This window comes from Kitasatospora sp. NPDC056181 (genome assembly GCF_042266225.1).
Taxonomy (GTDB): Bacteria; Actinomycetota; Actinomycetes; order Streptomycetales; family Streptomycetaceae; genus Kitasatospora.
Genome location: NZ_JBHJUK010000016.1, coordinates 1 through 57043, shown reverse-complemented (window position 1 = coordinate 57043; position 57043 = coordinate 1). Strand labels below are relative to the sequence as shown.

Here is a 57043-nt window from a genome sequence, read left to right as displayed (position 1 = left end):
CCCTGCCGGCCGGAGACCACCAGCTCCTTGGCCTTCGGGTCGGTGTCCACGGTCTGGTAGAGCTCGGGGGAGAGCTGCGTGGACACCGTGGTGGCGTCGGCGCCGCCGTCGCGGCCGGAGAGGATCTCCTGGTTGATGTTGAGAGCCTCCTTGCCGAAGGTGAAGACGAACCTCTCCGGGTACTGGCTGCGGATCGGGTCGGTCTCCGCCTTCCAGTGCGGGTTGCGCTCCAGCACCAGCCGGGTGTTCTGGACGTGCTCGGCGATCCGGTAGGGGCCGCTGGCGAACGGCAGCCGGTCGTACTCCGTCCCGGTGTCCTTGTCCCTGCGCACCGGCGAGGAGGAGGACTGCGCGGCCATGTACGGCACGTCGGCCTGCGGCTGCGGGAAGTGGAAGACGATTGTGCGCTCGTCCGGCGTCCCGATCGCGGCGAGGTCGCCGTCCTGCGGGCCGCCGTACTTCTTCCGGGCGTCGTCGTAGCCGGCCTCGCCGGTGAGCCACTGCGGCCAGTACGGCGGGCCGACCTCGTAGCCCTTGCCGAAGCTGCGCTCGATGCCGTACTTGACCTGCTGGGAGGTGATCGGCTGACCGTCCTCCCAGCTCACGCCCTCCTTGAGCCGGTACGTCCAGGTGCGGCCGCCGTCGCTGGAGGTGCCGGTGTCGGTGGCGAGGTCGCCGACCAGCCTGGCCTTGCCGTCCACCACCTGGTACTGGGTCAGCTGGCGGCCCCAGAGCAGCGAGGCGTTGTACGCGGCGCCCGCGTAGACCTTCTGCGGGTCGAGGTGGCGGAAGTCGGTGGTGTTGTAGACGTTCACCGTGCCGCCGGGGCGGGCGCCGGGGACGGCGGGGGCCGGGCCGGCGCTCTCCTTCTCGGTGCCGAGCGCGGCGGTCAGCGGCGAGGCGTCCTTGGCGGCGGTGCCCGGGCCGGGGGTGGAGCCCGCGCCGGCCGAGCAGGAGCTCGCCAGCAGCGCGGTGGCGACGACGGCGAGGGACGGTTTGATCCAGCGCATGGCGAATCTCTCCTTGCCCCGGGGCACGGGGCGGCTAGGTGAAGGGAACACGGGACGGCCAGGTGAGGGGGAAGGAAGGGGAAGAGAGGGGGAGGGCGGGACGGCGAAGGGGTCAGCGGGTGGCGCGCGGGTCCAGCGCGTCCCGGACGGCGTCGCCGAGCAGGTTGAAGGCGAGCACGAACAGCAGCAGTGCCACACCCGGGAAGAACATGTACGTCGGGTCGGCCCGGAAGACCTCGGAGCCGCGGGCGATCATCCGGCCCCAGTCCGGGACGGGCTCGTTGATGCCGACCCCGAGGAACGACAGCACCGCCTCGGTGGCGACGAACGTCGGCACCGCCATCGTGGTGTGCACCAGCAGCTGCGCCCGGACATTCGGCAGGAGTTCGCGGAAAACGATATGGAAACCGCTCGCGCCGAGGGCCCGCGCGGACTGCACGAAATCCCTTTCCCGAAGTGACCGGACGGAGGCGCGCAGGGAAAGCGCGAGCGGAATCCAGCCGAATGCGGAGAACACCAGGACCAGTACCAGGAACTGCATCCACTCGGGTTCCGCACGGCCCGGGTCGACCAGCCGGGACTGGATGACCGGGCTGAGCGCGAGCAGCAGGAGCACCGTCGGAAAGGCCAGCAGGACGTTGGAGAGGAAGCCGAAGAGCCGGTCGGTGATCCCGCCGAGGTGGCCCACCGCGACGCCGGCCAGCACCCCGAGGGTGGTGGTGACGGTTGCGGCGGCGAAGGCGATCAGCAGCGAGGTGCGGATGCCGTAGAGCAGCTGGGTGAGGACGTCCCGGCCGAGCCCGGGCTCCAGGCCGAACCAGAAGTCGCCGGAGATCCCGCCGTTGGGGGCGATCGGCAGTCCGCCGTCGCTGAGCAGGCCGGGCGTGTTCTGGCCGTAGTGCTCGACCGGGTTCCTGCCGTACAGGGCGGCGATCAGTGGCGCGGCGAGCGCGAGCAGGAGGAAGAGCAGGACGACGGCGAGGGCGGCGGTCCCGACCCGGTCGCGGCGGATCCGGCGCAGGAGGCCCTGCGGGGCGGGTGCGGCCGGGCGCGTCGCCCCGGCCGGCTCTGCGGCTGTCTCGACCACTGCCATGAGAGGCGTACTCCCCGAATTCTCCGCCGCCCCGTGGGTGAGGGTGCGCTGGTGTGCATTTCCGGACCTCCCCTCCGGGGGTTTCCCGGTGGGCGGCCGAACGCCATCAGACCGGACATCGACGGACTTCCGCAAATCATTCCGGCCCGAACTCATGCGCAGTGTTTCGGGAAATGTGACGGCTTCATTCCGCCGCAATGCTGCCGTCGCAGAAGAACGGACATAGCAGGGCAAAAGCCGGGGCCCGTCCCGCATTCTGAGATCTCCGCCACACCCCGTCCGGTGTTGGTACGATCCCGGTGAGCCGCGACTGGCGCGCACGGATGGAATCAACCATCGGGAAGCGGCTCCGTGGATCCTCACGTCGAAGTTGCCGAGCGCCTGGGCCGTCCGAACTCGTCACGAGGAGACCGCCTTGGCCCCGCACACGACCGCCAGCGCAACCGCCAACACCGCCTTCCGCAGTGCCCTGGACTCCGTCCGCGAGGTCGAGCCGCGGATCGCCGCCGCCATCGGCCAGGAGATCGAGGACCAGCGCGCCTCGCTCAAGCTGATCGCCAGTGAGAACTACGCCTCCCCGGCCGTCCTGCTCACCATGGGCAACTGGCTCAGCGACAAGTACGCCGAGGGCACCGCCGGCCGCCGTTTCTACGCCGGCTGCCGCAACGTCGACACCGTCGAGACCATCGCCGCCGAGCACGCGCGCGCCCTCTTCGGCGCCGACCACGCCTACGTCCAGCCGCACTCCGGCATCGACGCCAACCTGACCGCCTTCTGGGCCGTCCTCTCCCAGCGGGTCGAGAGCCCGGCGCTCCGGCGCGCCGGTGTCCGCAACGTCAACGACCTCACCGAGCAGGACTGGGCCGAGCTGCGCCACGAGCTCGGCAACCAGCGGATGCTCGGCATGTCCCTGGACACCGGCGGCCACCTCACCCACGGCTTCCGGCCCAACATCTCCGGCAAGATGTTCGAGCAGCGCAGCTACGGCACCGACCCGGCCACCGGCCTGATCGACTACGACGCGCTGCGCGAGACCGCCCGTGAGTTCCGCCCGCTGATCCTGGTGGCCGGCTACTCCGCCTACCCGCGGCTGGTCAACTTCCGCAAGATGCGCGAGATCGCGGACGAGGTCGGCGCGACCCTGATGGTCGACATGGCGCACTTCGCCGGCCTGGTCGCGGGCAAGGTGCTGACCGGCGACTTCGACCCGGTGCCGCACGCCGACATCGTCACCACCACCACCCACAAGTCCCTGCGCGGCCCCCGCGGCGGCATGGTGCTCTGCACCTCCGAGCTGGCCGAGCACGTCGACCGCGGCTGCCCGCTGGTGCTGGGCGGCCCGCTCTCGCACGTGATGGCCGCCAAGGCGGTCGCCTTCGCCGAGGCCCGGCGCCCCGAGTTCCAGGCGTACGCCCGCCAGGTCGTCGACAACGCGCAGGCGCTCGCCGAGGGCCTGCTGCGGCGCGGCGGCACGCTGGTCACCGGCGGCACCGACAACCACCTCGTCCTCGCCGACGTCTCCGGCTACGGCCTGACCGGCCGCCAGGCCGAGGCCGCGCTGCTGGACTCCGGCATCGTCACCAACCGCAACTCCGTCCCGCAGGACCCGAACGGCGCCTGGTACACCTCCGGCGTCCGCCTCGGCACCCCCGCGCTCACCACCCGTGGCCTCGGCACCGCCGAGATGGACGAGGTCGCCGCCCTCATCGACACCGTGCTGCGCGGCACCACGCCCGTCGCCACCTCCGGCGGCGCCCCCTCCAAGGCCCAGTACACCCTGGACGCCGCCCTGAGCGAGGGCGTCGCCAAGCGCGCCGCCGACCTCCTCGCCGGCTTCCCGCTCTACCCGGGCGTGGACCTGGCCTGACGCTCACCGGAGGGGGCCCGGCCGGCCCGGGCCCCTCACCGGTACGGCCGGACTTCCCCGGTGGGGCCCGGCACACCGGAACGGCCGGCCCCACCGGTACGGCCGGGCTTCCTTATGGGGCCCGGTCGGCCGGGTGTCCCCAACCGGCTCAGTACTGCAGCGACTTGTACTGCAGGAACTCCTCCAGGCCGTGCCGGCCCAGCTCGCGGCCGAGGCCGGAGTTCTTGTAACCGCCGAACGGCGCCAGCGGGTTGAAGCGGCCGCCGTTGAGGTCGACCTGGCCGGTGTCGAGCCGGCGGGCGAACGCGGCGGCGGTGGCGGTGTCGGCCGCCCAGACGCCGCCGGCCAGTCCGTACGGGGTGGCGTTGGCGAGTTCGGCGGCGTGGTCCTCGTCGCGGTAGGCGAGGACGGCCAGCACCGGCCCGAAGACCTCCTCCTGGGCCACCGTCATGTCGGCGGTGACGTCGGCGAGCACGGTCGGCAGCACGTAGAAGCCGGTGTCGAGGCCGTCCGGGGCCTCCGCGCCGCCGACGACCAGGCGGGCACCCTCGGCGAGCGCGCCGGTGACGTAGCCGCGGACCCGCTCCCGTTGGCGGGCGTTGACCAGCGGCCCGACCCGGGTCCGCGGGTCCGCCGGATCACCCGGGAGGTACTTGGCGGCGGCCTTCGCGGCGAGCGCCACCGCCTCCTCGCACTGGTCCTCGTGCACCAGCAGCCTGGTCCAGGCGCTGCACGTCTGGCCGGAGTTGGCGAAGACGTTGGCCACGTTGACGGCGACCGCCCGGGCCAGGTCGGCACCGGGCAGCACCACGTTGGCGGACTTGCCGCCCAGCTCCAGCGCCACCCGCTTGATCCCGCGCCCGGCCGTCTCCGCGACCGTGCGCCCGACGGCGGTGGAGCCGGTGAACGAGACCACGTCCACCTCCGGGTGGGCGGCCAGCGCCGCGCCCGCCACCGGACCGGCGCCGGTCACCAGGTTGAACACCCCGGCCGGGAAGCCCGCCTCGTGGACCAGCCGGGCGAACAGCCGCGCCACCAGCGGGGTGTCCTCGGCCGGCTTGAGGACGACCGGGCAGCCGGCGGCCAGCGCCGGCACCACCTTGGCCACGATCTGGTGCAGCGGGTAGTTCCACGGCGTGATCGCCGCGACCACCCCGGCCGGCTCGGCGAGCACCACCGAGTTCCCGATCCGCTCCTCGAACGGGTGGTCGGCGAGCAGCGGCAGGTAGGAGGTGGCGACCGCCAGCGGCAGGCCCGCGTGCACGGCGGTGGCGAAGCCGACCGGCGCGCCGAGTTCGGCGACCACCGTGGCGGCGATCTCCTCCTGGGCCCCGGCCAGGCCGTCCCGGAGCCGGGTGAGCAGCGACAGCCGAACCTCGCGGGTGGTGGCGCCCCAGGCCCGGGCGGCCCTCCGGGCGGCGGCCACCGCCGCGTCGACGTCCGCCGCGCCGCCGGCCGGGACGGTGGCGAGCACCTGCTCGGTGGCCGGGTTCAGCACCGGGATCGACCCGCTGTCCAGGGCGGGCCGCCAAGCGCCGTCGATGTACTGGTCACCGTGCTCCGCGTACGGGACGTCGTACGTCGCGTCCTGCTGCACCGTTGGTCCTCTCGTCCGAACGGCCGATCGTCCGATCGGCCCAATGACCGGGTCATGAGCAACGCTCGTCGGAAGGCCAGTCAAGGCCGCCGGGACCACCCGGCGCAAGGGCCGGAACCGGGCGGGGAGCCCCGCTGTCGAACCGGGTGCTCGGGCGCTCCCGGTGGCGCCCTCCGCCGGGCGGGCGCGCCGGATTCCCGTACGGTCCCCGGTCCTGACCGCCGCACAGGCCGGTCGTCGCCGCGCCGCTCCGGGCACCGCGTCTCCGCTTGCGGCCCGCACGGGGCCTGCGAATTTTTCGGTGCAAGGCCTCCTCAACTCCGCCCGGCGGGAGGTAGATTGCAGCGCAATCGGGCGCGCGGGACCACCGTTGGCAACGAGACCGAGCGGGTTCTCGCCGTGCCGGGCCGACGGCTGCTCCGGATGATGGGAGGGAGGCCTCCGCCTCCCCCCAGCGTTTCCGTGCCCGGGGAACGTTTCCCCATGGTCGTCCGTAGCGTGTAAGGAGCAACCTCGTGAGCGACGCCACGTTGAGCGCCGAGCAGCACCGGCCCGCCGAGCCTGCTGTGCTCGATGACGTCCCCGGCTGGTTCTGGGACCACGACCGCCACCTCTTCGAGTGGTTCCTCGCCCGCCAGGAGAAGGCGGGGGTCACCGGGGACCTGATGGAGATGGGCGCCTACCTGGGGCGCAGCGCGATCGTGATCGGCGGCCACCTGCAGCCCGCCGAGACGTTCACGGTCTGCGACCTGTTCGACTCGGACGCTCCCGACGACGAGAACGCCGCCGAGATGGACATGTCCTACCGCAAGACGCTGACCCGGTCCGCGTTCGAGTCCAACTACCTCTCCTTCCACAAGTCGCTGCCGGAGATCATCCAGGCGCCCACCTCCACGCTGGCCGGCGGCCGAGTCCCGGCGGGCGCCTTCCGCTTCATCCACATAGACGCCTCGCACCTGTACGAGCACGTGGTGGGCGACCTCCAGGTGGCCCGGGTGGCGCTTGCGCCGGAGGGCGTCGTGGTGATGGACGACTACCGCTCCGCCCACACCCCCGGTGTCGCAGCCGCCACCTGGGAGGCGGTGTTCAACCACGGCCTCAAGCCGATCGTGCTCACCGAGTGCAAGTTCTACGGCACCTGGGGCGACCCCGAGCCCGCCCAGCGCGACCTGCTGGACCGGGTGGGACTGGCCGAGGGCTGCCACCTCTCCACGGAGAGCCTGAACGGGCAGCAGGTGCTGCGGCTCGGCGGCGGCTCCGAGGGCATCGCGCCGTTCCGTCCCTCGCGGCACTACGACCGGCTCGCCGCCGAGGCCGGCCGCCGCGAGGCCGAGGAGGCGCGCCACGAGGCGCTGCGCGCCCGGGAGGAGGCCGCCGGCGACCTGGCCGTCCGCCGGGCCCGCGCCGCCGAGCGCCGCCGCCCGACCAACGTGGCCAAGCGCGTCGCGGGGGACCTCCTCCCGCCCGTGGTCACCTCCGCCATCCGCCGCGCCCGCCGGGGCTGACACCCACCCCGCACGTATCCGCACCGAAAGCCGCGCAGCCTCCTGGGCCGCGCGGCTTTCGGCGTTCCGGGACGTCCCTCCGGCACGTCCCGGGCGCCGTGCTCAGTCCCGCGTCGGCAGGCCCGCCTCCGCGCCGAGCACTCCGAGCACGCGCCGCAGCGCCTCCCGCTCGGGCCCGTCCAGCGAGGCGGTGAGCTCGGCGTCCAGCCGGTGCGCGAGCGCCGTGCAGTCGGCGAGCAGGGCCCGCCCGGCGTCCGTGAGCGCGAGCACCTGCCGCCGCCGGTCCGCCGGGTCCCGGACGCGGTCGAGTGCACCGATCCGCTCCAGGTGGTCGGCCAGCGAGACCACCAGGCTGGGCGCCACCGCCATGGTCCGCGCCAGCTCCAGCTGGGACGGCGGCGCGCCGGACTCCAGCGCAACCATCAGGCCGACGTGCTTGGGCTTGAGCCCGAGCACGGCCAGCGCCTCGGTGAACCGCGCCGTGACGACGCTGCCGAGCGTGCCGAGCCGGAAGACGACGGAGGCCGTCAGCGGAGAGGGGTTGACATCGTTCACGCATGGAACGCTAGCATGCAGAAACCATTCACGACTCGAACGATTCGAGGTCAGATTCGATGTTGCGTCGCTCCGCCCCCTCCTCCACCTCGGCCACCGGCCGGGGCATGCGCGCCCTGGTGATCGCCAATGCGGCCGGCGCCGCGCTCTCCATGGCCTCCAGCGTCATCGGCCTGGTCTCCCCGGAGCTGGCCCTGCCCGGCTCTGCCGGTCCGGCGGGCCCGCTCGCCGAGCTCTACGCCCAGGGCTACGCGGCCCGTGCCCTTCCGCTCGGCGCCGCCGTGCTGCACCAGCTGCTGATCAGCCGGACGGGGCGCGGCCTCGGCCCGCTGCTCCTGGTCTCGGGCGTGGTCCAGGTGGCCGACGCGGCCATCGGCGTCTCCGTCCACAACCCCGGCATGGCCGCGGGCGGCACCCTGCTCGCCCTGCTGCACCTCGGCCTCGCCGCCCGCCTCGCCCGCCCGGGCCGCACCCTGGCAGCCACACCCCAGCCCGGTCCGGCCTGAGCGCGCCACCGTCGCGCCCGGAACGGCCTGGCCGACCCCGCCCCGCCCGCAACCGGTGGGCGAACGCGACGGTGGGACGAAGTGCCGGCGCGACGAAGTGCCGGCCGAGTGGTCGCGTCCCGCACCACACTTTGCAAAGTGGTGCGGGTGTTTTTGGGCCCGCGCCGCCGCCGTGCCTGCTGACAGCGGTGCTGGCCGAACGGCCTTGGTCGAGCACTTTGCAAAGTGCGTGTCGGTGCTCCCGGACCCGCGTGGATTCGGCGTGCTGCCTGGGGAGGAGCCGGCGGAACGGGCTCGGCCGAGCACTTTGCAAAGTGTGGTGCGGCGTTCTCGGGCGCGCGAGGCCGCCGTGCCTGTCGACAGCGATGCCGGCCGAAGTGCCTTCGCCGAGCACTTTGCAAAGTGTGCGTCGGCGCCCACGGATCCGCGTGGATTCGGCGTGCTGCTTGGGGAGGAGCCGGCCGAACGGGCTCGGCCGAGCACTTTGCAAAGTGTGGTGCGGGCGATCCCCGGCCCGCGCCCCCCCCCGCCCCCGCCCCGCCCCCGCCCCGCCGCCCCACCATCGTGCCGCCGCGCCGACAGGGTGCTGGAACGACGAAGTGCCGGCCGGGCGAACCCGGCCGGCACTGTGCACGGTGGACGTCGGCAGCCTCAGACCCGCGAGGGCTCGCCGCCCTGCTGGGGGACGGTGGTCGCCTCGTCGGCCGCGGCGTCGGCGGCCAGCTCGTGCTTGACGGCGGCGAGGGACGGGTTGGCCCAGGCGCTGGCGACGCCCCAGTGGTAGAAGGCCAGGCCGATCGCGGCGACGACCAGCAGGTCCCAGCCCTCCGGCAGGTAGCCCTGGCCGCCGAAGTCGGTGGATCCGGCCCAGGACACGGCGGCCATCACGAAGAGGTAGGCGATCATCCAGGCGCCGGCCCGCAGGTGCGGCTTGAGCTCGGCCCACGGCTTGCGCAGCTCGTACCAGGCCCAGATCGGCAGGCCGGCGGCCATCAGCAGGATGACCTTGCCGGTCAGCGGCCAGCGGGCCCAGTAGAGCACCAGGGAACCGAAGACCATGGCGACGGGGGCGATCACCGGCATCGCGCGCAGCCGGACGGGGCGCGGCAGCTCGGGGGCCAGGCGGCGCAGCGCCATCACGGCGACGGGGCCGGTGATGTACGAGATCACGGTGGCGACCGAGACGATCTCGGCGAGCGAGCCCCAGCCGCGGAAGACGGCGAGGAAGAGGAAGGCGATCAGCAGGTTGAGCAGCAGCGCGGGGCGCGGGATGCCGGTCTTGGGGTCCACCCGGCCGAAGAGCTTCGGCAGGTGGCCGTTCTCCTGCACGCCGTGGATCATGCGCGAGGTCGTGGCGGCGTAGATCATGCCGGTGCCGCTGGGGGAGACGAAGGCGTCCGCGTAGAGCAGCAGGGCCAGCCAGTTCATTCCCCAGGCGATCGACAGGTCGGCCAGCGGGGAGGTGTAGCCGAGGCCGCTCCAGCCGCCCGACAGGTCGGCGGTCGGGACGGCGCCGAGGAAGGCGACCTGCAGCGCGACGTAGATCACCAGGGCGATCAGGATCGAGCTGATGACCGCCTTGGGCAGCGACTTACCGGGGTTGCGCGCCTCGCCGGCCAGGTTGAGCGGGGACTGGAACCCGTTGAACGCCCAGACGATGCCGGAGACGGCGACGGCGGTGAACACCGCGCTCCAGCCGTTCGGGGCGAAGCCGCCGTGGTCGGTGAAGTGGGCGGTGTCGAAGTGCGCCAGCAGCAGGGCGCCTGCGGTCAGCGTCGGGACGACGACCTTGAAGACGGTGATCGCGGTGTTGGTCTTGGCGAACAGCGTGATCGCGAACCAGTTCAGCGCGAAGTACCCGACCAGCAGCACGCTGGCCAGTGCGACCCCGCTGAGGGTCAGCTCCTGCCCGTCGTACAGGCCCTTCGCCCAGCCGAAGTGCCAGGAGCTCATGTACTGCACCGAGGCGGTCGCCTCGCCCGGGATCACCGAGACGATCGCGATCCAGTTGGCCCAGGCGGCGAGGTAGCCCGCCAGCGAGCCGTGCGAGTACTGCCCGTACCGCACCATCCCGCCGGCCTTGGGGAACATCGAGCCCAGCTCGCTGTAGGTCAGCGCGATGGTGAGTGCCACGGCCGCGCCGATCACCCAGGCGACAATGGACGCCGGGCCGGCGAGCCGGGCCGCCCGCTCCGCGCCGAACAGCCACCCCGACCCGATGATCGAGCCCAGCCCGACGGCCGTCAGGCTGATGGTGCCGAGCGAGCGGCGGTAGTGCTGATGGGATGCCGTCGTCGGCTCAGGCGCGCTCAACGTATCGGTCCTCTGTCTCGTCGGGGTCTCGTCGGGCTTCTCGTCCGGCTCCGGACCTCTTGTCCGGCTCCGGACCTCTTGTCCGGGTCCGGGACCCTGGCACGGGGCCCGGACAAACGCACAGCAGACTATGGTGCGAAATCGGACTAAAGCCTCAGATAAAGCTCAGATCGTTCGATCGTTGCCATCTCGTGTCCGACTATCGGACCCACATGTCCGCAGGTCAGCGGGCATGCCGAGCTCCGAGGGGGCGTGCGCGAAAAGCTTCCCCGAGCTGGCGCGGAAGCCCCGGGGCAAGCGCGGAAAGTATCCGGGCGTACGCGCAGAACTCCCGGGCGTGCGTCGCCGAGGCCGTCGGCGGGAAAACGAGAAATTCCCCGCGGGATCTCTTTCGAGTTCCCGCGGGGAATCGCTGGTGTCCGAGGGGGGACTTGAACCCCCACGCCCGATAAAGGGCACTAGCACCTCAAGCTAGCGCGTCTGCCATTCCGCCACCCGGACAGGGTGTGTGCTTCGGGGGTTTTTCTCTCGCCCCCTCGGCGACAGAGAGAACATTACCAGGGTTCTGGAGTGCTTCTCACCTGCGTTTCCCCGGTGGGGATCGCCCGGGTGGCAGGGATGGTTCGCGAGGGTGAGCGAAGCGGTGCTTCAGGGGGCGAGAAGCGGTCGAGTTGCAACCGGTTCGCGGTCGGAATCGGCCGGGAGTGATCCGACACGGCCAAGTTGTCGACGCTGCCACGGTCCCGGGGGCGGCTCTCCTAGCCTCTGTGGACCGAGGGCGCCATGAGCGGAACGCCTGATTCCCGGGGTCGCGGACGAAGGGCGGCTGGACGTGGAGCTGGAGCAGATCAGCGGGGCGGCGGAGGCCGGACCGAGACGGGTGGCGGCCGGGCCGGCCGAGGGGGTGTGGCGGTTCGCGGTGCCGGCGGCGGAGGCCTCGGTGCCCCGGACCAGGCACGCGGTCCGGGACCGGCTGCTGGCCCAGGGCATGGCCGGGGTGCGTTACCAGGAGCTGGTGGACGACGTCCTGCTGATCGTCTCCGAGCTGGTGAGCAACGCCGTGACGCACGCCGCCGAGCTCTCGCCGGAGGTGACCACCGAACTGGCGGTCCGCGGCGGCTGGGTGCGGGTGTCGGTCGAGGACGGTGACCCGTACCGGCCGAAGGCGTTGGAGACGGACACCGGGCGGACCGGCGGGCGCGGGCTGCTGCTGGTGAAGAGCGTGACGCTGCAGGCAGGCGGAGTCTGTGACGTGGAGCGGACGGGGGAGGGCGGCAAGGTCATCTGGGCCTCGCTGCCCATCCCCCGGAAGGACGCGCAGTAGCGCCGGTCGGACACCCGGATCGGCCACCGGCCCCAACAGGCCACCGGTCCGACCGTCTACCGTCCCGACCGTCTACCGTCCCGACCAGCCACTGGTTCGACCGGACATCGGTCCGACAGGGCGGCCGTCCCGACCGGCCACCGGCCACCGCTCCCGACCGCTCCTGGCCGGACCGCTCCCGACCGGGCTACCAGTCCCGGCCGGCGATCTCGCGGATGCCGGGCAGCGCCGCCTCGAAGACCGTCTGGAACCACACCGAGAACGGCCGCTCCGCCTGGAGCTCCCGCAGCTCCTGCGCGGTGACGAAGGCGACGTCGTCCACCTCCTCCGGGTTCGGCTCGGCCGGCGCGGTGACCAGGCCGACGAACAGGTGGTTCCACTCCCGCTCGATCAGGCCGGAGGCCTCGTCCGGCAGGTCGTACCGGACGGTGCCGGCCTCGCAGAGCAGTGCCGGTGCGACGCCCAGCTCCTCCGCGGTGCGCCGGGCGGCGGCGACGAACGGGGGCTCGTCGGGGTACGGGTGGCCGCAGCAGGTGTTCGACCAGACGCCGGGGGAGTGGTACTTGCCCAGGGCGCGGCGCTGCAGCAGCAGCCGGCCCTGCCGGTCGAAGAGGAACACGGAGAACGCCCGGTGCAGCCGGCCCGGCTGCTGGTGGGCCCAGAGCTTCTCGGCGGTGCCGATCGTGACGCCCTCGTCGTCGACGAGCTCCAGCAGGATCCCGGTCCCCGCGGACGCCCCGGCCGGGGCCCCGGGGGTGGACGTCGCGTCGGCCGTCACGTCGGTCTCCACGTCGAGACCGGTGTCGATCTCGGAGGTGAAGTGCGTCGGGTTGGTCGGCAGACTCTGGGGCATGAGGCCTCTTTCGGGGGCAATGGGAGCACCGGTGGCGTCGGGCCCCAGTCTGCCGTACGGGTGGCGGTCCGCAGGGGTCCCACGCACAACCGGGCGGATCATGACCGTTCCCCGCCCATTCCTGGTGTCGGAATGGGCGCCGGAATGGCAGACCCGTTCGGGATTCGTTCGCCGGGTGTTCGAATCGGCGGTGTACGGACGGAGAACCGACACCTCGGCGGCACCGGTTCTCCACGAGCGCCGCGCCCGCGGCCGTCGCGGGCCCGCCGGCAGCCCCCGGCCGCGTTCGGGCCGGTCGCCGCGGTCGCCTACCATCACATACGACACGGTGCCCGCATCCTCACCGGCATCGGCGTGCCACCCCGGACGGCTGGCGGCAGCGCACAGTCCCGCGGACCGGCACGCCCGGACCAGCACAGCACGACGGATCAGGAGACCCCCGCATGATCGGCCTCGTTCTGGCAGCCGGCGCCGGCCGCCGGCTGCGCCCGTACACCGACACCCTGCCGAAGGCGCTGGTGCCGGTCGACGGGGAGCGGACCGTCCTGGACCTCACCCTCGGCAACTTCGCCGAGGTCGGCCTGCGCGAGGCGGCGATCGTCGTCGGCTACCGCAAGGAGGCGGTGTACGACCGCAAGGCGGCGCTGGAGCAGAAGTACGGCGTCAAGCTCACCCTGGTCGAGAACGACAAGGCCGAGGAGTGGAACAACGCCTACTCCCTCTGGTGCGCCCGCGAGCTCTTCACGGAGGGCCTGCTGCTCGCCAACGGCGACACGGTGCACCCGGCCTCCGTCCAGCGCACCATGCTGGAGGGCAACGCCCGGCTGGCCGCCGAGGGCCGCGAGCCCGGCATCCTGCTCGCCCTCGACACGGTGAAGAAGCTCGCCGACGAGGAGATGAAGGTCGTCGTCGACCCGGCCACGGGCATGCGCCGCATCACCAAGCTGATGGACCCGGCCGAGGCGACCGGCGAGTACATCGGCGTCACCGTGATCAACCCGGCCGCCGCCGCCGACCTCACCGACGCGCTGCGCACCACCTACGAGCGCGACCCGCAGCTGTACTACGAGGACGGCTACCAGGAGATGGTCGACCGCGGCCTGCGGATCGACGTGCAGCCGATCGGCGAGGTCTCCTGGGTCGAGGTCGACAACCACGAGGACCTGGCAAAGGCGCGGGAGATCGCGTGCCAGTACTGACCCGGCTGGTGCCGTCGCCGGTCTTCGTCGAGATCCGCTCCGGGGCACTGGACTCGCTCGGCGGCATCCTCGCCGACCAGCGGCTGTCCGCCTCGGGCCGGATCGCGGTGGCGATCAGCAACGGCTCGGGCGCGGTGTTGCGGGAGCGGCTGGAGCCGGCCCTGCCCGGCGCCGACTGGTACAACGTGGACGACGGCAGCCTGGACAGCGCGGTCAGGCTGGCCGAGGCGATGCGCGGCGGGCACTACGACGCGATCGTCGGCCTCGGCGGTGGCAAGATCATCGACGCCGCCAAGTACGCCGCCGCCCGGGTCGGCCTGCCGCTGGTCGCGGTCGCCACCAACCTCGCCCACGACGGCATCTGCTCGCCCGTCTCGACCCTCGACAACGACGCCGGCCGGGGCTCCTACGGGGTGCCCGGCCCGATCGGCATCGTGGTTGACCTGGACGTGATCCGGCAGGCCCCGCCGCGCTTCGTGGCGGCCGGCATCGGCGACGTCGTCTCCAACATCTCGGCCTGCGCCGACTGGGAGCTGTCGCACGCCGAGACCGGCGAGCCGGTGGACGGACTGGCCGTGGCGATGGCCCGCTCGGCGGGCGAGAACCTGCTGCGCCACCCAGGAAACCTTCAGGATCAGGACCTCCTCACGGCACTCGCGGAAGCCCTGGTACTGTCCGGCATCGCGATGAACATCGCGGGCAGCACCCGACCCTCCTCGGGTGCCTGCCACGAGATCTCGCATGCCCTCGACGTGCTGTATCCGAAGCGGTCCGCCCAGCACGGCGAACAGGTCGGCCTCGGGGCGGCCTTCGCCAGCTTCCTGCGGGGCGAACACGAGCTGACCGGTCTGATCGTGGAGCGCCTGGCGCGCCACGGACTGCCGGTGACCGCGGCTCAGATCGGCTTCACCGAGGCGGAGTTCACCGAGGCGGTGCACTACGCTCCGAACACCCGTCCGGGCCGCTTCACCATCCTTGAACACCTCGACCTCTCCCCTTCCGCAATCAGGGACGCGTACGCCGACTATGTCCAAGCCGTCAACAGCTGAGCCCTCCACGAAGGGCTCCTCCCCGGCCCCGGTGGACCTGACCCGCCGCCCCTCCATCGAGGAGCTGCGCGCGGTGATCCACCCGGAGGGCATGCTCCAGCGCCGCAGCGCCGAGCACTGGGCCGGCCGCCTCTACATGCGGAAGATCTCGCTGCGGATCACCCGCGTGCTCTCCACCGTCACGGCGATCACGCCCAACGGCCTGACCTACCTGATGATGTTCACCGGCATCCTGGCCGGTGCCGCGCTGGTCGTCCCCGGTCTGGCCGGTGCGGTCCTCGGCGCCCTGCTCATCCAGGTCTACCTGCTGCTGGACTGCGTCGACGGCGAGGTGGCGCGCTGGCGCCGGCAGACCTCGCTCACCGGCGTCTACCTGGACCGGGTCGGCCACTACATGTCCGAGGCGGCGCTGCTGACCGGTCTCGGCCTGCGCGCCACCGACCTGCTGCACCGCGAGGGCGGCGGCTCCCACTGGGAGTGGGCCTTCCTCGGCACGCTGGCCGCGCTCGGCGCCATCCTGATCAAGTCCGAGACCGACCTGGTCGACGTGGCCCGTGCCCGCAGCGGGATGACGGCGGTCGAGGACAGCGCCTCGGTGCCGCGCTCGGCCGGCGTGGCCAAGGCCCGCCGGGCGGCGTCGCTGCTCAAGTTCCACCGGCTGGTCGGCGCGGTCGAGGCCTCGCTGTTCATCCTCGCCGCGGGCGTCGCGGACACGGTGCACGGCGGGCTCTTCTTCACCCGGATCGCGGTGGTCGTCCTGGCCGCGATCGCCATGCTGCAGACCGTGCTGCACCTGCTGAGCATCGTCCTGTCCAGCAGGCTCCGGTGAGCGCCGTGACGGAGCCCACCCGGGCGGGCGCCTCCGACACCTTCCGGCTGGGCGCGGTCATCATCACCATGGGCAACCGCCCGGACGAGCTGAACGCCCTGATCGAGTCCGTCCGCGCCCAGGAGGGCCCCGCGGTGGAGCTGGCCGTGGTCGCCAACGGCGCCCCGCTGCCGGCGCTCCCGGCGGACGTGCGGGCCGTCGAGCTGCCGGAGAACCTCGGCATCCCGGGCGGCCGCAACGTCGGCATCGAGCTGTTCGGCAAGGACGGCCGGGACGTCGACGCCGTCCTCTTCCTGGACGACGACGGCCGGCTGCCCGGCACCGACTCCGCCCGGCTGCTGCGCGAGGCGTTCACCGGCGACCCGGAGCTCGGCATCGTCAGCTTCCGGATCGCCGACCCGGACACCGGCGTCACCCAGCGCCGGCACGTCCCCCGGCTGCGCGCCAGCGACCCGCTGCGCTCCTCCCGGGTGACCACCTTCCTGGGCGGTGCCAGCGCCGTGCGATGCGCGGTGTTCGAGCAGGCCGGCCAGCTGCCCGCCGAGTTCTTCTACGCGCACGAGGAGACCGACCTCGCCTGGCGCGCGCTGGACGCCGGCTGGGCCATCGACTACCGGGCGGACGTGGTCCTGCACCACCCGACCACCTCGCCCGCCCGGCACGCCTCGTACTTCCACAACGTGGCCCGCAACAGGGTTTGGCTCGCCCGACGGAACCTTCCGGCCCTGTTCGTGCCTCTCTACCTGGGAACCTGGTTCCTGCTCACCCTGGCCCGCCGCCCCTCCGCGGAGGCGCTCAAGGCCTGGTGGGGCGGGTTCCGGGCGGGCTGGCGCGAACCCTGCGGTACGCGGCGGCCCATGCGATGGCGTACCGTTTGGCGACTGACCAGGCTGGGCCGGCCACCGGTCATCTGACCTGTCCGATGACCACACGGCCGGCCGACCGCACGGTTGCACGGCCGTGCGGTCGGCCGATCGCTGCGGCCGGTGGCCACACACCGGCCGGATTCCCCCCGTGATCCCAGTGGATCCCCCTCGGCGCAAGGCCGGCGGACCCCCGCCGACCGGCCCGCCCCGACCCGATCCCGCGCGAAGGACGAATGTGTCGACAGTGAGTGAACCCGTCAGCCTCTCAGCCCCGAGGGGGGCAGACGCGGGCCTGACCCCCAAGCAGCTTGCGGACAAGTACGGTCTGGCAGTGAGCGGCAGACGGCCGGGGCTCATCGCCTACACCAAGCAGCTCTGGGCCCGGCGGCACTTCATCTGGGCTTTCGCCACCGCCCGCCTGGTGGCCCAGTACACCGACGCCAAGCTCGGCCAGCTCTGGCAGGTGGTGACCCCGCTGCTCAACTGCGCGGTGTTCTACCTGGTCTTCGGTGTGATCCTGAAGAGCAAGGACGGCTTCCCGGCCGGGACCTACACCGCCTGGCTCTGCATCGGCGTCTTCGTCTTCCAGTTCACCCAGAACGCGGTCCAGTCCGGCACCCGGGCGATCTCCGACAACCTCGGCCTGATCCGCGCGCTGCACTTCCCGCGGGCCTCGCTGCCGATCGCCTTCACCGTGATCCAGCTCCAGCAGCTGATGATCTCGATGGTGGTGCTGGTCGGTGTGGTGCTGGCCAGCGGGATCTCCCCGGGCCGGACCTGGCTGGCGGTGCTCCCGGCGCTGCTCCTGCAGTCGATGTTCAACACCGGCGTGGCCCTGGTCATGGCGCGGATCGGTGCCAAGACCAGCGACATCTCGCAGCTCATCCCGTTCGCGATGCGGGCCTGGATGTTCCTGTCCGGCGTGATGTTCAGCATCCAGGACAAGATCAACGGCTGGCCGCCGGTCTGGCAGAAGGTGATGCAGCTCAACCCGGCGTCGGTCTACATGGACCTGGTCCGGCACGCCTTCGCGCCCGTCATCTACAACAAGCACATCCCCCAGCACCAGGTGCTCCCGCCGCACCAGTGGCTCTACGGCATCGGCTGGGCCATCGCGATGTTCGTGATCGGATACGTCTTCTTCTGGAAGGCCGAGGAGGAGTACGGCCGTGGCTGACACCGACCTGCGAAAGGGCCGGTCCGTGCAGGACACCGACGTGGCCCGCGAACCCACCGTCGTCGTCGACGACGTGCACATCGTCTACCGGGTGCACGGCGCCGGCTCCGGCAAGGGCAGCGCCACCTCCGCGGTGAGCCGCATCCTCAGCCGCAAGCGCGGCGCCGGCGTGCGCGAGGTGCACGCGGTCCGGGGCATCAGCTTCACCGCCTACAAGGGCGAGGCGATCGGCCTGATCGGCTCCAACGGCTCGGGCAAGTCGACCATGCTCGCGGCCATCGCCGGTCTGCTGCCGACCGAGAAGGGCGGCATCTACACCAACGGCCAGCCCTCGCTGCTGGGCGTCAACGCGGCCCTGATGAACGAGCTCACCGGTGAGCGCAACGTCATCCTCGGCTGCCTGGCGATGGGCATGACGCCCGCCCAGGTGAAGGCGCGCTACCAGGAGATCGTCGACTTCTCCGGCATCAACGACAAGGGCGACTTCATCTCCCTGCCGATGCGCACCTACTCCTCCGGCATGGGCGCCCGCCTGCGGTTCTCCATCGCGGCGGCGAAGACCCACGACGTGCTGCTGATCGACGAGGCGCTGGCCACCGGCGACCAGGCGTTCCAGCAGCGCAGCAAGAAGCGGATCGACGAGCTGCGCGGGTCCGCCGGTACGGTCTTCCTGGTCAGCCACGACAACAACTCGATCCGCGAGGTCTGCGAGCGGACCATCTGGATCGAGGCCGGCGAGCTGGTGATGGACGGTCCGACCGACGAGGTCGTGGGCCGCTACGAGCGCGGCGAGCGGCCGTAACGGCTTCCCGTCCGCGACGGAGGGCCGGTGGTCCGGGGCAGCCCGGCCGCCGGCCCTCCGTCGTGCCCGGCCCGGTCCTCCCGGCCCTCGCCCCTCCCCGGCCCGCGCCGCGGGCTCCGTGCCGTCTCCCCGGCCCTCCGGAGGCCGGGACCCGGCCTCCCCGGCCCGCGCCCCCGTGATGCCCCCGTCATGCCCCGCGAACGGCCCGCAGGCTGCCGGAGCGCCCCCTTCGTGCGCCCCTGCGCACCCCCGGGGCGCCCCGGGTGGCCCGCCGCCGGGCGGGTGAGCGCCCCGCGCGCCGGGTGGGGCGCTCTTTCCCGGCGCGGCCGGTGGTGCAAGGCTGTAAGTCGCGGGGGTGGTGTGCCGGACGGGACTCCCGGTATCGGACGCGTGTCCGACTCGGGCCGGTCGTACCGAGCGGTGTAGAACGGGGGAGTGACATCAGTGTCGGCTTCGGCCCAGCCCAGTAGTGAGCCAGTGGACCGTTCAGCGGGGGTGACCCTGGACAAGGCGAGCGCGGAGAACTTCCCGGTCGCCCCCTTCTTCCTGCCCGCGGCCTGGCGCGGCGACCTGATGGCCGTCTACGGCTTCGCCCGCCTGGTGGACGACGTCGGCGACGGCGACCTGGCCGACCCGGCCGCCGCCGCCCGCCTGCTCGGGATCGACGAGCGGCCCCCCGGCACCCCCGGGGACGACCCCGCGGTCACTCATTCGGCCCAGCCCGGCCCGCCGGGTCCGGCCGAGACGGCCTTCCGCCTCGCACTGCTCGACGGGCTGGAACAGGACCTCGACCGGGTGTTCGAGGCCGCCCTCCACCCCGGCACCGCCGAGGCCCCCAGACACCCCCTGATGCGCCCCCTCGTCCCGCTGGTGGACCGGCACGGGCTGACCCCGGAGCCGTTCCGCCGGCTGATCGAGGCCAACCGGGTGGACCAGACCACCGCCCGCTACGCCACCTACCAGGACCTGCTCGACTACTGCACGCTCTCCGCCGACCCGGTGGGCCGCCTGGTGCTGTCCATCGCGGGCGTCTCCACCCCGGAACGGATCGAACTCTCCGACGCCGTCTGCACCGCCCTCCAGGTGGTCGAGCACCTCCAGGACGTCGCCGAGGACCTCGCCTGCGGCCGGATCTACCTCCCGGCCGAGGACCTGGCCCGGTTCGGCGTCACCGAGGACGACCTCGCCGCCCCGAGCGCCGACGGCGCCGTCCGGGAGCTGATCGCCTTCGAGGCCGCCCGGGCCCGCACCCTGCTCGACCGCGGCGCGCCATTGGTAGGTACGGTTCGGGGGAGGCTCCGACTGCTCCTGGCGGGATTCACCGCCGGCGGGTACGCGGCCCTGGCAGCCATCGAGGACGCCGGGTACGACGTGCTCGCCCAGCAGGCGAAGCCGGACAAGCGCCGCCTCGCAGCGAAGGCGGCGGCAATCTTCGCGAAGGGAAGGTGAACGCCCGAGTGGCGGCATCACCACTGGCGTCGGCACAGGTCATGGCGGCGTACCGGTACTGCGAGGCGGTCACCGGACTGCAGGCCCGCAACTTCAGCTACGGCATCCGCCTGCTGCCGGAGCCGAAGCGGCTGGCCATGTCCGCCCTGTACGCCCTGGCCCGCCGGGTCGACGACATCGGCGACGGGGACCTCCCCGACGACCGCAAGGCCGAGGCGCTGCTGCGCACCCGCGAGCTGCTGGACGAGGTCCGCGGCGGACGGGTCGCCGAGGACGACACCGACCCGATCAAGGTCGCCCTGGCGGACGCCGCCCGGCGCTTCCCGATCCCGCTCGGCGGCTTCGACGAGCTGATCGACGGCGTCGAGATGGACCTCAAGGGCGCCGAGTACCAGACGTACGAGGAGCTCCAGGTCTACTGCCGCTGCGTCGCGGGCGCGATCGGCCGGCTCTCGCTCGGCGTGTACGGCTGCGACGACCCGGAGCGCGGCGCGCAGTACGCCGACACCCTGGGCCTGGCCCTCCAGCTCACCAACATCCTGCGCGACCTGCGCGAGGACGCCCTGAACGGCCGGACGTACCTGCCCGCCGAGGACCTCGTCCGGTTCGGCTGCGAGCAGGGCTTCGCGCTGCCCAAACCGCCGGTCGGCGCGGACTTCACCGGTCTGGTGGCGTTCGAGGCCGCGCGGGCCCAGGCGGCCTTCGAGGAGGGCCTGCGGCTGTTGCCGATGCTGGACCGCCGCAGCCGGGCGTGCACCGCGGCGATGGCCGGCATCTACCACCGGCTGCTCGGCCGGATCGCCGCCGACCCGGAGTCGGTCCTGCGCGGCCGGGTCTCACTGCCGGGCTGGGAGAAGGCGTACGTCGCCCTTTCCGGGCTCGCCGGGGGGCGTTCTTGATTCTCACGACAGTTCTGTCACGCTGTGTCAGCGGGGAATCACTGATGGGTGGGCCGGTGTTGTCCACCGTGACGGACACGAAGTCGACCACGAGCGCCCCGGCCGGGACGAGGCCGGGCGCCGGACACGAGGGGGAGGGCCGATGACCGGGCGAGCCGATGCCGCGCGCCCGGCCGCCGTCGTGGTCGGCGGCGGCCTGGCGGGCATCACCGCCGCGCTGCGGCTGGCCGAGGCCGACCACCGGGTCACCCTGGTCGAGGGCCGCCCCCGGCTGGGCGGGCTGGCCTTCTCCTTCCAGCGCGGCGAGCTGACCGTCGACAACGGCCAGCACGTCTACCTGCGTTGCTGCACCGCCTACCGCGGCCTGCTCGACCGGCTCGGCGCGGCCCGGCTGGTCCACCTCCAGGACCGGCTCGACGTCCCGGTGCTCGGGGTCTCCGGGCCCGCCGGGGCGCCGGTGCGCACGCTCGGCCGGCTCCGCCGGGCCGGCCTGCCCGTCCCGCTGCACCTGGCGGGCAGCCTGGCCCGCTACCCGCACCTGGGCCCGGCCGACCGGGCCCGGGTGGTCCGCGGCGCACTGGCCCTCCAGGGCCTCGACCTCGCCGACCCGGCGCTGGACGCCGTCTCGTTCGGCGACTGGCTGCGCGGCAACGGGCAGAACGCGCGGACCATCGCGGCCCTCTGGGACCTCGTCGGCGTCGCCACCCTGAACGCCCGCGCCGACCAGGTGTCGCTGGCGCTGGCCGCGATGGTCTTCAAGACCGGCCTGCTCTCCGACCCGGGGGCCTCCGACATCGGCACGGCCGCCGTCCCGCTCGGCACCATCCACCACGACCGGGCGCTCGCCGAGCTGGAGCGCGCCGGGGTCAAGGTGCTGCTGCGCGCCCGCGCCGCCGAGCTCAAGCCCGCCAGCCCGCAGCACGCCGTCCGGCTGGAGGGCGGCGAGCTCCTCACCGCCGACACCGTGGTGCTGGCCGGCGCCCAGGACACCGCGGCCGCCCTGCTGCCGCCGGACGCCGTCGACGGCCAGGACCGGCTCGCCGGCTTCGGCACCGCGCCGATCCTCAACGTGCACGTCGTCTACGACCGCAAGGTGCTGCGCCGCCCCTTCTTCGCCGCGCTCGGCTCGCCGGTTCAGTGGGTCTTCGACCGCACCGCGCACTCCGGCCTGGCCGGCACCGAGCTGGGCCGGGCCCACCCCGGCGCCCAGTACCTGGCGCTCTCGCAGTCCGCCGTCCAGGACGAGATCGACCTGCCGGTCGCGGAGCTGCGCCGCCGCTACCTGCCGGAGCTGGCCCGGCTGCTCCCCGCCGCCGGCGGGGCCGAGGTGCTCGACTTCTTCGTCACCCGCGAGCGCACCGCCACGTTCGACCCGGCGCCGGGCACCGCGGCCCTGCGCCCGACCGCCCGGACGAAGGTCCCCGGCCTGCTGCTGGCCGGCGCGTGGACGGCCACCGGGTGGCCCGCGACCATGGAGGGCGCCGTCCGCAGCGGCCACGCCGCGGCCGATGCCGCGCTCGCCGCCGCCGGCACCCGCCTTCCCGTGGACCGCGGCGACGGGAGGTGGCCCAGGTGACGCGGGGCCCCGCCGCCGGTGACCCCGCGAGAGCCGCCGGCCCCGCCGTCCGCACCGGTCTCATCGACATCGCCAGCGCCCGGCCGTCCCGTGCGGCCCGGCACCACCAGGGAGAGGGAACGCACGTGGAGTCACGCACCGGCACTGCCGTCGGAGGCACGGCGCACGCCGAACCGGTCTCGGTGCCGGAGCTGCTCGCCCGCAGCCGCGAGCTCTGCACCCCGCCGCTGAAGGCCGCCGTCGCGCGCCTGGCCGCACCGATGGACACCGTCGCCGCCTACCACTTCGGCTGGATCGACCGGGACGGCACGCCCGCCGCCGGGGACGGCGGCAAGGCCGTCCGCCCGGCCCTGGCGCTGCTCTCCGCCCAGGCCGTCGGCGCCCCGGCCGAGGCCGGTGTGCCCGGTGGGGTGGCCGTTGAACTGGTGCACAACTTCTCCCTGCTCCATGATGATCTGATGGACGGTGACGAGACCAGACGGCACCGGGCCACCGCCTGGACGGTCTTCGGACCGGCCCAGGCGATCCTGGTCGGCGACGCCCTGGCGACACTCGGTACGGAGGTGCTGCTCGACGCCGGTGTGAGCGGCGGGGCGAGCGCCGCCGACGCCGCACGCGCCGTCCGGCTGCTCACCACCGCCACCCGCGGGCTCATCGACGGGCAGGCCAGGGACGTCGCCTTCGAGCAGCGCGACAGCGTCACCGTCGCCGAGTGCCTGGAGATGGAGGGCGGCAAGACCGCGGCCCTGCTCGCCGCCGCCTCCGCCATCGGCGCCGTCCTGGCCGGCGCCGACGACCGCGTCTCGGACGCCCTCCAGCGCTACGGCCACCACCTGGGCCTGGCCTTCCAGGCGGTGGACGACCTGCTCGGCATCTGGGGCGCCACCGAGGTCACCGGCAAGCCGCACTGGGGCGACCTGCGCCAGCGCAAGAAGTCCCTGCCGGTCGCCGCCGCCCTCGCCGAGGGCGGCGCCGCGTCCCGCCGGCTCGCCGAGGAACTGGCCGATCCGAAGGGCCGCGGCGAGGAGAGCGAGCCCGAGCTGGCCGCCCGCGCCGCCCTGATCGAGCAGGCCGGAGGCCGCGCCTGGACACAGGAGGAGGCCCGCCGCCAGCACACGACTGCCCTCGCCGCCCTGGACGAGGTGCCCATGCCCGACGTGGTGCGCGAGCACTTCGTCGCGCTCGCCGAATTCGTGGTGGTACGAGAGAGGTGACGTTACGTTGACAGCAACCGCGGACGGCCGGCTCGACCCTGAGTACGATTCCGAGCCGGTCGCGGTGGGCGACCGCCCCCCGGCGCTGCTGAGTGCCGGGCGGTGGCAGCCCGCGGGGGCCGACCCGGACGGCCCGGCCGACCACCCCGACCACCCCGACAAGCAACAGCACGGACCGGCCTCCGCCGAGGAGGCACTGGCCCGCGCCACCACCCACCTGCTCTCACTCCAGAGCTCCGAGGGCTGGTGGAAGGGCGACCTCGAGACCAACGTCACCATGGACGCCGAGGACTTACTGCTCCGACAGTTCCTCGGGATCCGGACGGAGGAGCAGACCAAGGCCACCGCCGAGTGGATCCGCTCCCAACAACGGGAGGACGGCACCTGGTCCACCTTCCACGGCGGACCGGCCGAGCTCTCCACGACCGTCGAGGCGTACGTCGCCCTCAAACTGGCCGGCGACGACCCGAACGCCCCGCACATGGCGGCCGCCGCCCGCTACGTGCGGTCCGCCGGCGGCATCGCGGCGGCCCGGGTCTTCACCCGGATCTGGCTCGCCCTCTTCGGCTGGTGGCCCTGGGAGCGGCTGCCGGAGATGCCGCCCGAGATCATCTTCGTGCCCAAGTGGCTCCCGCTGAACATCTACGCCTTCGGCTGCTGGGCCCGGCAGACCATCGTGCCGCTGACCATCGTCTCGGCCCACCGCCCGGTCCGCCCCGCGCCCTTCCCGCTCACCGAGCTGCACACCGACCCGGACCAGCCCTTCCCCGAGCGCCCGCTCGCCCGCGCCACCACCTGGGACGGCCTCTTCGAACGCCTGGACAAGGTGCTGCACGCCTACCACCACCGGGCGCTGCGCCCGGTGCGCCGGCTCGCCCTCTCCCAGGCCTGCCGCTGGATCGTCGAGCGGCAGGAGGCGGACGGCTGCTGGGGCGGCATCCAGCCGCCCGCGGTCTACTCGCTGATCGCCCTGCACCTGGAGGGCTACGAGCTCGACCACCCGGTGATGCAGGCCGGGCTCTCCTCCTTCGACCGCTTCACGGTGCACACCGAGGACGGCCGGCGCTGGCTGGAGGCCTGCCAGTCCCCGGTCTGGGACACCTGCCTGGCCACCATCGCACTGGCCGACGCCGGCGTGCCGGCCGACCACCCCGCACTGGTCTCCGCCGTCGACTGGATGCTCGCCGAGGAGATCACCCGCCGCGGCGACTGGTCCGTCCAGCGGCCCTCGCTGGCCCCCGGCGGATGGGCCTTCGAGTTCGAGAACGACACCTACCCCGACATCGACGACACCGCCGAGGTGGTGCTCGCACTCCGCCGGGTCGACCACCCCGACCCCGCCAAGGTGGCCGGCGCGGTCGACCGGGGCGTCGGCTGGAACCTCGGCATGCAGTCCAAGAACGGCGCCTGGGGCGCCTTCGACGTCGACAACACCAGCACCCTGCCGAACAAGCTGCCGTTCTGCGACTTCGGCGAGGTGGTCGACCCGCCGTCCGCCGACGTCACCGCCCACGTGGTGGAGATGCTCGCGGAGGTCGGCAAGGGCAGGGACCCGCGCACCCGCCGCGGAGTGGAGTGGCTGCTGCGCAACCAGGAGGCCGACGGCTCCTGGTTCGGCCGCTGGGGCACCAACTACATCTACGGCACCGGCTCGGTGCTGCCCGCCCTCGTCGCGGCCGGCGTGCCGGACGAGCACCCCGCGATCCGCCGCGCCGTCCGCTGGCTGGAGGACCGGCAGAACACCGACGGCGGCTGGGGCGAGGACATGCGCTCCTACGAGGACCCGGCCCGCTGGGCCGGGCGCGGCGACTCCACCGCCTCGCAGACCGCCTGGGCGCTGATGGCGCTGCTCGCGGCCGGCGAGGGCCCGGACGGCCGGGCCAACCCGGCGGTCGAGCGCGGGGTCGACTGGCTGGTCCGCACCCAGCTGCCCGAAGGGACGTGGGACGAGCCGCAGTTCACCGGGACGGGCTTCCCGTGGGACTTCTCCATCAACTACCACCTGTACCGGCTGGTCTTCCCGGTCACCGCGCTCGGCCGCTACCTCCACGGCAGCCCCGCCACCGGCAAGGGCACCCCCGCCGCGGGCACCCCGGCGATCGGGGTGCCCCGGTGAACCGTGCCCCCCTGCTGGTGCTCTGCGCGCTCGGCCCCGAGGTCTGGGCCCTGCGCGGAGGGGACTGGCGCGGCGCGGCCGGCGGTCCGCCGGTGCTGGTGCGCACCGGCGTGGGCCGCCGGAGGGCCTCGCACGCCGTCCGACGGCTGCTCACCTCGGCCCCCGGCGGTTACGGGGCCGTCGTGGTGGCCGGCTTCGGCGCGGCCGTCGCACCGGGGATGGCGCCCGGAGACGTCATCGTCGCGGACGGGGTGCGCAATGCCGAGGGGAACCTCTTCGCGGTCGACTCCGGCCCGGAGCTCACCCGCGCCCTCAAGGTCCGCGGGCTGACCGCCCACACCGGCGTGCACCACACCGCCGACCACGTGGTGCGCGGACTGGAGCGGCGAGCCCTGCACCTCCAGGGGGCGCTCGCCGTCGACATGGAGGCCGCCGCCGTCCTCGCCGCCCTCCAGGAGCTCCGCCCGGCCATGCCCGCGGCCGTCCTGCGGGTGGTGGTCGACACCCCCGAGCACGAACTGCTGCGCCCGGGCACCCTGCCGGCCGGCGTCCGGGCCTGGCGCACCCTGCGGGCCACCGTGCCCGCACTGGTCGACTGGTACGAACAGCACAGCCCGGCCCGGAGCCGCCCGGCACCCGGCACCACCAACCAACCCACATCCTCGACGCTCCCTCAGGAGGCGAGCTAGCCATGGCCATGCCGCTGCGCCAGACCGTGCGAGTCGGCACCTATCTCATGCAGCAGAAGCTCAAGCGGCGGGACAAGTTCCCGCTGATCGTCGAACTGGAACCGCTCTTCGCCTGCAACCTGGCCTGTGAGGGGTGCGGCAAGATCCAGCACCCGGCGGGTGTTCTGAAGCAGCGGATGCCGGTCGCCCAGGCGGTCGGCGCGGTGCTGGAGTCGGGTGCCCCGATGGTCTCGATCGCAGGCGGCGAGCCGCTGATGCACCCGCAGATCGACGAGATCGTCCGGCAGCTCGTCGAGCGTCGCAAGTACGTCTTCCTCTGCACCAACGCGCTGCTGCTGCGCAAGAAGCTGGACAAGTTCAAGCCCTCGCCCTACTTCACCTTCACCGTGCACATCGACGGGCTGCGCGAGCGGCACGACGCCTCGGTGGCCAAGGAGGGCACATTCGACGAGGCGGTCGAGGCGATCAGGGAGGCCAAGCGGCGGGGCTTCCGGGTCACCACCAACAGCACCTTCTTCAACACCGACACGCCGCAGACCATCATCGACGTGCTCGACTACCTCAACGACGAGCTCAAGGTCGACGAGATGATGATCTCCCCGGCGTTCGCCTACGAGAAGGCCCCCGACCAGGAGCACTTCCTCGGCGTCGAGCAGACCAGGGAGCTCTTCCGCAAGACCTTCGCCGGCGGCAACCGGCGGCGCTGGCGCCTCAACCACAGCCCGCTCTTCCTGGACTTCCTGGAGGGCAAGGTCGACTTCGAGTGCACCGCCTGGGGCATCCCCAACTACTCGCTGTTCGGCTGGCAGCGCCCCTGCTACCTGATGGCCGACGGGTACGTGCCCACGTACCGCGAGCTGATCGAGAAGACCGACTGGTCGAAGTACGGCCGCGGCAAGGACGCCCGCTGCGCCAACTGCATGGCGCACTGCGGCTACGAGCCGACCGCCGTCCTCGCCACCATGGGCTCCCTCAAGGAGTCGCTGCGCGCCGTCACCGAGACCGTCGGCGCCAACCGCGGCCGCTGACCGCACCCCGCCCGGCACGGGAGCACCCTCCCGTGCCGGGTCGTCCCGCCCAGGGGGGCCACTGCACCGCTCCGAGTCGTGAGGTGAACACATGTCACTGCTCTCCAGCGTCAAGTCCCCGGCCGACCTGCGGAAGCTCCCGGCCGCCGACCTCCCGCTCCTCGCGGACGAGATCCGCGAGTTCCTGATCGACGCCGTCACCAGGACCGGCGGCCACCTCGGCCCGAACCTCGGCGTGGTCGAGCTGACCATCGCCCTCCACCGGGTCTTCGACTCGCCCTACGACCGGATCGTCTGGGACACCGGCCACCAGAGCTACGTCCATAAACTGCTCACCGGCCGCCAGGACTTCTCCGGACTGCGCAGCAGGGGAGGGCTCTCCGGGTACCCGTCGCGCGCCGAGTCCGAACACGACCTGGTCGAGAACTCGCACGCCTCCACCGCCCTCTCCTACGCCGACGGCCTCGCCAAGGCGGCCCGGCTGCTCGGCCAGTACGACCGGCAGACCGTCGCGGTCATCGGCGACGGCGCGCTCACCGGAGGGCTCGCCTGGGAGGCGCTCAACAACATCGCCGAGGCGCGGGACCGGCCGCTGGTCATCGTCGTCAACGACAACGAGCGCTCGTACGCCAGGACCATCGGCGGCCTCGCCAACCACCTCGCGACGCTGCGCACCACCCAGGGCTACGAGCGCTTCCTCGCCCTCGGCAAGGGAGCGCTCCAGCGCACCCCGCTGGTCGGGCAGCCGATCTTCGACGCGCTGCACGGCGCCAAGAAGGGGTTCAAGGACGCCTTCGCCCCGCAGGGCATGTTCGAGGACCTCGGGCTGAAGTACCTCGGCCCGATCGACGGCCACGACCTCGCCGCCGTGGAGCAGGCCCTGCGGCAGGCGCGCGGCTTCGGCGGGCCGGTGATCGTGCACTGCCTGACCGTCAAGGGCCGCGGCTACCGGCCGGCCGAGCAGGACGAGGCGGACCGGTTCCACGCCGTCGGGCCGATCGACCCGTACACCTGCCTGCCCGTCTCGCCCAGCGGCGGCGTCTCCTGGACGTCCGTCTTCGGCGACGAGATGCTCGCGCTCGGCGCGGACCGGCCGGACGTCGTGGCGATCACCGCGGCGATGCTCCAGCCGGTGGGACTGGCCAAGTTCGCCAAGGCGTACCCCGAGCGGATCTTCGACGTCGGGATCGCCGAACAGCACGCCGTCACCAGCGCGGCGGGGCTGGCCACCGGCGGGCTGCACCCGGTGGTCGCCGTGTACGCCACCTTCCTCAACCGGGCCTTCGACCAGGTGCTGATGGACGTCGCCCTGCACCGGCTCGGCGTCACCTTCGTGCTGGACCGCTCCGGGGTGACCGGCCCGGACGGCGCCTCGCACAACGGCATGTGGGACATGTCGATCCTCCAGGTCGTCCCCGGCCTCCGGCTGGCCGCACCGCGCGACGCCGACCAGCTGCGCGCACAGCTGCGCGAGGCGGTGGAGGTGGCGGACGCGCCGACCGTGGTGCGCTTCCCGAAGGCCGACATCGGCCCGGCCGTCCCGGCCGTCGAGCGGATCGGCGGCGTGGACGTGCTGCTGCGCACCGGGGAGCTGCCCGAGATCCTGCTGGTCGCCGTCGGCACGACCGCGGCCGCCGGGCTGGACGCGGCGCGGCTGCTGCTCGCCGAGGGCTTCACCGCGACCGTCGTCGACCCGCGCTGGGTCAAGCCGGTCGATCCGGCGCTGCCCGCGCTCGCCGCCGCACACCGGCTGGTCGTCACGGTCGAGGACAACGGGCGGACGGGCGGTGTCGGCGCCGCCGTCGCCCAGGCGCTGCGGGACGCCGACGTGGACGTCCCTGTCCGGGTGCTCGGCCTGCCGCAGGAGTTCCTCGGGCACGCCGCCCGCGGCGAGATCCTGGAGGAGACCGGCTTGACCGGCACCGGGGTCGCCGCCCAGACCGCCGCCTTCGCCAAGAACCTGCTACCGACCCGAGGAGCGAACCAGCGCCATGCCGGCTGACCCAGACGCACCCGACGCCCGTACCGGGGCCCCTTTCGAGGCCGGCACCGGGGCCCGTGCCGGGGCCCGCTTCGACCTCGCCGCCCTGATCGCCGAACGCGGTGCGGAACGCTACGAGCTGCACAGTCGCTACCTCAACCCGCAGCTGCCGCGGATGCTGCACACCATCGGCTTCGACAAGTACTACGAGCGCGCGCAGGGCCCGTACTTCTACGACGCCGAGGGCAACGAGTACCTCGACATGCTGGCGGGTTTCGGCATCTTCGCGCTGGGCCGGCACCATCCGGTGGTGCGCTCGGCGGTCCAGCAGGTGATGGACCTCGACCTGCCCGACCTCGTCCGCTTCGACTGCTCGCCGCTGCCCGGCCTGCTCGCCGAGCGGCTGCTCGCCCACACACCCGGGCTGGACCGCGTCTTCTTCGGCAACAGCGGCACCGAGGCGGTCGAGACAGCGCTCAAGTTCGCCCGCTACGCCACCGGGCGCAAGCGGGTGCTCTACGCGGACCACGCGTTCCACGGGCTGACCACCGGTTCGCTCTCGGTCAACGGCGAGAGCGGCTTCCGCAAGGGCTTCGACCCGCTGCTGCCGGACACCGCCATCCCGCTCGGCGATCTCGGGGCGCTGGCCAAGGAGCTGAAGAGGGGCGACGTCGCGGCACTGATCGTCGAGCCGATCCAGGGCAAGGGCGTGCAGGCGCCGCCGCCGGGCTGGCTGCGCGCGGCGCAGGCGCTGCTGCACGAGCACAAGGCGCTGCTGATCTGCGACGAGGTGCAGACCGGCATCGGCCGGACCGGCGAGTTCTTCGCCTACCAGCACGAGGAGGGTGTGCTGCCCGACCTGGTCTGCGCGGCCAAGGCGCTCTCCGGCGGCTACGTGCCGGTCGGGGCGACCCTCGGCAAGAGCTGGATCTTCGAGAAGGTCTACTCCTCGATGGACCGGGTGCTGGTGCACTCGGCCAGCTTCGGCTCCAACGCGCAGGCGATGGCGGCCGGGCTCGCGACCCTGGAGGTGATGCGGGACGAGAAGGTGGTGGAGAACGCCCGCCGGGTCGGCGACCTCTTCCGGGAGCGGCTGACCGCGCTCGTCGACAAGTACGAGCTGCTGGCCGAGGTCCGGGGCCGCGGTCTGATGATCGGCATCGAGTTCGGCCGCCCGAAGTCGCTCAAGCTGCGGACCGGCTGGACGGCGCTCCAGGCGGCGCGCAAGGGGCTGTTCGCGCAGATGGTGGTCGTCCCGCTGCTCCAGCGGCACCGGATCCTCACCCAGGTGTCCGGCGACCACCTGGAAGTGATCAAGTTGATCCCGCCGCTGATCATCACCGAGCGGGACGTCGACCGGTTCGTCGACGCCTTCACCGACGTGATGGACGACGCGCACCGGGGCAGCGGCCTGATGTGGGACTTCGGCCGCACGCTGGTGAAACAGGCGGTCGGCAACCGCTGAGCCGCGCTCGCGGACGGAGTGGGAGGCCGGGCCGGACCGGCTTCCCACTCCGTGGGAGATACCGCGTCAGAGCTCGGTCCGGCGGCGCCGGATGACGATGACGAGATCGACGGCGGCGAACAGGGTGAGGAGCCCACAGGCCACGGCGAACCCGGTGAGGGTGCCCCGGCTGGGGGCGCCGAAGGCCGGGGCGTTCGCGGCCCAGACCGCGAAGGCCACGGTGGTGAGGGCGAACAGCGGGGTGAAGGTCAGGGCGAGCAGGTAGCGCAGCTTGAGATCGCTGCGGGCGGTGGCGGGCTCGGTGCCGCTCCGCCAACGGCGGGGGGTGGTGGTGCGCACGCCCGGTCACCTCCTCCTGAAGCTCTGCTTCCGCCGCGGTCACCCGGGCGTTCCGGTCTACGATTCCAGCGTACGTCCGGGGTGCGAGGCGGGGAGGGGCCATGACGGAGGCGGACGCGGAGGGCTACGCGGGGCTGCGGGTGGAACGGGCCCAGGAGCTGGCCGGGCGGCACGGCTGGGCATCGGTCCGGGTGCTGCCCCCGGGGGCGATGATGACCATGGACCACCGGGAGGGGCGGCTCAACCTCGCGGTGCGCGACGGGGTGGTGGAACGGAGCTGGGAGGGGTAGCGTCCGGCCGCGCAGTGGCGGGCCGGGCCGCGTCGGGCTGCGACCGGTCGGGCTGTGTTCTGTCCGGCTGTGCTCTGTCCGTCCGTGCTCGTGCCGTCCGTGCTCTGTCCGTCCGTGCTCTGCCGGAGCGGGCCTGGGCCGGTCGAGGGGTGGCCGGTGGTGGGGCGGCGGGCCGCACGGTGTCGCGCCGGCGGGCCCGGCGGGCGGTCAGCCGCTGCTCGGCGGCGGTCACCAGGGGCTCCAGCAGCGGCAGCGAGAGCAGTACCAGCAGCCCGGCGGCCCAGCCGGCCAGGACGTCGGTGACCCAGTGGGTGCCCAGGTAGACGGTGGTGAGCCCGACCGAGCAGGCGGTGGCGGCGGCGAGCACCGCGCCGGTGCGCCGCCAGCGGACCGCCAGGTGGGCGAGCACGCCCCAGGTGACCACGGCGTTGGCGGTGTGTCCGGACGGGAAGATGGTCCCGCCCGAGAAGAGCTCGGGCGAGCCGACGTAGTGCGCGTAGTGCGGGCCGAGCCGACCGGTGACGATCTTGACGCCGCCGACCGTGACGTTGAGCAGCAACAGGGCGGCGCCCATCACCAGCAGCGGGCGCAGCCGCCGCAACCGGTGGGCGCGCCAGCCGAGCCAGGCGAAGGCGGCGATGGCGGACGGGCCCCGCTGGCCGGCCACCACCCAGTTGTCCAGCAGCGGTTCCAGGCTGGGCCACCGCTCGTACGGGCGGGCCAGCCGCACCGACCAGTCGAGGTCGACCAATGCGCTGTCGAGCAGCACGCCGGCCACCACCAGCAGGTAGCCGAGGCAGGTGGCGGCCAGCAGGCCGGCCCGGCGCCGGTTCAGCGGGGGCCAGCCGGGCTCTCCGGCGACGTTCCCCGGGGTGCGGCTCGGGCGCTCGCGGCGAGTGGTCAGATTTTCCGGCAATTCACTCGGCGCTTGCACGCCGGTGACCCTACCCAGCAGGTCCGCGGCATTCTCCGAGGAATTCGGAATTCTCCGGTAAAGTGCCTATGTGACCGTAACCGGCTCGCTCGGGGTCGGTTTTCCGATATTCTTTCGTCGTATATCAGTACAGTCTTCGGGAATCTTTCCCCAAGGGCGGGCAAAGCGAACGGAGCGGGAGACCGGCCGGGCCGGTTCCCACTCCGTGGTAACCCTGTGTAGGTTCGGTGCCTCAGTCGAGGGGACCGCCGGCCACGTAGATCACCTGGCCGGAGACGAATCCGGCGCCCTCGCTCGCCAGGAACGAGATGGTGTGCGCGACGTCCTCGGGCAGGCCGACCCGCTGGACGGGGATCTGCGAGGCGGCGGCGCGCTTGAAGTCCTCGAACTCCATGCCGACCCGCGCGGCGGTGGCGGCGGTCATGTCGGTGGCGATGAATCCGGGGGCGACGGCGTTGGCGGTGACGCCGAACTTGCCCAGCTCGATGGCCAGCGTCTTGGTGAAGCCCTGCAGGCCGGCCTTGGCGGCGGAGTAGTTGGCCTGGCCGCGGTTGCCCTGGGCGGAGGAGGAGGACAGGTTGACGATCCGGCCGAAGCCGGCGTCCACCATGTGCTTCTGGACGGCGCGGGTCATCAGGAAGGCGCCGCGCAGGTGCACGTTCATGACCGTGTCCCAGTCGGACTCGGACATCTTGAAGAGCAGGTTGTCGCGGAGTACGCCCGCGTTGTTGACGAGGACGACCGGGGCGCCGAGCTCGGCGACGATCCGGTCGACCGCGGCCTGCACCTGGGTGGCGTCCGAGACGTCGGCGCCGACCGCGACGGCCCGCCCGCCCGCGGCGGTGATCCGGTCGACGGTGTCCTTGCCGGCCGCCTCGTCCAGGTCGAGGACGGCGACGGCGTAGCCGTCGGCCGCCAGGCGCTCGGCGGTGGCGGCGCCCAGTCCACGTGCGGCGCCGGTGACGACGGCGACCCTGGGGGCGGTGGTCTGCTCGGTCATGCTCGCTCTCGTCTCTCTCGGATCTGGCTCGGCTGTGGCTCGGGTGGTGCTCCGGGGAGCGCCCGGTGCCGGCCCGGTGTCGGTCTGATACTGCCCGGTGCCGGCCCGATGCTCTCCGGTGCCGGCCCGATGGACGGCCCGGTGCCGGTCGCGGCTCCCGGTCCGTCCGTCGTTCGCTCGCGACCGGACCCGTGGGTGGAGCCGGTCGCGGGGCCGGGTGGGCCCCGTCCCCGGGGCGGACCGCCGGGTGGGCCATACCCTACCGGCGAGTAAGGTCCGCGGCCAGGGCGGAAGTCGCAGGTGACCGAGGGTAAGGACCGACCGGTCGGCTTTCTCCTGCAAACGGGTTACTGACGGGTCGGCACGGCGCGTAAATATGCCAATGTTGCCGAACCTGCGTCTACTATCCGCCCCCGCCTGCCAGCGAGGGCCCGCCGTTTGTATAGTGTCCGCCAGCAGCCACCGGCTGCACGGCTGGAGCGCCCTCCCTCACAGCGGGACGCCCACTCGCCGTTACTGCCCCACCCGGGTGTCCCACACACACCGGGTGTGACATCGGGACGGATACATGGTGCTGGGGGAGATCCCGACGACCCGCGTGTCCGCGCGACTGCAGCAGTCGCCCGGTCACCTCATCCGCGTTGCACAGCAGGTTCACACCAGGCTGTGGTCAGAACATGTCGGAGCCGATCTCACGGCTCCGCAGTTCGCCGTACTGCTGGTCCTCGCCCTCGAACCGGGTGCGGACCAGCGGACGGTCGGCGAGCGCGCGTCGCTGGACAAGGCCACGATGGCCGAGATGGTCGCCCGGCTGGTCCGGCGTGGCCTGGTGCTGCGACGCCGCGACCCGGCCGACGGCCGGCGCAAACTGCTCGCTCTCTCGCAGAGCGGCGCACAGGCGGTGCGCGAGGCCACGGGTGGCGTGGTCCGCGTGCAGCGCACGCTCTTCGAGCCGCTCACGGCGGAGGAGCAGCTGGAGATCGTGCGGGTGATGGCCAAGATAGCCAGGCTGGAACCCGCTGCGGTCGCCGTCCTCACCGACGCGCGGCCGATGCTGGACGCCCAGCGGGCGATCGGTTACCTGATCAGGGTGAGCCAGCAGGTGCACACCAAGCTCTGGTCGGAGCACGTCGGTTCGGAGCTGACGGCGCCGCAGTACGCGGTGCTCGACGCGCTCGAACTGGAGCCGGGCGCCGACCAGCGCACGGTCGGCGAGCTGGCCTCGCTGGACAAGGCCACGATGGCCGAGATGGTCAGCCGGCTGGTCCGGCGCGGCCTGGTCCAGCGTCGGCGCGACCCCTCGGACGGGCGGCGCAACCTGCTGTCGCTCTCGCCGGCGGGTCAGGACCTGCTGCACCGCTCGGCCGCGGGCGTCGCCCAGGTCCAGCGGCTGCTGCTGTCGCCGCTCGACGAGCACGAGCACGAGCCCGCGCTCGCGCTGATCGCCAAGGCGGCTCGGCTCTAGGCTTCGCCCTTTGAGCTCCAGCCAAAACGATTCGCCAACGCACTGAAGGCCGCCGACCCGTCAGAGGGAGAGCGGCCTTCGGGCTTGACGGCCGCGTCGCCCCTGAGGACCGTGACGGGCATGGCGGGTACGACGGCCGCTTCGCGTCCGGACGACGAGCCGGGCCCGGTTCCGGCCCGGGTGCGCCCGGCAGGGCCGCCGGACGCACCCGGGCCGGGACGCGTCAGTTCCAGTCGAACTCCTGCGGGTCCGGACCGATCCGCTTGCCGGTGGCGACGCCCGCGATCGCGGCGAGGTCGGCCGCGTCCAGCTCGAAGCCGGTGACGTCCAGGTTCTCCTTGATCCGCGACGGGGTGACCGACTTCGGGATCGCGATGATGCCGCTCTGCAGGTGCCAGCGGAGCACCACCTGGGCGACGGTGCGGCCGTGCTTCTCGGCGATCTTCGCCAGGGCCGGCTCGGAGAGCAGCTCCTTGCCCTGGCCCAGCGGGCTCCAGGCCTCGGTGGCGATGCCGTGCTCGGCGTGGAAGGCGCGCAGCTCGTCCTGCGGGAAGTAGGGGTGCAGCTCGACCTGGTTCAGCACCGGCTTGACCGAGGCCTCGTCGAGCAGGCGGGTGAGCTGCTGGGTACCGAAGTTGGAGACGCCGACCGACTTCACCCGGCCGTCGGCGAGCAGCTGCTCGAAGGCCTTCCAGACGTTGAGGTAGCTGCCGTGCATCGGGCGCGGCCAGTGGATCAGGTAGAGGTCCACGTAGTCGAGGCCGAGCTTGGCGAGCGAGGCGTCGAACTCGCGCAGCACGGCGTCGCGGCCCTGCTCACCGGACCAGTCACGGGTGCCGGAGTTCCACAGCTTCGTGGTGATGTAGAGGTCCTCGCGGGCCACTCCGCCGGCGAGGGCCTCGGCGACGGCCTGGCCGGTGCCGGTCTCGTTCTCGTAGATGGCCGCGGTGTCGATCGAGCGGTAGCCCGCCCCGATGGCGCTGCGGACGGCCGCGGTGGCCTCCGCGTCCGGGACCTGCCAGACGCCGAAGCCGAGCTGCGGGATCTGCGAGCCGTCGTTGAGGGTGACGGTGGGGATGCTGCTCACGGGACGGGGTGCCCTCCTGGTCGTCCATCTGCTTCCACAGGGGCAACCGGTGGGGCGGCCGGGTTTGTTCCCGAAGCGGAAAAGAATTTTCCAGCGCGGTGTACCGGCGCACGCAGTGGCTTGCCGAGGGGCGCGGTCGGACGCCCCGGGCGGCCAGGGAGGGGCGCGAGCGGGGGCGCGCGGCGCCGAAAACCTGTTGCGTAGGTCACATTCGGGTTGGCAGGCTCGCTGCCATGACCTCCTGAACAGCCCCGGCCGTGACCGTGCCGGCCGCATCCCCGCTCCTCGCATCGGCGCGCGACCCGCGCCTTCTGTGCCACCCGCCCGTCCCACCCGCAACGGAGCGTCATGCCGCTCAAGACCCTGCCGCTGGCCGATCCCGGCGGCCCAGACCTCTCCTCCCCCCTCGCCTTCCTGCGCTGGCTCCAGCGCAGCCAGCGGCGCGGCCAGGTGCGCGCCACCTGCTGGGCACTGCTGGAGATGGGCAGCCAGGCGGCCCTGCCGGTGCCGCTCGGCCTGGGCGTCCAGGCCGCCGTCGACGGTGATGCCGCCGGTATCTGGCGGGCCGGCGCCGCCGCGCTCGCCCTCTCCGCCGTCGCCGCGCTCGGGGCCGTCCTGCTGCACCGGCAGGCGGTGTGGAACTGGATCCACGCCGCGACCCAGGTCCGCCAGCTGGTGGCCCGCCAGGCCTCGCACCTCGGCACCGGGCTCTCCCGGCGGATCGCCACCGGCGAGATCGTCGCGGTCGGCAGCGGCGACGTCGAGAAGATCGGCTGGTACGTCGAGCTGGTCGCCCGGGTCCGCGGCGCGGTGATCGTCTGGCTGGCCGTCAGCACCGCGGTGCTGATCGCCCAGCCGGTGCTCGGCCTCGTCGTGCTGCTCGGCGTCCCGGTGCTGGCCGCCGCGGTCTGGCCGCTGCTCGGCCCGTTCGAGCGGCGCTACACCGAGCAGCGGGCGCTGGGCGGCAAGGCCACCGAGCTGGCCGCCGACACCGTCGCCGGGCTCCGGGTGCTGCGCGGCATCGGAGGTGAGGAGCTGTTCCTCGCCCGCTACCGGGCGGCCTCCCAGAAGGTCCGTTCCGCCGCCGTCCGCTCGGCCCGGATCTGGTCGCTGATGCAGGCCCAACAGGTGCTGCTGCCAGGCCTGTTCGTGGTCGGCGTCACGTGGTACGGCGCCCACCTGGCCGCCACCGGGCGGATGGGCATCGGCGCGCTGATCGCCGTCTACGGCGCCACCGCGTTCCTGGCGGCGCCGCTGCGCATCCTTGGTGAGGCCGCGCACGCCTGGAGCGTCGCCCGGGTCTCCGCCGGGCGGGCCGTCCGGGTGCTCTCGCTCAGCCGGACCACCGGCACGCCTGACGCGGAGCTGACCAGGCCCGCGCAGTCCGACCTGTACGACCCGGCCTCCGGGCTGACCGTCCGGGCCGGCGAGCTGACCGCGGTGGTGTGCGGTGACCCGGACTTCGCCGGGGAGCTGGCCGAGCGGCTCGGCGGGCACGTGCCGCTGGCCGACGGCGAGCAGCCGCGGCCGTCGGCCCGGCTCGGCGGCACCGAACTGGATGCCGTTCCGTTGGCCGAGGCGCGGGCGGCGGTGCTGGTCCACGACAAGGTACCGGTGCTGCTCTCCGGCACCCTGGCCGCCCTGCTCGACGTCCCCGCCTCCGGGCGGGTCACACCCGCCGAGGCGCTGGCCGCCGCCCGTGCGGAGGACGTGCTGGACGCCCTGGTGGACGGCTCGCCCGACTGCGGAGGCGATGCGATGCGGGCCGGGATCACCGAGCGCGGCCGCTCGCTCTCCGGCGGCCAGCGCCAGCGGCTGGCGCTGGCCCGCTCGCTGCTGGCCGACCCGCCGGTGCTCGTCCTGGACGAGCCCACCAGCGCGGTCGACGCGCACACCGAGTCGCGGATCGCGGCCGGGCTCCGCAAGAACAGGGAGGGGCGTACCACCGTGGTGTTCGCGACCAGCCCGCTGCTGCTCGACCAGGCGGACCGGGTGGTGCTGCTCCAGGACGGCCGGGCCGTCGCGGCCGGGCGGCACCGGGAGCTGATGCACACCGAGCCCGTCTACCGCGCCGTGGTCACCCGCGACGAGGAGCCGGCCCCGGTCGGGGAGGGCGTGTGAACGGCCCGGCCCCGTACCCGGACCGGCTTCCGAACGGCTCCGCCCCGAACCGGGCGACGCCGCGGAGGAGCGCGGCGGCCGGGCAGCACCCGCACCACCCGCACCACCCGCACCGCCGTAACCCGCACCCGCACCGCCGTAACCCGCACCCGCACCCGCACCGCCGGCAACCAGACCATCCGAGGAGCACCGTATGAAGCCCCCCGTCCAACGGGAGCAGGGGCCGGCCACCACCCTTCCGGTCGGCTCCCCGGCCGCCGTCCGCGCCTACCTGGGGCTGCTCGCCCGGCGGCACCGGGCCGGGTTCTCCTCGGTGGTGGCGCTGCACTCGGTGGCCACCGTCGCGGGGCTGGTCGGGCCGTGGGTGCTCGGCACCCTGGTCGAGTCGCTGGCCACCGGTACGGCCGAGTCCACCATCGCGGTCGCCGTCGGCTGGTACCTGCTGGCGCTGGTCGTGCAGTCGGCCTTCACCTGGTGGTCGCGGTTGCGCGGCAGCATCCTCGGCGAGCGGGTCCTGGCGGACCTCCGGGAGGACTTCCTGGTCCGCTCGGTGACCCTGCCGACCGGAGTCCTGGAGCGGGCCGGCACGGGCGACCTGGTCTCCCGCGGCACCACCGACATCGACCGGCTGGACAAGTCGATCCGCGAGGCGGTGCCCGAGCTGGCCGTTGCCGTGGTCTCGCTGCTGCTGGTGCTGGGGGCGCTGGTGGTCACCTCGCCGCTGCTCGCCCTCACCTCGCTGATCGGCCTCCCCCTGCTGCTGGTCACCTCGCGCTGGTACTTCCGGCGCGCCCCGCAGTCCTACCGGAACGAGTCGGCCGGCTACGCCGCGGTGAACACCGTGCTCGCCGAGACGGTCGACGCCGGGCGGACGGTCGAGGCGCTGCGGCTCGGCGACGAGCGGGTCCGGCTGACCGACCGCAAGCTCGGCGAGTGGCTCGCCTGGGAGCGGTACACCCTCTGGCTCCGCTCGGTCTGGTTCCCGACCATCGACGCGGCCTACACCCTGGCGGTGCTCGGCACCCTGGTGCTCGGCGGTCTGTTCACGCTGCGTGGCTGGATCACCGTCGGCCAGCTGACCACCGGGGTGCTCTACGCGCAGGCTCTCATCAACCCGGTCGACCTGATCCTGCGCTGGTACGACGAGCTGCAGATCGGGCAGGCCTCGCTGGCCCGGCTGGTCGGGGTCCGCGAGGTGCCGGAGCACGAGAGCGACGAGGACGCCCGGCCGGACGGCCGCCGGGTCGAGGCGAAGGACGTCCGGTTCGGCTACCGCGAGGGCGCCGACGTGCTGCACGGCATCAGTCTGGACGTCGCCCCGGGCAGCCGGGTGGCCCTGGTCGGGCCGTCCGGCGCGGGGAAGTCCACCCTGGGCCGGCTGCTGGCCGGGATCTACGCACCCGGCCGGGGCAGCGTGACGCTCGGCGGGGCGCCGCTGGCACGGATGCCGGCCGAGCGGGTCCGGGCCCAGGTCGCGCTGGTCAACCAGGAGCACCACGTCTTCGTCGGAACCCTGCGCGACAACCTGCGGCTGGCCGCGCCGGACGCCGACGACACCGAGCTGCGCGCCGCACTGGACGCGGTGAACGCAGGGGAGTGGGCGGACGCGCTGGCGGAAGGCCTGGACACCGAGGTCGGCTCGGGCGGTGCCGCGCTCACCCCGCCGCAGGCGCAGCAGCTGGCGCTGGCCCGGCTGGTGCTGGCCGACCCGCACACCCTGGTGCTGGACGAGGCCACCTCCCTGCTGGACCCGCGGGCCGCCCGGCACCTGGAGCGCTCGCTCTCCCGGGTGTTGGAGGGGCGGACGGTCATCGCCATCGCCCACCGGCTGCACACCGCGCACGACGCGGACGTGATCGCGGTGGTCGAGGGCGGGCGGATCAGCGAGTACGGCAGCCACCCGGAGCTGGTGGCGGCCGGCGGCCCGTACGCGGCGCTCTGGCGCTCCTGGCGCGACGAGCGGTAGCCGGGGCCGGTGCTCGGCCATGCCCGGGTACTCGGCCGAGCCGGTCATCGGCGGTTCCGGTGCTGGCGGTGCCGGTGCTTGGCACTGCCCGGTGCTCGGCCGTGCCTGGTGCTCGGCCGGGCACTCGGGGCCGGGCGTGAAACCCGCACGGGGCAGGGTTGCCCCGTGCGGGTTACCCGACGGGCGCGTAACCGGACAAATCGTCAGATCCCGCCGCAGACTGCGCGTGTGACCAAGATTTCAGACGGCTCGTCCGGATCCAAGCGCAATGAGATCGGTGGCATCCCCACCCGGTACATCGGGATCGGCGTCATCATCGTTCTCGCGGTGTGGTTCCTGTTCGCCAACCTCGACCGGGTGCAGATCCAGTTCTGGGTCTTCACCGTCACCGCGCCGCTGTGGATCGCCCTGCTCGCCACGCTGATCGCGGGCGCCGCGCTGGGCTGGCTGATGAAGGGCCGGAGCAGCCGGTGACCGCTGCCGCGCCCGCTTCCGGGGAGCCCGGTTCCGCCTTCGCGCCCCTGATCGAGCTCCGCGGCGTCAACAAGCACTTCGGGGACCTGCACGTGCTGCAGGACATCGAGCTGACGGTCGGGCGCGGCGAGGTCGTGGTGGTGATCGGGCCGTCCGGGTCGGGCAAGTCCACCCTCTGCCGGGCGATCAACCGTCTGGAGCCGATCGAGGCGGGCAGCATCCTCATCGACGGCCGGCCGCTGCCCGAGGAGGGCAAGGGGCTGGCCGAGCTTCGCGCCGACGTCGGGATGGTCTTCCAGTCCTTCAACCTCTTCGCGCACAAGACCGTGCTGCAGAACGTCTCGCTGGCCCAGATCAAGGTCCGCGGACGCCCGAGGGCGCAGGCCGACGCGAAGTCCCTGGCGCTGCTGGAGCGGGTCGGGCTGGTCGCGCACGCCGGCAAGTACCCGGCCCAGCTCTCCGGCGGCCAGCAACAGCGGGTGGCGATCGCCCGCGCGCTCGCCATGGAGCCGAAGGCGCTGCTCTTCGACGAGCCGACCTCGGCGCTCGACCCCGAGATGATCAACGAGGTGCTGGACGTCATGCGCCAGCTCGCGCACGAGGGCATGACCATGGTGGTGGTCACCCACGAGATGGGGTTCGCCCGGGCCTCGGCCAACCGGGTCGTCTTCATGGCGGACGGGCGGATCGTCGAGGACCGCGCTCCCGAGGCGTTCTTCGGCGACCCCGAGAGCGAGCGCGCCCGGGACTTCCTGTCCAAGATCCTGAAGCACTGAGGCCGCGTCATGAGAAGGCCGCGTCGTGAGAGCCGCGTCATGAGAAGGCCGCACCGTGAGAGCCGTTCCATGGGAGCCGCGCCATGAGAAGGCCGCGTCGTGGAGAGGGCGGTGTCGTGAGGAAGATCGTGGCCCTCGCGGTCCTGACGGCGCTGCTCGCCGGCTGCGGCAAGGAGGGCACCCCGCCGCCGAAGGGTCCGCAGCCCAGCTCGCTGCCCAGTTACCAGGTGCAGAGCGGCGCCGGCATCACGGGCTCGCCCACCCTGGACGAAGCCCGCCGCCGGGGCCACCTGGTGGTCGGCGCCAAGGAGGACCAGCCCTACCTGGGTCAGAAGAACCCGGCCACCGGGGAGTACTCGGGCTTCGACATCGAGATCGCCAAGATGGTCGCCGCCGACCTCGGCTTCACCCCGGAGCAGATCGAGTTCAGGACGATCGCCTCCGCCAACCGCGAGACCGCGCTGCAGAACGGTCAGGTGGACTACTACGTCGGCACGTACACCATCAACGACAACCGGAAGAAGCTGGTCGGCTTCGCGGGCCCGTACTTCCTGGCCGGTCAGTCGCTGCTGGTGCGCAGGAACGACAACACGATCCAGGGCCCGGAGGACCTCGCCGGCAGGAAGGTCTGTTCGGCGGCCGGTTCGACGCCCTACCAGCGGATCCAGAAGCAGTACCCGAAGGCCAGGCTGATCGCCTACGACACCTACTCGGCCTGCGTGGACAACCTGATCACGGCCCAGGTGGACGCCGTGACCACGGACAACACGATCCTGATGGGCTACGCGGCCAAGGTGCCGGACGAGATGAAGGTGGTCGGGCCGCTGTTCTCCCAGGAGCCGTACGGGATCGGGACGCCGAAGAACGACACGGTGCTGCGCGGCGCACTGAACGACGCCCTGGCGCACCACGAGGAGAACGGCGACTGGAGGAAGGCCTACGACGCCACCCTCGGCCTCTCCGGGGTGCCCGCCCCCACCCCGCCGCCGATCGACCGGTACTGAGAGGGCCGCTGTGAAAACGCTGACCGACAACTGGTCGATCTACTGGCACGGGTTCCTCGGCACCCTCTCGCTCTTCGTGGTGAGCGCCGTGCTGGCGCTGGTGCTCGGGGTGCTGATCGCGAGCTTCCGGGTCTCACCGGTGAAGCCGCTCCGGGTCTTCGGCACCACGTGGGTGACCCTGCTGCGCAACACCCCGCTGACGCTGCTGTTCTTCATCGTGGTGCTGGGCCTGCCGCGGTTCGACATCACCCTCCCCTTCTTCGCCTTCGCCGTCCTCGCCCTCGGCTGCTACACCTCGGCGTTCGTCTGCGAGGCGATGCGTTCGGGCGTCAACACCGTGCCCACCGGCCAGGGCGAGGCGGCCCGCAGCCTGGGGATGACCTTCGGCCAGACGATGGGCCTGGTGGTGCTTCCGCAGGCGTACCGGTCGGTGGTCGCGCCGATCGGCAGCGTGATGATCGCGCTGGCCAAGAACACCGCGATCGCCGGCGCGTTCAGCGTGACCGAGCTGCTCGGCACCTACCGGACCATCAACGAGCTGGGCTACGGCATCGTCTGGACCTTCGTCTGGATCGCCGTCGGCTACCTGATCATCACACTGTCCATCAGTGCCGTCTTCAACCTGCTGGAACGACGAGTGGCGGTGGCCCGGTGACGGTGGAATCCTCGGCGCTCTACGACATCCCCGGCCCCAGGGCGCTCGCCCGGCACCGGCTCTACGGGATGATCGCGCTGGCGGCGATCGCCGCGCTGGTCGGCTGGATCGTCTACATGCTCTTCCACACCGAGCAGTTCACCTACGGGAAGTGGACGGCCTTCCAGTACGAGGGCGTCCAGGACCTGCTGCTGCGCGGGCTCGCCAACACGCTCAAGGCCTTCGGCTGGACGGTGCTGTTCGCGCTGCCGTTCGGCGCGCTGTTCGCCGCCGGGCGGCTCTCCGACCACCGGGTGGTGCGCGGGCTCTCCACGCTGGTGGTGGAGTTCTTCCGGGCCATGCCGCTGCTGGTGATGATCTTCTTCATCTTCGCCGCGCTCCAGGTGGAGCCGCTCTGGGCGCTGGTGGCCGGCCTGGTGCTGTACAACGGCTCCGTGCTGGCCGAGGTCCTCCGGGCCGGCGTGCTGGCGGTGCCGGCCGGGCAGCGCGAGGCGGCGTACGCGCTGGGGATGCGCAAGACCCAGGTGATGGCGTACGTCCTGGTGCCGCAGGCCAACCGCGCGATGCTGCCGGCCATCATCAGCCAGCTGGTGGTGGCGCTCAAGGACACCTCGCTGGGCTTCCTGATCACCTACGAGGAGTTCCTGCACGCCGGCAAGCTGATCGCGACCAACCTGGACTACGACCTGCCGTTCATCCCGGTGGTGATGGTGATCGCGCCGGTCTACATCGGGATGTGCCTGCTGCTCTCCTGGCTGGCCCGCTGGGTCGAGGCCCGCAGCCGGCACAGCCCGAGCATGCGGGGCGGGGCGCCGGTGGCGAAGGCCGAGGTGTCGATGGGGCTGCCGCCGTCCGCCCAGGCGTAGCGGTCCGGGCGCCCGTGGCCGGAGGAATGGGGCCGGAGGAGCGGGGGCCGGAGGGGCGGGGGTCGGAGGAGTGGTGGGGCGGGAGGTTCGTCCGTAAACCATAGGTGCGGTCGGGGTTAGGTGAGCGCTCTCCAAAGTCTGCTTATGATTGCGCCCGACAGAACGGGCACGGGCGGGCGGAGGGGCAGTGGAGCCGGTATTCGACTCACGGCACATCAGGACCTTCCACGAGGTGGTCCGGGCCGGCTCCTACTCGGCGGCCGCCCGTGAACTCGGCTACACCCAGCCCGCCATCACCCAGCAGATGAAGGCGCTGGAGCGGTCCGTCGGGGTGCCGCTGTTCACCCGGGCCGGGCGCGGGCTGCGGCTCACCGAGGCCGGCGAGGCGCTCTCCCGGCACGCCGAGCTGATCCTCGGCAGTCTCTCCGCCGCCCAGCAGCAGCTCGCCGCGCTCGCCAGGCTGCGCGCCGGGCGGGTCCGGGTCTGCGCCTTCCCCAGCGCCAACGCCACCCTGATACCCGAGGCGATGGCCCGGCTGCTCGCCGAGCACCCCGGTGTCCGGGTCGAACTGCTGGAGGCCGAGCCGCCGGACTCCGTCCAGCGCCTGCTCCGCGGAGAGTGTGACATCGCCCTGGCCTTCCGCTACCCGGGCGCCGCCACCGAGGTGCCGGACGGGCTGGACGAGATCCCGCTGATGGAGGACCTGCTCACCGTGCTGCTGCCGGTCGGCCACCCGCTGGGCCGCCGGCACGCCGTCCGGCTGGCCGACCTGGACGGCGAGCGCTGGATCGCCGGCTGCCCGCGCTGCCGGGCCAACCTGCTGCACGTCTGCGCGGAGGAGGGCTTCGCGCCCGACATCGTCTTCTCGACCGACGACAACCTCGCCGTGCAGAGCCTCGTCGCCGCCGGGGTCGGGATCGCGCTGATGCCCGCGCTGGTGCTCTCCTTCATGTGCCACCGCAAGGTCACCGGGCGAGCCGTCGAACCGCACCTGCGCCGGCAGGTCTGCGCGTACGTGCTGCGCGAGCACCGCCGCATCCCGGCCACCGCGCTGGTGCTGGACCACCTGCGGTCGGCGGCCGCGGCGCGCGTCGGCTGCTGAGTGCCGCATCCGGCCGGGCCGGTGTCGGCGAGCGATTCATAAGCTCTGTTTGGGGTATTGCGAAAGAACCCTCGTTGGACGTGATAGGTCGACTGGGCCGAACCTGCTGGCATGACACCCTCCGCCACGGTCGGCAGCGACCGGCTCACCGAGCGCATGACCGCCCTGGTCGGCGAGATCCGTGCGGTCGTGGACCGCGGTCTGCCGCCCGAACTCACCGCCTACCTGGTCGGCGAACGCCTCGCCCCGCATCTGGGCGACGAGGGCCTGCTCACCGACGCCCAGCGCGAGGGTGACCCGGACCGCTACCGCCAGCACGTCCTGCACGCCGAGAGCGACGGCAGCTTCTCGGTCGTCGCGCTGGTCTGGCTGCCCGGCCAGCAGACCCCGATCCACGACCACGTCTCCTGGTGCGTGGCCGGCGTCCACCGCGGACAGGAGAGCGAGACCCGGTACCGGCTGGTCTCCGACGGGCGCACCGCCCACCTGGTCGAGACCGAGCACGTGGTCGGACCGGCCGGCACCGTCGCCGCCTTCGCCCCTCCCGGCGACATCCACCTCGTCCGCAACGCCTGTAGCTCCACCGCCATCTCGATCCACGTGTACGGCGCCGACGTCTCCCGGCTGGGCACCAGCATCCGGCGGGTCTACCGGCTGCCTGCCGACGACCAGCAGTGAGCACGACATGGCACTGACCGTCCGGGAGCGGCGCGTCCGCACCCGCCTGCTTCCCCCGCTCGGCGGGGACGCCCCCGGCCTGCTGCTCGCGGCGCTCGGCGTGGCCGCCGCGCTCGCCGTCCACCAGGCCGTCCCCGCCGTGCCCAAGCTCACCGCCGCCGTCGTGCTCGGCATCGCGGCCGCCCACCTGCCCGGGCTGCGGCCCGTGGTCCGCGGCGTCGCCCGGCCCGGCCTCTCCACCGCCGGGCGGCGGCTGATGCGGCTCGGCATCGTGCTGCTCGGCCTCAAACTCAGCCTGGACGACGTGCTCGGGCTCGGCTGGGCCACCGTCGCCATGGTGCTCGCGGTGGTCGCGGCCACCTTCGCCGGCACCTGGTGGCTCGGGCGCCGGCTCGGCCTGCCCGGCGACCAGCCGCTGCTCGTCGCCACCGGGTACTCGATCTGCGGGGCCTCGGCGATCGGCGCGGTCAGCCAGGCCGCCGGCAGCGAGGAGGAGGACGTCGCCGCGTCCGTCGCCCTCGTCACGCTCTGCGGCACCCTGGCGATCGCCGTCCTGCCGCTGCTCCAGCAGCCGCTCGGGCTCGGCGAGGCCGAGTTCGGGCGCTGGGTCGGCGCCAGCGTGCACGACGTCGGACAGGTGGTCGCCACCGCGCAGACCGGCGGGCCGGGCGCGCTGCGCGAGGCGGTGCTGGTCAAACTGATGCGGGTGGTGCTGCTGGCGCCGCTGGTGGCCGGGGTCGCCGTCGCGGTGCGACGGGCCCGCCGGGGCGAGGCGGCCGGCCAGGCCCCGGCCGGCAAGCGGCCGCCGATCGTCCCGCTCTTCGTGGCCGGCTTCCTGGTGATGATCGCGCTGCGCTCCGTCGGCGTGCTGCCCGACCGGGTGCTCACCCTGGCCGGGGACGCGCAGGAGCTGCTGCTGGCGGCGGCCCTGTTCGGCCTCGGCAGCGCCGTGCACCTGCCCACCCTGCTGCGCACCGGCGGGCGGATCGCGCTGCTCGGCCTCGGCTCCTGGGTGATGGTGGCCGGGGTCAGTTACGCGGGCGTGCTGCTCACGACGTGACCGGTCGCGGGCCGGCCTCCGCTATTGTCGGGCGGGTAGTCCGAGCAGCCGAGTACGCAGAGGAAACCGGATGTCCACCGCACTGCCCGAACGGGACGGCCATGACGCCGTCGTCACGCTCGACCGGCGGGAGGGCCCCTTCGGCGAGGTGGTGCTGCGGCAGCGCGGACGGCACTTCGAGATCATCGCGAACGGCTGCTTCCTGATGGACACCGCGGACGGGCGCTCGGAGCGGCTGCTGATCCAGGCGGCGCTGGACGAGCTGGACCGGACGGGCGACGCGGCCGAGCGGCCGTCGGTGTTGATCGGCGGGCTCGGCGTCGGCTTCTCGCTGGCGTACGCGGTGGCCGAGCGGCGCTGGGGGCGGATCGCGATCGTCGAGCGCGAGAACGCGATCATCGACTGGCACCGGACCGGCCCGCTGGCGGCGTTCTCGGCCGGCGCGCTGGACGACGACCGGGTGGCGGTGCTCCACACCGACCTGCTGGAGTACCTCGCAGGGGCGGACGGCGAGCGCTACCACGCGCTCTGCCTCGACATCGACAACGGCCCGGACTGGACGGTCACCGACTCCAACGCCGGGCTGTACGGGGCGGACGGGCTGGCCGTGCTGTGGCACCGGCTGCAGCCGGGCGGCGTGCTGGCGGTCTGGAGCGCGCAGCCCTCCCCGGACTTCGAGGAGGCGCTGCGCGCGGCGGGCTTCTCGGACGTGGTCACCCACGAGATCCCGGTCGCCCGGGGCGTGCCGGACGTGGTGCACCTGGCCCGCCGCGCCGACTGAGCGGGCGCGGCGGGCCGGGCTTCGCACCCCGACCGCCGGTCTACTTCAGGCCGTTGTCCACCGCGGCCATCAGCTCGCCGTTGGCGGTGTCACCGTCGAAGGCCCAGATCATCGCGCCGGCCAGCCCCTGGGACTTGATCCAGGCGGTCTTGCGGGCCATCTCGGTCGGGTCGTCGTAGGTGTAGAACACCGAGCCGTTGTACAGGTACGCGTGGCCGGCCACCGGGTCCCGGTAGAGGGTGTAACCACCGCTCGTGGCGTACTCCTTGAGCTTGTGGTAGTCCTCGAACCCGGCCTCGTAGGTGCCCGGCGCGGGGCCGGTCGCGCTCTGGAAGAGGCCGTTGGTGGTGCCGCGCGGAACACCCGTCCAGCCGCGGCCGTAGAACGGGATGCCCAGGGTGAGCTTGCTCTTCGGGGCGCCGCCGTTGACGTACGCGTTGATCGCGATCTCCGAGCTGAACTGCCGGTCCGGGGTGGACGGGTCGCCGGCCGCGAGCTTGAGCGCCGACTGCTGGTTGGTGCTCATCTCCCAGCCGCCGTGGTAGTCGTAGCCCTGGACGGTGGCGAAGTCGAAGGCGCCGAACAGGCCCGGGACGTCGATGCCCGCGGTGATCTTCGCCGGGTCGGCCGGGAGGAAGGCGCTCAGCGTGTAGTGCTTGCCGGTGGTGGCGCCGAGCGCGTCCAGCTGGCGGCGGAACTCCTGGGCCAGCAGGGTGTAGTTGGCCTTGTCGGTGGGCCGGAAGATGTTCCCGTCGTGCCCGCCGGAGGCCGGCCACTCCCAGTCGAGGTCGATGCCGTCGAAGATGTTGGCCGCGCTGCCGGCGCCGCCGCGGCCGTCGATGACCGGCAGGTTGCCCTTGATGTACATGTCGATGCAGGAGCTGACCAGCGCCTTGCGGGAGGCGTCGGTGGCGGCCGCGTCGGAGAACCACTTGCTGTACGACCAACCGCCCAGCGAAATCTGGATCTTGAGGTTGGGGTACTTGGCCTTGAGCTGCTTCAGCTGGTTGAAGTTGCCGGCCAGCGGCTGGTCCCAGGTGTCGGTGGTGCCGGCCACCGAGCTGCCGGCGTCCCAGCCCTTGCCGAAGTCGGCCCAGGCGTCACCGGCGCCGTCGCCCGCGTTCGGGTCGTTGTCCGGGCCGGCCGCCTTGTTGGTGATGAAGCACTGCTTGGTGGTCGGGTGGATGTTGGCGAAGGCGTAGTTGAGCGTGGTGAGCCGGCCCGCCGAGCCGGAGGTGTCGAGCTTCTTCACGCTGTAGCCGCGGGCGTAGATGCTCCACTGCGTGAAGTAGCCGATCTTCAGCGCGCCGGGGTTGGTGCCGCCGGCCTTGGTCTTGCCGGTGACCGGGCCGGAGGCGGGGGAGACGTTGCCGGCCGCGTCACGGGCCTTCACCGTGAAGGTGTACGAGGTGTCCGGCGCCAGGTTGCCCACGGTGGCGGACGGCGTGGTGACGGTGGCGGCGAGTGCGGTGCCGTTGTAGACGTCGTAGGCGGTGACGCCGACGTTGTCGGTGCTGGCCGCCCAGGCCAGCGAGATGCTGTTGGCGTCGGAGCCGGAGACGGTGGGGGTGCCGGGGGCGGTCGGCGGCTGCTTGTCCGGGTCGGCCGGGGGCTTGGTGGTGGCGCTGACCGGGCCGGCGGCGGCCGAGCGGTTGCCCGCCGCGTCGAAGGCCTGGACGGTGAACTGGTAGGCGGTGCCGGCGGTCAGGCCCTGGACGGTGACCGCGGTGGTGGCGCCGTCCGTGGTGGCCACCTTGGTGCCGCCCTGGAACACGTCGTAGCCGGTGACCGCGACGTTGTCGGTGCTCGCCGTCCAGGAGAGGTCGACGGTGGTCTGGGTGGTGTTCCCCGCCCGGAGCCCGCCCGGAGTGCTCGGCGCGGTCTGGTCCCCGCCGGTGCCGTCGCACGGCTGGCCGTTCAGCTTGCAGTTGAGCAGCGGCTTGTAGCTGCCCGAGTAGGCGATGTTGAAGCCGAAGTTGTAGGTGCCGCCGGGCGGCAGGGCGGCGGCCCAGCCCGGGTTCTTGACCGTCACGTGCGAACTCGCCGTGGTGTAGCCCGCGTTCCACAGCGAGGCGACGGTGTTGCCCGACGGCAGGTCGAACTCCAGGGTCCAGCCGTTGACGGTGGTGCTGGATCCGTTGGTGATGGTGTAGCTGCCCTCGTAGCCGCTGCCCCAGTCGCTGCCCTTGGTGAAGGCCGCGGTGACGGACCCGGCGGCGTGGGCGGCGGTGGCGGGCAGGGAGGCGGCGAGCAGCGGGACGAGCAGTGTCCCGGCCGCCAGCAGCGGCAGCTTGATCCGACGTCTGCGCATGGTTGTGGCTCCTGTCCCGGGGTCTCCGGGCATGCCGGGTCGCCCCGTTACCTGTGGGGAGGTGTCAGGTGCGTGGAGCAGCGTGCGGGCGCTCCGGCCGTGGGGCGGCGCGGAGCGGGAGACCTCGGGCCGTCGGGGTGCCGCAGAGGATCCTGTGCTCCCCGAGAGTAGGGAGCCGGCCGGCAACTGGCAATAGGTCTGTACCAGTTGGCGGGCGTGAACATGACCGCGGGTGCGGGGAGGGCGGGTTGACCTGGGACGGCGCCAACCGCGGCCGTCCGTGCCCTTGTCCGGGGGTGGGGCGGGGCCGTGCTCCGGGGGTGGGGTGGCGCGGCCTCGGGGTGGGGTGGAGCGTCGGAGGGCCGCCCCGGGGGGGGGGCCCGCGACGGTGGGCCAACGCGCTTCGCGGCGGTCCCAGGGTGAAAAGCCCGGGGGGACGCCGGGGGCGGGGGGGGGGGGGGGGGGGGGGGGGGGGGGGGGGGGGGGGGGGCGGGGGGGGGGGGGGGGGGGGGGGCCGGGGGCCCCCCGGGGGGGGGCCCCCCTCCACGGTGGACCTCAGCCGAAGGGGCTGTTCTCCGGTGCGACGGCCGGCGGGGCGGCCGGGGCGTCCTGGGTGAACATGCCGGACGGCGGTGCGAAGGGGTTGAAGTCCGGCGGCGGGATCATCACCGGGGTGCCCTTGGGCTTCCGGTCCTCCTCCTGCGCCTCCTCGTCGGACGGCAGGGTGACCGTCGGCGCGGGGACGGCCGGCGGCGCCGAGGGCGGCGGCGGGACGGGGGCCGACTGCTGCGGGAGGGTGGTGCCGAAGGGGTCGCTCGGCTGGTCGGCCGTCACCGTGCCGAACGGGTCGGTGACCGGGGCCGACGCGGCCGCTGGTGCCGCGGCCGGGGCGACGGCGTTCATGGGCTGCGGGGCGAAGGCGAAGGGGTTGAAGTCCGGCGGCGGGATCATCACCGGGGTGCCCTTGGGGCGGTCGTCCTCCTCGGCGACCGGCACGGTGGTGTCGGTGAGCGTCGGGGGCAGCACGCCGAAGGGGTCGAAGTCCGGCGGCGGGACCGCGACCGGGGTGCCCGCGGACGCGGCGTCCGGTCCGTCGTCCGGGACGAGGATCGGCTCGGCCGGCGTCGGGTCGGCGACCGGGGCGAAGGGGTTGAAGTCGGCCGGAGGGACGCGCACCGGGGTCCCGCGCAGGTGCACCGGCAGCGGCGTCGGGTCGGCGGGGGCGGGATCGGTGAAGACCGTCGGCAGCGACGGAAGGCCGGCGGCGGCCGGTTCCGCGGCGGCGGGCTCCGCGGGGGCCGGCGCGGCCACGGGGGCCGGTGCCGGTGCGGCGGGAGCCGGGTCCGCGGGGACGCCGCGGGTCGGCGTCGGGGTGAGGACCGGGGGAGGGGTCTGCACCGGGACGGCCGGGGCGGTGAGCGTGCCGGCGACGCCGTCCCAGCCGAACTGCACGCTCGTCAGCAGTTCGGCGAAGGCCTCGGTGTACAGGTCCCAGTCCTGCGGCTGGCCCGTGGTGAGCTGGACGCAGAGCACCGAGACGCCGTCCGGCAGCGGGACGAACGCCTCCACCACCGAGGTGACCGCCCAGCGCCGCCCGCCGTCGGCGGCCAGCGTGCCGGGCACCGGGACGCTGCGTCCCTCGACCAGGACGGCGGCCGGGCCGGCCGGCAGCAGCACCGTCCAGACCTCGGCGTGCCGGCGGACGGTGGCCAGCTCGGTGGCGAGGCCGGCGATCGGCAGCGGGTGCCGGGCCAGCGAGACCACCAGGGTGGCGTCGCTCGGGCGGCCGTCCACCTCGACCGCGCAGACGCCCGCGTAGACGGTGCCCGAAGCGGTGAGGACGTCCGCCAGGGTGGCGGCGATCACCGCGAAGTCGCGGCGCGGCGCCGGGCCGGTGCCGCTGAACAACTCCTCGGCCACCTCGGCCAGATGGGCGGTCAGCTCGGTGGCGGCCGCGGCGGTGGCCGGGTCGAGGCCCTTGCCGGTGGCCACGGCGTCGGCGGCGGCCGGGCCGGTGGGCACCGTACGGGCAGAGACGCCGGGCGGACCGCCCGGGGAGGTCAGCGGGTGGAAGCCGGGCGGCACGACGAGGCGGACCTCGGCGCCGGCGCCGGTGGCCAGCTCGACCGGCTGCCGGGTCTGCTGCCCGGAGGCGAGCGCGGCCAGCGCGGCGGCGAACGGCGGGCGGAGCTTGGGGTCGGCGGCCTCACCGGACACCGGCAGCTCGAACAGAGCGGCCGAGAGGGTGCCCCGGTCGGCCACCGCGCCGCGCACCGCACCGCCGCCGTACCGGGCGAGCAGCGCGTCCGTGGCCGGTCCGGCCACCGGGGCGCCGGTGCCGGGGCGGGCCGTCCCGGCGGTGACGACGGTGCCGAGCCGGTCGACGGCGTCGTACACCGGGCCGTTGGGGGCGAGCCGCAGGTTGAACAGCGACTCGGCCGACGGGTGGGTGCCGCCGCGCAGCGTGGTGAGCGAGGCCGCCGGGTGGCGGGAGGCGTGCGGTGCGAGGAGGGCCTCGGTGAGCGCGCCGAGCGTCGCGGACACCTGCTCCGCGGCGGCGAAGGGATTGGTCTCCGCGGTGAACTGGCCGTCCTGGGTCAACTGATGAGCCCCCCGCTCTGCTGCGTCTGCGTTTCGGTGGTCCGGTGGTCCGGGCGCGCCGGTGACCGGATGCGCCGTCGGATCCGTGGACATTCCTATCAGAGCCCGCGGTCGGGGCAGAACCGGCGGCCACTCCGGCGGGGCCGGCGGCCGTCGGTCAGCCGGCCGCGGAGCCGGTCGGTCCGCGGGCCGCGGAGCCGGTCGGTCCGCGGGCCGCGGAGCCGGTCGGTCCGCGGGTCGCGGAGTCCGTCGGCCCGTCAGCTCTCCGGTCCGTCGGCCGGTCAGCCGGTTGGTCAGCCGGTCCGTCAGTCCGAGGGCCCGGCCGCCAGCGCGGCGACGGCGTCCGCGATGCCCGGGACGGCGAACAGCCCGGCGAGGTCGCGCACGAGCCGCCCGGCCGGGCCGTCGGGGCGTTCCCCGGCGAAGAACCCGGCGAACTCGGCGGCCAGCGCGGGCTCGCGGGCGGCGGTCAGGGTCAGCGAGGCGACGAACTCCTGGACCAGGTGGAGCTGGAGCTCCTCCAGCGGCACCGAGCGCTCGGCCAGCCACTCCAGTGAGGTGATCTCGGCATTGGCGATCCAGGCGCGGACGGTGAGCCGCACGCCCGGGCTGGGCGAGGGGAGGGCCAGGTGCGCCAGGATCTGGTCGGCCGCGGCCTGCCGGACGTCGTCGATCACCGCGGTCGTCCCGGCGCTGGCCGCGACCGAGCCGCCGCGCAGCAGTGCGGCGAAGCCGGGGCCGTGGCTCTGCACGAAGTCCAGGTAGCGGCCCATCACCCGGTGGAGCCGGTCGGAGAGCGGGCCCTCGTGCGGCTCTTCGAACCGGCCGGCCAGCTCGCGCCCGGCCCGGCGCAGCGACTCCTCGTACAGCGCCTGCTTGCCCGGGAAGTAGTGGTAGACCAGCGGGCGGGAGGCCCCGGCGGCGGCCGCGATGTCGTCGATCGAGACCTCCTCCGGCGGGCGGCGGCTGAACAGCTCCAGCGCGACGGCGATCAGCTGCTCGCGCCGCTCGTCCACGCTCAGCCGACGGCGGGGCTTCTCACCGCCCTTGCCACCGCCCTTGCCCGCCGCGTCGCCCGCCGTCTTGGCCGCGCCCGTACCGCCGGCCGGCCCGGCGTCGGGGCCGGCGGTCCGGTCGCTGCTCCGGTCGGTGCTCCGGCGGGGGCGCGCGGACGGGGGCGACGCCGACGGCGTACGGGAGGCCATGCGCGCCACCCTATCCGGCCGCGCTATCCGCGCAGCTCGCGGTAGCGGCGGTACGCCTCCAGCCCGTCGGGGACGAACTCGTCGCGCGCCAGCCGCTCGTCCAGCTCCGCCGGGGTGAGCCAGGCGTGCCAGGCGACCTCGGACTCCTGCGGCGACACCGGGCCGTCCCAGCGGGCCTCGTACACGTCGCACCACCAGGAGAGCCCGCCGCCTCGGTACAGGAACTTGAACAGCGGCTGCGGCTCGATCCCGTGCACGCCGAGCTCCTCCTCGGCCTCCCGGACGGCGGCGCTCGCGTACGACTCGCCCGCGCCGACCACGCCGCCGACGAAGACGTCGTGCGCGCCGGGGGCGAACAGCTTGGTGTCGGTGCGCCGGTGCACGAAGATGCGCCCGGCCGGGTCGCGGACCAGGATGAAGACGCAGCGGTGGGTCAGCCCGTCCCGGTACACCTCCCCGCGGCGGGCGGTCCCGATCACCCGGTCGTGCTCGTCGACGACGTCCAGCAGCTCTTCGGCAGGGTTGGTCATGACGGACAGGTTAGGGTTTCCGGGCCCGGTTCGAACGCACCGAACGGAACTGCGCACGGACTCCGCACGGACTCCGGACACGGGCACGGTACGCATTCGGACGAGGCTGGGCGGCACGCGGTGGTGGAGATCTGGGGCGGGACGGCCGAGGGCTTCGAGCCGGTGCGCGACGCCTTCGCCCGCAACTTCCGGGAGTACGGCGAGCTGGGCGCGGCCTTCGCGCTGTACGTGCGCGGCCGCAAGGTGGTCGACCTGTGGGGCGGCGACGCCCGGCCGGAGGTCGGCGGGCGGCCCGCACCGGCCGTGCCGTGGACGGCCGACACCGCGCAGGTGCTGCGCTCGGTCACCAAGGGCCTGACCGCCACCACCGCGCTGCTGCTGGCCGACCGCGGGCAGCTCGACCTGGACGCGCCGGTCGCCTCGTACTGGCCCGAGTTCAAGGCGGCCGGCAAGGACCGGGTGCCGGTGAGCTGGCTGCTCTCGCACCAGGCCGGGGTACCCGCCCTGGACGTGCCGCTGCGCCTGGAGGACGTGCTGACCTGGGAGCGGGCGGCGGCGGCCGTCGCCGCCCAGGCGCCCGCCTGGGAGCCCGGCACCGCGCACGGCTACCACCCGTACACCTTCGGCTGGCTGGTCGGCGAGGTGGTCCGGCGGGTGAGCGGGCGGACCGTCGGGCAGTACTTCGCCGAGGAGATCGCCCGGCCGCTCGGCCTCGACCTGTGGATCGGGCTGCCGGCCGGCGCCGCCCCGCGGGTGGGCCGGCTGGTGGACCTGCCCGCGCCGGAGGCCGCCCGGACGGGGCCGAGCGGGCTGCGGCTGCGCCCCAAGCAGGCGGTGCGGGACGCCTACCAGGACCCGGCCTCGCTGACCGCCCGCGCCTTCGCCTCGGTGCGTCCCGGGGTGGACCTCAACGACCCGGCGGTCCAGGCCGCCGAGATCCCCGGCGCGGGCGGGATCGGCACCGCCCGTTCGCTGGCCCGGTTCTACGCGGCGCTGGTCGGCGCGGCCGACCGGCACGGCGGGGCCGGTGAGGTCCTGCCGGCGCTGTTCGGGCCGGAGCTGCTGGCCCGCGCGGTCGGCCCGGCGGTCAGCGGGCCGGACCGGGTGCTGATCGTCAACTCGACGTTCGGCCTCGGCTTCTTCCGGCACGGCCCGACCTCGCTGATGGCCTCGCCGGCCAGCTTCGGCCACCCGGGCCGGGGCGGCTCGCTCGGCTTCGCCGACCCCGACCTCGGGCTGGGCTTCGGCTACGTCACCAACGGCATGCAGCCCGGGGTCACGGGCGACGTCCGCTCGCGGAACCTGATCCGCGCGGTGCGCGGCTGCCTCGGGCTGCCCGCCTGAGGGCCGGACCCTAGGCCTGGCCGGTCTCGAAGCGCGAGATCTTCCCGTGGTCGACGGTGAAGCGCCAGGCGGTGCGCATCTCGCCCCAGGTGTCGTTGCTGTAGTTGGCGATCAGCGCGTGCCCGCCGTCGGACTCGGACTGGACGTCCATGTGGCCGCGGCTGGAGAAGATCTCGCGCTCGGTCCAGTCGTCGACGTCGCGGTCGGAACCGTCGTCGGACATGGTCGCGTCGGGGGTGAGCAGATCGCGGAAGGCGGTCCGGTCGCCGGAGTTGACCGCGGCGACGAAGGCGCGGACGGCCGGGTCGGACAGCTTGGCGACGGCGATGGTCATGGGGTCTCCCAGGGGGACGAGGGATAGGGACCTCCTGTTTATTGCGTCGCCCGGGCGTGTCCGGGAATGTCGGCGGCGCGTCGGAGATTTTCCATTTTCGTGTGCTTAGATCCGCTATGGGCGATTTGCACGGAGAAGGGAGCCCCCGTATGGGTCCGGCCGAACTGCTCGTCCTGACGTTCCCGCAGCAGACCATCACCGTCGAGGCCGCCGAAGCGCTCGCCAAGCTGCGCACCGGCGGCGACGTCCGGGTGATCGACTCGCTGGTGGTGACGCGGCACCCGGAGGGCGAGGCGACGTACGGAGAACTCGCCGACTTCGAGCACCTGCGCGGCGTCGTACCGGACGGGAGCGCCGAACTGCCGCTGATCGGACCGGAGGACGCCCAGGAGGCGGCCGAGTTGCTGGCGCCGGGGACGGTGGCGCTGCTGGTGCTGATCGAACACGTCTGGGCGCAGGAGACCGCCGAGGCGCTGCGCGCGATCGGCGGGCGGATCGCCTCGGGCGTCCGGATCCCGCCGGAACACATCGACGAGGCCGTTCGCGCCGCCGAGGCGCACCGCGCGGCCGGGAAGTGAGGACGCCATGTTCCGACCTCTGCGCCCGATCCGCCCGGTGGGGGTGACGCGGCCGGTGGGCGCGCCCCTGGTGCGCGGTCTGGTGGTGGGCGGTGCCGCGTACGCGGCCGGCCGCGGTGCGGCCGACCGGCGCCGGGGTGAGCAGGACCAGAGCGAGGCGATCGCCGCGTTGCAGGCCCAGGTGGCCGCCCCGGCGGGAACGGCCGCACCGGCCGTCGCGGTCGTCGCGGCTGCGCAGCCGGGGCAGGCCGCGTCCGCCGTGCCCGCCGCGTCCGGCCTTCCCGCCGTGCCCGCCGCGTCCGGCCTTCCCGCCGTGCCCACCGCGTCCGGCCTTCCCGCCGTGCCCACCGCGTCCGGGCTTCCCGCCGCGTCCGCCGGGGCGCCGGACCTCGCGGACAAGCTCGCCGATCTGGGCCGGATGGCCCAGCAGGGCCTGCTCACCCCTGAGGAGTTCGCGACCGCCAAGGCGCGGCTGCTCGGCGGGTGAGCTCGGGAGAAACGCGGCCGGGCGCCCCGCCCGGGTGCCCGGCCGCGGACCACGGGGAGTGGTAACTGTCTCTTATACACAAATCCCAGCCCA

At 73.3% G+C, this 57043-nt stretch carries 50 protein-coding genes, 1 tRNA gene and 1 riboswitch (1 of these 52 cut by a window edge); of the genes, 35 read left to right on the top strand and 16 right to left on the bottom strand.

Features of this window, described 5'->3' with window-relative positions; genetic code table 11:
* Positions 1–1010: the 5' portion of an ABC transporter substrate-binding protein gene (locus ACFC1F_RS09580; RefSeq protein WP_376156833.1), read on the bottom strand. The gene continues 739 nt to the left of window position 1, outside the view; the window shows 1010 of its 1749 coding nt (coding positions 1–1010); it begins with the start codon at positions 1008–1010; the stop codon falls past the left edge of the window.
* A 112-nt stretch (positions 1011–1122) separates the two neighbouring features.
* Complete coding sequence (locus tag ACFC1F_RS09575) at positions 1123–2103, bottom strand: ABC transporter permease (protein ID WP_376156832.1); 981 nt, start codon at positions 2101–2103, stop codon at positions 1123–1125.
* A gap of 296 nt (positions 2104–2399) precedes the next feature.
* A riboswitch (ZMP/ZTP riboswitch) is annotated at positions 2400–2497 on the top strand.
* A 21-nt stretch (positions 2498–2518) separates the two neighbouring features.
* On the opposite strand from ACFC1F_RS09575, the gene ACFC1F_RS09570 reads away from it, so the two are divergent.
* Positions 2519–3970 carry a glycine hydroxymethyltransferase gene (locus ACFC1F_RS09570; protein WP_376156831.1) on the top strand — a complete coding sequence of 484 codons (1452 nt, stop codon included), beginning with the start codon at positions 2519–2521 and terminating at the stop codon, positions 3968–3970.
* 148 nt (positions 3971–4118) lie between these two features.
* On the opposite strand, the gene ACFC1F_RS09565 is transcribed toward ACFC1F_RS09570, so the two are convergent.
* On the bottom strand, positions 4119–5567 hold the full coding sequence (locus ACFC1F_RS09565) for an aldehyde dehydrogenase family protein (protein WP_376156829.1): 1449 nt from the start codon (positions 5565–5567) through the stop codon (positions 4119–4121).
* A gap of 515 nt (positions 5568–6082) precedes the next feature.
* On the opposite strand from ACFC1F_RS09565, the gene ACFC1F_RS09560 reads away from it, so the two are divergent.
* Positions 6083–7072, top strand: coding sequence for a class I SAM-dependent methyltransferase (locus tag ACFC1F_RS09560; protein ID WP_376156827.1), 990 nt, complete (start codon positions 6083–6085; stop codon positions 7070–7072).
* A 102-nt stretch (positions 7073–7174) separates the two neighbouring features.
* On the opposite strand, the gene ACFC1F_RS09555 is transcribed toward ACFC1F_RS09560, so the two are convergent.
* Complete coding sequence (locus ACFC1F_RS09555; RefSeq protein ID WP_209408587.1) at positions 7175–7627, bottom strand: MarR family winged helix-turn-helix transcriptional regulator; 453 nt, start codon at positions 7625–7627, stop codon at positions 7175–7177.
* A 59-nt stretch (positions 7628–7686) separates the two neighbouring features.
* On the opposite strand from ACFC1F_RS09555, the gene ACFC1F_RS09550 reads away from it, so the two are divergent.
* Positions 7687–8133 carry a hypothetical protein gene (locus tag ACFC1F_RS09550; RefSeq protein WP_376156825.1) on the top strand — a complete coding sequence of 149 codons (447 nt, stop codon included), beginning with the start codon at positions 7687–7689 and terminating at the stop codon, positions 8131–8133.
* 651 nt (positions 8134–8784) lie between these two features.
* Here the strand turns inward: ACFC1F_RS09550 and ACFC1F_RS09545 are convergent.
* Both ACFC1F_RS09545 and ACFC1F_RS09540 read right to left on the bottom strand, forming a co-directional pair.
* A complete protein-coding gene (locus tag ACFC1F_RS09545) occupies positions 8785–10446 on the bottom strand; it encodes an APC family permease (protein ID WP_376156823.1) in 1662 nt (553 codons plus the stop codon).
* Between the two features lie 413 nt (positions 10447–10859).
* Positions 10860–10947, bottom strand: a tRNA-Leu gene (locus ACFC1F_RS09540).
* A gap of 337 nt (positions 10948–11284) precedes the next feature.
* On the opposite strand from ACFC1F_RS09540, the gene ACFC1F_RS09535 reads away from it, so the two are divergent.
* Positions 11285–11770 (top strand): ATP-binding protein, encoded by a 486-nt coding sequence (locus ACFC1F_RS09535; protein ID WP_245204013.1) that lies wholly within the window; start codon positions 11285–11287, stop codon positions 11768–11770.
* 187 nt (positions 11771–11957) lie between these two features.
* Here the strand turns inward: ACFC1F_RS09535 and idi are convergent, their stop codons facing one another.
* Positions 11958–12623, bottom strand: a complete 666-nt coding sequence (gene idi / locus ACFC1F_RS09530) for an isopentenyl-diphosphate Delta-isomerase (protein WP_209408578.1) — start codon at positions 12621–12623, stop codon at positions 11958–11960.
* Positions 12624–13066: 443 nt separating this feature from the next.
* Between idi and ACFC1F_RS09525 the strand changes: the two genes are divergently transcribed.
* The 15 genes from ACFC1F_RS09525 (at position 13067) to ACFC1F_RS09455 (ending at position 30962) form a co-directional block, all read left to right on the top strand.
* Positions 13067–13822, top strand: coding sequence for a sugar phosphate nucleotidyltransferase (locus ACFC1F_RS09525; RefSeq protein ID WP_376156821.1), 756 nt, complete (start codon positions 13067–13069; stop codon positions 13820–13822).
* Entirely contained in the window at positions 13810–14871 is a 1062-nt protein-coding gene (locus ACFC1F_RS09520) for an iron-containing alcohol dehydrogenase family protein (protein WP_209408572.1), read from the top strand. Before ACFC1F_RS09525 ends, ACFC1F_RS09520 begins: the two co-directional genes overlap by 13 nt.
* A gap of 91 nt (positions 14872–14962) precedes the next feature.
* Complete coding sequence (locus tag ACFC1F_RS09515; RefSeq protein WP_209409920.1) at positions 14963–15700, top strand: CDP-alcohol phosphatidyltransferase family protein; 738 nt, start codon at positions 14963–14965, stop codon at positions 15698–15700.
* 68 nt (positions 15701–15768) lie between these two features.
* Positions 15769–16614 (top strand): glycosyltransferase family 2 protein, encoded by an 846-nt coding sequence (locus ACFC1F_RS09510; protein ID WP_209409918.1) that lies wholly within the window; start codon positions 15769–15771, stop codon positions 16612–16614.
* 187 nt (positions 16615–16801) lie between these two features.
* On the top strand, positions 16802–17743 hold the full coding sequence (locus ACFC1F_RS09505; RefSeq protein WP_148641624.1) for an ABC transporter permease: 942 nt from the start codon (positions 16802–16804) through the stop codon (positions 17741–17743).
* The gene (locus ACFC1F_RS09500; protein WP_307852851.1) at positions 17736–18545 is read left to right on the top strand and encodes an ABC transporter ATP-binding protein; all 810 of its coding nucleotides are present in this window, start codon (positions 17736–17738) and stop codon (positions 18543–18545) included. The genes ACFC1F_RS09505 and ACFC1F_RS09500 overlap by 8 nt, the downstream gene beginning before the upstream one ends.
* A gap of 477 nt (positions 18546–19022) precedes the next feature.
* Positions 19023–19994, top strand: coding sequence for a squalene synthase HpnC (gene hpnC, locus ACFC1F_RS09495; protein WP_376156818.1), 972 nt, complete (start codon positions 19023–19025; stop codon positions 19992–19994).
* A 41-nt stretch (positions 19995–20035) separates the two neighbouring features.
* Positions 20036–20893, top strand: a complete 858-nt coding sequence (gene hpnD / locus ACFC1F_RS09490; RefSeq protein ID WP_209409914.1) for a presqualene diphosphate synthase HpnD — start codon at positions 20036–20038, stop codon at positions 20891–20893.
* Between the two features lie 142 nt (positions 20894–21035).
* Complete coding sequence (hpnE, locus tag ACFC1F_RS09485; RefSeq protein ID WP_376156817.1) at positions 21036–22469, top strand: hydroxysqualene dehydroxylase HpnE; 1434 nt, start codon at positions 21036–21038, stop codon at positions 22467–22469.
* Between the two features lie 125 nt (positions 22470–22594).
* Positions 22595–23683, top strand: coding sequence for a polyprenyl synthetase family protein (locus ACFC1F_RS09480; RefSeq protein ID WP_209408552.1), 1089 nt, complete (start codon positions 22595–22597; stop codon positions 23681–23683).
* 7 nt (positions 23684–23690) lie between these two features.
* On the top strand, positions 23691–25799 hold the full coding sequence (shc, locus tag ACFC1F_RS09475) for a squalene--hopene cyclase (RefSeq protein ID WP_245203934.1): 2109 nt from the start codon (positions 23691–23693) through the stop codon (positions 25797–25799).
* Positions 25796–26488, top strand: coding sequence for a 1-hydroxy-2-methyl-2-butenyl 4-diphosphate reductase (locus ACFC1F_RS09470; protein WP_376156814.1), 693 nt, complete (start codon positions 25796–25798; stop codon positions 26486–26488). Before shc ends, ACFC1F_RS09470 begins: the two co-directional genes overlap by 4 nt.
* 2 nt (positions 26489–26490) lie before the next feature.
* A complete protein-coding gene (gene hpnH / locus ACFC1F_RS09465; RefSeq protein WP_376156812.1) occupies positions 26491–27516 on the top strand; it encodes an adenosyl-hopene transferase HpnH in 1026 nt (341 codons plus the stop codon).
* A gap of 91 nt (positions 27517–27607) precedes the next feature.
* A complete protein-coding gene (gene dxs / locus ACFC1F_RS09460; RefSeq protein ID WP_209408540.1) occupies positions 27608–29518 on the top strand; it encodes a 1-deoxy-D-xylulose-5-phosphate synthase in 1911 nt (636 codons plus the stop codon).
* Positions 29508–30962 (top strand): aspartate aminotransferase family protein, encoded by a 1455-nt coding sequence (locus ACFC1F_RS09455; protein ID WP_209408538.1) that lies wholly within the window; start codon positions 29508–29510, stop codon positions 30960–30962. Before dxs ends, ACFC1F_RS09455 begins: the two co-directional genes overlap by 11 nt.
* 66 nt (positions 30963–31028) lie before the next feature.
* On the opposite strand, the gene ACFC1F_RS09450 is transcribed toward ACFC1F_RS09455, so the two are convergent.
* Positions 31029–31301, bottom strand: coding sequence for a DUF6343 family protein (locus ACFC1F_RS09450; RefSeq protein ID WP_209408536.1), 273 nt, complete (start codon positions 31299–31301; stop codon positions 31029–31031).
* 101 nt (positions 31302–31402) lie between these two features.
* Here ACFC1F_RS09450 and ACFC1F_RS09445 point away from each other — a divergent pair, with 101 nt between their 5' ends.
* Positions 31403–31591 carry an I78 family peptidase inhibitor gene (locus ACFC1F_RS09445; RefSeq protein WP_209408534.1) on the top strand — a complete coding sequence of 63 codons (189 nt, stop codon included), beginning with the start codon at positions 31403–31405 and terminating at the stop codon, positions 31589–31591.
* Here the strand turns inward: ACFC1F_RS09445 and ACFC1F_RS09440 are convergent.
* Both ACFC1F_RS09440 and fabG read right to left on the bottom strand, forming a co-directional pair.
* Positions 31542–32525, bottom strand: coding sequence for a phosphatase PAP2 family protein (locus ACFC1F_RS09440; RefSeq protein WP_376156810.1), 984 nt, complete (start codon positions 32523–32525; stop codon positions 31542–31544). The two genes, ACFC1F_RS09445 and ACFC1F_RS09440, sit on opposite strands and share 50 nt — an antisense overlap.
* Positions 32526–32757: 232 nt before the next feature.
* On the bottom strand, positions 32758–33525 hold the full coding sequence (fabG, locus tag ACFC1F_RS09435; RefSeq protein ID WP_148641615.1) for a 3-oxoacyl-ACP reductase FabG: 768 nt from the start codon (positions 33523–33525) through the stop codon (positions 32758–32760).
* Between the two features lie 598 nt (positions 33526–34123).
* Here fabG and ACFC1F_RS09430 point away from each other — a divergent pair.
* A complete protein-coding gene (locus tag ACFC1F_RS09430; RefSeq protein ID WP_307852847.1) occupies positions 34124–34990 on the top strand; it encodes a MarR family winged helix-turn-helix transcriptional regulator in 867 nt (288 codons plus the stop codon).
* 223 nt (positions 34991–35213) lie between these two features.
* Here the strand turns inward: ACFC1F_RS09430 and ACFC1F_RS09425 are convergent, their stop codons facing one another.
* Positions 35214–36077, bottom strand: a complete 864-nt coding sequence (locus tag ACFC1F_RS09425; RefSeq protein WP_376156807.1) for an aldo/keto reductase — start codon at positions 36075–36077, stop codon at positions 35214–35216.
* 348 nt (positions 36078–36425) lie between these two features.
* On the opposite strand from ACFC1F_RS09425, the gene ACFC1F_RS09420 reads away from it, so the two are divergent.
* From ACFC1F_RS09420 to ACFC1F_RS09370, 11 genes are all read left to right on the top strand, one after another.
* The gene (locus tag ACFC1F_RS09420) at positions 36426–38198 is read left to right on the top strand and encodes an ABC transporter transmembrane domain-containing protein (protein ID WP_376156805.1); all 1773 of its coding nucleotides are present in this window, start codon (positions 36426–36428) and stop codon (positions 38196–38198) included.
* 193 nt (positions 38199–38391) lie between these two features.
* Positions 38392–40164, top strand: coding sequence for an ABC transporter ATP-binding protein (locus tag ACFC1F_RS09415; protein WP_376156803.1), 1773 nt, complete (start codon positions 38392–38394; stop codon positions 40162–40164).
* A gap of 228 nt (positions 40165–40392) precedes the next feature.
* Positions 40393–40638, top strand: coding sequence for a lipopolysaccharide assembly protein LapA domain-containing protein (locus ACFC1F_RS09410; RefSeq protein ID WP_376156802.1), 246 nt, complete (start codon positions 40393–40395; stop codon positions 40636–40638).
* 47 nt (positions 40639–40685) lie between these two features.
* Positions 40686–41414: an amino acid ABC transporter ATP-binding protein gene (locus tag ACFC1F_RS09405; RefSeq protein WP_376156876.1), complete on the top strand. Its 729-nt coding sequence runs from the start codon at positions 40686–40688 to the stop codon at positions 41412–41414.
* An 83-nt stretch (positions 41415–41497) separates the two neighbouring features.
* A complete protein-coding gene (locus ACFC1F_RS09400) occupies positions 41498–42418 on the top strand; it encodes a glutamate ABC transporter substrate-binding protein (RefSeq protein ID WP_376156800.1) in 921 nt (306 codons plus the stop codon).
* 10 nt (positions 42419–42428) lie between these two features.
* The gene (locus ACFC1F_RS09395; protein WP_376156798.1) at positions 42429–43073 is read left to right on the top strand and encodes an amino acid ABC transporter permease; all 645 of its coding nucleotides are present in this window, start codon (positions 42429–42431) and stop codon (positions 43071–43073) included.
* On the top strand, positions 43070–43939 hold the full coding sequence (locus ACFC1F_RS09390; protein WP_376156796.1) for an amino acid ABC transporter permease: 870 nt from the start codon (positions 43070–43072) through the stop codon (positions 43937–43939). The genes ACFC1F_RS09395 and ACFC1F_RS09390 overlap by 4 nt, the downstream gene beginning before the upstream one ends.
* Positions 43940–44126: 187 nt before the next feature.
* Complete coding sequence (locus tag ACFC1F_RS09385; RefSeq protein ID WP_209408511.1) at positions 44127–45041, top strand: LysR family transcriptional regulator; 915 nt, start codon at positions 44127–44129, stop codon at positions 45039–45041.
* 111 nt (positions 45042–45152) lie between these two features.
* Entirely contained in the window at positions 45153–45719 is a 567-nt protein-coding gene (locus ACFC1F_RS09380; RefSeq protein WP_148641608.1) for a cysteine dioxygenase family protein, read from the top strand.
* A gap of 7 nt (positions 45720–45726) precedes the next feature.
* Entirely contained in the window at positions 45727–46779 is a 1053-nt protein-coding gene (locus ACFC1F_RS09375; RefSeq protein WP_376156795.1) for a YeiH family protein, read from the top strand.
* Between the two features lie 70 nt (positions 46780–46849).
* Positions 46850–47560 carry a spermidine synthase gene (locus ACFC1F_RS09370; RefSeq protein ID WP_209408506.1) on the top strand — a complete coding sequence of 237 codons (711 nt, stop codon included), beginning with the start codon at positions 46850–46852 and terminating at the stop codon, positions 47558–47560.
* A 40-nt stretch (positions 47561–47600) separates the two neighbouring features.
* Here ACFC1F_RS09370 and ACFC1F_RS09365 read toward each other — a convergent pair whose 3' ends face one another.
* The 4 genes from ACFC1F_RS09365 to ACFC1F_RS09350 all read right to left on the bottom strand — a co-directional run bounded on the left by ACFC1F_RS09365 (position 47601) and on the right by ACFC1F_RS09350 (position 54207).
* Positions 47601–49871, bottom strand: a complete 2271-nt coding sequence (locus ACFC1F_RS09365) for a glycoside hydrolase family 18 chitinase (RefSeq protein WP_209408503.1) — start codon at positions 49869–49871, stop codon at positions 47601–47603.
* A gap of 555 nt (positions 49872–50426) precedes the next feature.
* Entirely contained in the window at positions 50427–52472 is a 2046-nt protein-coding gene (locus tag ACFC1F_RS09360; protein WP_376156794.1) for a hypothetical protein, read from the bottom strand.
* Between the two features lie 305 nt (positions 52473–52777).
* Complete coding sequence (locus tag ACFC1F_RS09355; RefSeq protein WP_376156792.1) at positions 52778–53677, bottom strand: TetR/AcrR family transcriptional regulator; 900 nt, start codon at positions 53675–53677, stop codon at positions 52778–52780.
* 23 nt (positions 53678–53700) lie between these two features.
* Positions 53701–54207, bottom strand: coding sequence for an NUDIX hydrolase (locus ACFC1F_RS09350; RefSeq protein ID WP_209408497.1), 507 nt, complete (start codon positions 54205–54207; stop codon positions 53701–53703).
* A 120-nt stretch (positions 54208–54327) separates the two neighbouring features.
* On the opposite strand from ACFC1F_RS09350, the gene ACFC1F_RS09345 reads away from it, so the two are divergent.
* Positions 54328–55551, top strand: a complete 1224-nt coding sequence (locus ACFC1F_RS09345; protein ID WP_209408493.1) for a serine hydrolase domain-containing protein — start codon at positions 54328–54330, stop codon at positions 55549–55551.
* A 10-nt stretch (positions 55552–55561) separates the two neighbouring features.
* On the opposite strand, the gene ACFC1F_RS09340 is transcribed toward ACFC1F_RS09345, so the two are convergent.
* Positions 55562–55885 (bottom strand): nuclear transport factor 2 family protein, encoded by a 324-nt coding sequence (locus tag ACFC1F_RS09340; protein WP_209408488.1) that lies wholly within the window; start codon positions 55883–55885, stop codon positions 55562–55564.
* A 149-nt stretch (positions 55886–56034) separates the two neighbouring features.
* On the opposite strand from ACFC1F_RS09340, the gene ACFC1F_RS09335 reads away from it, so the two are divergent.
* Both ACFC1F_RS09335 and ACFC1F_RS09330 read left to right on the top strand, forming a co-directional pair.
* Positions 56035–56463, top strand: coding sequence for a DUF6325 family protein (locus ACFC1F_RS09335; protein ID WP_209408484.1), 429 nt, complete (start codon positions 56035–56037; stop codon positions 56461–56463).
* Between the two features lie 7 nt (positions 56464–56470).
* Positions 56471–56950: an SHOCT domain-containing protein gene (locus ACFC1F_RS09330; protein WP_376156789.1), complete on the top strand. Its 480-nt coding sequence runs from the start codon at positions 56471–56473 to the stop codon at positions 56948–56950.
* Positions 56951–57043: the final 93 nt, after the last annotated feature.

Bases quoted from the DNA above. Each gene is read 5' to 3' on its own strand.
- ACFC1F_RS09575 (WP_376156832.1), bottom strand. From the start codon at position 2,103: ATGGCAGTGGTCGAGACAGCCGCAGAGCCGGCCGGGGCGACGCGCCCG.
- ACFC1F_RS09550 (WP_376156825.1), top strand. From the start codon at position 7,687: ATGTTGCGTCGCTCCGCCCCCTCCTCCACCTCGGCCACCGGCCGGGGC.
- idi (WP_209408578.1), bottom strand. From the start codon at position 12,623: ATGCCCCAGAGTCTGCCGACCAACCCGACGCACTTCACCTCCGAGATC.
- ACFC1F_RS09525 (WP_376156821.1), top strand. From the start codon at position 13,067: ATGATCGGCCTCGTTCTGGCAGCCGGCGCCGGCCGCCGGCTGCGCCCG.
- ACFC1F_RS09515 (WP_209409920.1), top strand. From the start codon at position 14,963: ATGCTCCAGCGCCGCAGCGCCGAGCACTGGGCCGGCCGCCTCTACATG.
- ACFC1F_RS09510 (WP_209409918.1), top strand. From the start codon at position 15,769: ATGGGCAACCGCCCGGACGAGCTGAACGCCCTGATCGAGTCCGTCCGC.
- hpnD (WP_209409914.1), top strand. From the start codon at position 20,036: ATGGCGGCGTACCGGTACTGCGAGGCGGTCACCGGACTGCAGGCCCGC.
- hpnE (WP_376156817.1), top strand. From the start codon at position 21,036: ATGACCGGGCGAGCCGATGCCGCGCGCCCGGCCGCCGTCGTGGTCGGC.
- hpnH (WP_376156812.1), top strand. From the start codon at position 26,491: ATGGCCATGCCGCTGCGCCAGACCGTGCGAGTCGGCACCTATCTCATG.
- dxs (WP_209408540.1), top strand. From the start codon at position 27,608: ATGTCACTGCTCTCCAGCGTCAAGTCCCCGGCCGACCTGCGGAAGCTC.
- ACFC1F_RS09455 (WP_209408538.1), top strand. From the start codon at position 29,508: ATGCCGGCTGACCCAGACGCACCCGACGCCCGTACCGGGGCCCCTTTC.
- ACFC1F_RS09445 (WP_209408534.1), top strand. From the start codon at position 31,403: ATGACGGAGGCGGACGCGGAGGGCTACGCGGGGCTGCGGGTGGAACGG.
- fabG (WP_148641615.1), bottom strand. From the start codon at position 33,525: ATGACCGAGCAGACCACCGCCCCCAGGGTCGCCGTCGTCACCGGCGCC.
- ACFC1F_RS09420 (WP_376156805.1), top strand. From the start codon at position 36,426: ATGCCGCTCAAGACCCTGCCGCTGGCCGATCCCGGCGGCCCAGACCTC.
- ACFC1F_RS09415 (WP_376156803.1), top strand. From the start codon at position 38,392: ATGAAGCCCCCCGTCCAACGGGAGCAGGGGCCGGCCACCACCCTTCCG.
- ACFC1F_RS09400 (WP_376156800.1), top strand. From the start codon at position 41,498: ATGAGAAGGCCGCGTCGTGGAGAGGGCGGTGTCGTGAGGAAGATCGTG.
- ACFC1F_RS09380 (WP_148641608.1), top strand. From the start codon at position 45,153: ATGACACCCTCCGCCACGGTCGGCAGCGACCGGCTCACCGAGCGCATG.
- ACFC1F_RS09375 (WP_376156795.1), top strand. From the start codon at position 45,727: ATGGCACTGACCGTCCGGGAGCGGCGCGTCCGCACCCGCCTGCTTCCC.
- ACFC1F_RS09370 (WP_209408506.1), top strand. From the start codon at position 46,850: ATGTCCACCGCACTGCCCGAACGGGACGGCCATGACGCCGTCGTCACG.
- ACFC1F_RS09365 (WP_209408503.1), bottom strand. From the start codon at position 49,871: ATGCGCAGACGTCGGATCAAGCTGCCGCTGCTGGCGGCCGGGACACTG.
- ACFC1F_RS09355 (WP_376156792.1), bottom strand. From the start codon at position 53,677: ATGGCCTCCCGTACGCCGTCGGCGTCGCCCCCGTCCGCGCGCCCCCGC.
- ACFC1F_RS09350 (WP_209408497.1), bottom strand. From the start codon at position 54,207: ATGACCAACCCTGCCGAAGAGCTGCTGGACGTCGTCGACGAGCACGAC.
- ACFC1F_RS09340 (WP_209408488.1), bottom strand. From the start codon at position 55,885: ATGACCATCGCCGTCGCCAAGCTGTCCGACCCGGCCGTCCGCGCCTTC.
- ACFC1F_RS09335 (WP_209408484.1), top strand. From the start codon at position 56,035: ATGGGTCCGGCCGAACTGCTCGTCCTGACGTTCCCGCAGCAGACCATC.
- ACFC1F_RS09330 (WP_376156789.1), top strand. From the start codon at position 56,471: ATGTTCCGACCTCTGCGCCCGATCCGCCCGGTGGGGGTGACGCGGCCG.